A 57,164-nucleotide genomic window follows, 5' to 3' on the forward strand; every position below is an offset into this window, starting at 1 on the left:
GTCCATTTGCGCCGCATCGAGAACGCCCTCTTCCTGCTGAGCCTGAAGCTCAGCCACGCGTTCCTGATACAACGCCACGTTCAGGGCAGTACGATATGAATGTACACTTGTGCACTGAAATTTTTATTCAAGCCCCTTTTCGGGCTTGTACGGGTGCCTAAGACTGCCGCACTTTCGCCTTTCACGCCAGTCGCAGATGCTCGAAAGGCCTGTATTACTGCACCCATCGCTGCAGAATTTGTTGCAGATCGGTACGTTTGAAAGGCTTGGCCAGATAATCGTTCATACCCGCCGACAAGCAGGCTTCGCGGTCGCCCTGCAGGGCATTGGCGGTCAGGGCGATGATCGGCAGGTCGGTGCAGCCGGGCAGTTGGCGGATCTGCCGGGTCGCTTCGTAGCCGTCAATGATCGGTAACCGGCAGTCCATCAGGACCGCTTCGAAAATCAGGCTCTCGGCACTGCGCACCGCCTGTGCGCCATCGGCGGCCAGGCTGACGGTAAAACCCAGGCTGCGCAACATGGCTTCGATGACTGTCTGATTGACCGGATTGTCTTCGACCAGCAACACCTTGCGGCCTTCGCCGTCGCCATTGCCCGCGGCTATCCGCGGCACGGGCACGGGCGCGGGCTGCTGATGCAGGGCCAGCGGGATTTCCAGTGTGAACACCGAACCACGACCTTCTTCGCTCTGGGCGCGCAGGGTGCCGCCCATGCGCTCGGCGAGGGTGCGGGCAATGGGCAGGCCCAGCCCCGTGCCGCCGTAGCGCCTTGAAATGGAACTGTCGGCCTGCTGAAACGCGTTGAACATCAACTCCAGGCTGTCGGCTGCGATACCTATCCCGCTATCGCGCACGGAACAGGTAAACCACAGCAGCTCGTGATCCAGCGATTGCCACTGTGCTTCGATGGACACACGGCCCTGTTCAGTGAACTTCAGCGCATTGCCGATCAGGTTGACCAGAATCTGCCGGATACGCGTCGGATCGCCCAGTACCTGCAACCGGCGCATGTCCTGGGGTATCAGCAATTGAAGGTCGAGCTTGCGTTGTGCGGCGCTGTGCTGGAAGGACTGGGCGCAGCTGCCGATCAGGTCGGCGAGGTTGAAGGCAATATGTTCCAGCTCCAGTTCCGAGCGCTCGATGCGCGAGAAATCGAGAATATCGTTGATCACCTTGAGCAAGTGCTCGGTGGACTCCGATGCCAGCGCTGCGTATTCGACCTGTTCCTCGGTCATTTCGGTGGTTTCCAGCAACTGCAACATGCCCAGCACGCCGTTCATGGGCGTGCGCAGTTCGTGACTCATCATGGCAAGGAAGTCGGATTTTGCGTTGTTGGCCTTTTCCGCTTCTTCGCGAGTCTGGATCAACTGCGCCATGGCCTGCTGCTGTTCGCGGCTGGCTTGTTCGAGACCGCTGGCAAGGTTGTTGATGTGTTGCGACAGGGCGCCCAGTTCGGTGTCGTCGACGATGGGCAGGGGCGTTTTGTAGTTGCCGTCCTGGATCGCCTTGACGGCATTGCCGATGTCGCGAATCGGCTGTGACAGGCTGCCCGCCAGGCGTCTGGCGAGTACGAAGGTAAACAGCAGGGCGAACAGCGCGAGGATCGCGGCCTTGAGCAGGATCTCCTGCTGGCGCTGATTGAACGCATCGCTGGACAGACCGACGATCACTCGTCCCAGGTAATCCTCGGTGGCGTTGCCAGGGGTTTTATTGTTCTGGAAAAACTCATTGTGCAGCGGGACTCGTTGCAGCCGCACCGGTGCCTGAAACACCTCGACTTGAGGTGGATGGTTATGGCTGGCCGACGGTTGTTCGACGTACACCAGTATCCGGTTGGCGCTGTCCTGGACTTCCAGGAAACGTACATTGGTGGTGGCCAGCGTGGCCTTGAGCAGGCTTTCCAGCACTTCATTGTTGCCGGAAATGACCCCGTATTCGGTGGCCGGGGCCAGTTGGTTGGCGATGAGCTGGCCGGTGTGGTTGAGTTCCTGGCGCAGATCCTGAATCCGCACGAAGGTAAAGAAACTGATCAACAATAACGTCAGCAACAGGGCAGGGCCGAGGCTGATGAGCTGGGTCCGGGTATTGATGTCCCAACGGCGACGGAAGGTCATGGGCGGCGTTCTCCTTCAGCCAACAGCGTTGCGACAGATGCGTCGTTTATTTGCTCGATACCTAAAGAACGAGCCACCTGCGGGTTGCTTGAGACTTTGAAGCGGCTCGGGTAATAGGTGCGTGGCCAGGTGGCCGGCGACTGGTCGAGCAACTCGTCGAGAATGGCCAGCCAATCGCTTTGATCGCTGTAGGTGCTGGCCAGGCTGCCGGCCCTGACGAAACCGGCGTTGGGGCCGATCAGCGCCAGTTGTCGCGAATAACTGCTCAGCAACAGGTTTTTTGCGGTTTTCGGGTTGTACAGACCCGGGTCATCGAACCCCAGCAGTACATCACTGTTATTGAGCAAGGCTTGCAAGGGGCGACTGTCGTGGATGTTTTCCCAGCGCTGGGAAACCACCTCCAGCCCTAACGGGTGAGCGGCATGGCGCAGCTCGTTGAGCAGAAATTCGCTGTGACCGTCGTACAGCACGCCGACCCGTTTGATCTGGGGCAGCAGGATTCGGGTCAGGCGTAACTGGCGTTCCAGTGGCGGGTCGCTCCACAGCAGGCTCAGATGCGGCGGCAGGTTGTCGCCCAGGTGTTGGCGTGCTTGCAGGCGACTGATACGCAGTACCAGCGTCTGCGGACCCTGGGGGGCTTGCAGGCGCCAGTCGAGACTTGGCAAGTCGAGCACAATCAGTCGGGTATCTTTTGCCAGTCTGTCGGGTGTCGGCAACTCCGCCAGCGACTGGAAACGCACCTGATCGCGGGGGCGCAACTCGCGCAAGGCCTGAACGAAGGATTGCACGCCGGGGCCGTCTTCGGCCGCGGTCAACAGAATGTCCGCCGCATGGGCCGGCAGGCTGCCCAGCCAGGCGCCGACGACCAGGCACAGCAATGCCAACAGGCGACCGATGCCCGGTGTCATGCACGGCAGACAGTGAATCATCTAAAACGCCAGCTCCGCGCTGAAGTACATCACCCGGCGCTCATCGTAGTTGTTGTCCACGAAGGTGGTGGGCTGATCGTCGAGGCGTTGCTGGAGCACACCGGCCAGTTCCAGGCTGGCCTTGCCCAGGCCAATGCGTTTGGCGATGCGCGAGTCGACCCGTTCGAAGCGGTAGCCATTGAGGGCGTCATCCCCATAGTAGAACAGAGCACTGGTCCAGCCATGACCCCAGTCCCGCAGCCAGCCGGCCGAGCCACTGTTGCGCGCGGTCTGGAGTGCATCCTGCCGGTTGCTGGCATCGGCGTCGACGTAGGCATAGGTCAGGCGCAGTCGGTCGGCATTGTCGATTCTCCAGTCCAGCTGGGCTTCGCTGCCTGAAAAGCGTGCCGTGTTGGCGTTACTGGCGATGAACTGATTATTGCGCAGCGGCTCGCTGATCATGCCGGTGATTTCGTCGTAGAACAGCTTCACATCGACCGCCACCCCCCACTGCGCGAAGTAGCCGTTATAGCCCAGCTCCCGGGAGCGCATGTGTTCCTGGTCGAGATTGCCGGGGCCGCGGGTCTTGACGAAATAACGGGCATTGGATTGGCCATAGGCACCGGGCTGAAGGCTGGTGACCCTGTAACTCCAGTTGACGTTGTTCTCGAACATGTCGGGAGAGCGAATGGCTTCGGAATACACCGCACGCAAACCCTGGCTGGGGGTGATCAGGTAATTGACGGCCAGTCGCGGGGTCAGTGAACTGCCGATCAATTGTGTGTCTTCGAACATGGCACCGCCCTGCAGCAGCCAGTGTTCGCTGGCACGCCACTCCAGATGGCCGAACGCCCGCCACGTGGTGTCATCCAGGGTGCCATTGAAGTAGGTCTGCGAATCCGCCCGGTCGTATCGATAGTTCAGGCCGCTGACCAGTCGCAGGCTATCGGACAGGCTGAGGGTGTCCTGCAGTTCCAGGTCGTAGCGCGACTCGCGGGTGCTTTGATCAATGTCGCCGCAAACGGTCTGTCGGGCGCCGTTACGCCATTGGTCGAGGACCTGATTGGCCAACGCCTGCCGGGCCGGATCACCAGCGGGTGCCCCGGGAACCAGGTAACGCTCGATGTTGCGTGCCAGGCGTTCGGTGTAGTTCGGGTCGAGTTGCCAGAGTTCCGTCAGTTGTGGGCTGAACGACACCTCGGCATCACAGGCGCGCCAGGTTTGCTGGCGATCCCAATGCTGGGCCGAGCCCTGAATGTACAGGCTGTGCTCGGGGTCGATATCGAGGTTCCAGCGCAGCGAACCGGCGTAGTCCTTGGCAATGACGTCGGAATTGTCGCCGGCACGGGTGATGCCGGAAAACACCGGGCTGTAGGTGTAGGGGCGCTGGTTGCTGCCTTCCTTGGCATTTAACTGCCAATCGATGCTCTGGCGTTCGTCGAGCGTCTGGCTGACGGCCAGATTGATGCGATTCAGGCGGCGGCTGTCGCGGTAGTCGGCACCAAGACGGTCACTGTCGAAACCATCGTCCTGCTGACCGGACAGCGACAGGCGCAAGTCGCCATCATCCCAACCAACGCCCTGGCTGGCATAGAAATCGTCGATGCCGCGCTGGCCGCGGGTGATTTTCATGCGCGTACCCTGGCTGTCGGCCGGTTTGCGCGTGAGGATATTGACCACCGCCATCAACGCGTTGGCGCCATAGCTGACGGTGTTCGGCCCCCGGAAAACCTCGATGCGCTCGATGTCTTCCATGGCCACCGGAATATCGCTCCAGTCAACCGTTGCCAGGCCTGCCCGGTAGACCGAGCGGCCGTCGATCAGTACCTGCATGCGCCGCGCCTGGCTGGCGTTGGTGCCGTGATAGTTGACGACCGCCTGGTTGCCGCTGATGTTGCCGACCATCATGCCCGGCACCAGCCGCAGCACTTCGCCGATGTCCCGGGCGCCACTGGCAGTGATCAGGGCATTGTCGATCACCGTCATGCTCCCCGGTACCTCGGCGGGCGACTGCTTCAGGCGCGTGGCCGTGAGAACTTGCGGCAGCGGGTCGTTGTCGAGGAAAAAATCGTCGGCCATCGCTGGCGAACTGATGGCCAGCATCAGTACCAGTGGCGAACGGGGAGAAGGCGCACCCAGGGACACAACACATCCTTGTTAACCATTAGTGGCGCGCATGTTAACCGAGACGAATGACTTTTCCAGTCACGATGCCCGCATTTTCCTTGGTTTTATTGCCTTTGATTCCACCCGCGCGAGGAATTGACGCGGGGGCTGGCCGCCGGTGGGGCGCTCCGTATAATGCCGACATCGCCACTGGAATGGATTAACGGATTGCATATGACTGAACAGCGCCCGATTGCGGTTCTGGGAGGCGGAAGTTTTGGGACCGCCGTGGCTAACCTGCTGGCCGAAAACGGGCATCAGGTCCTGCAGTGGATGCGTGATCCCGAACAGGCCGAGGCCATTCGGATCAATCGCGAGAACCCGCGTTACCTTAAAGGCATCAAGATCCTGCCCGGCGTGACGCCGGTCACCGACCTGCAAGCGACTCTCGAGGCCTGCGACCTGAATTTCGTTGCATTGCCGTCCGGCGCGCTGCGCTCGGTGCTGGCCCCGCACGCCGAACGGCTGCGCGGCAAACTGCTGGTGAGCCTGACCAAGGGCATCGAAGCCCACACCTTCAAGCTGATGAGCCAGATCCTCGAAGAAATTGCCCCGCAAGCGCGTATCGGCGTGCTGTCCGGGCCGAACCTGGCCCGCGAAATCGCCGAACATGCGCTGACCGCCACCGTGGTCGCCAGTGAAGACGAAGCGCTGTGCCAGCAGGTTCAGGCGGCGTTGCATGGCCGTACTTTCCGTGTGTATGCCAGCGCCGACCGCTTTGGCGTGGAGTTGGGCGGGGCCTTGAAAAACGTCTATGCGATCATCGCCGGCATGGCGGTGGCCATGGACATGGGCGAAAACACCAAGAGCATGCTGATCACCCGGGCCCTGGCGGAAATGACCCGCTTCGCGGTGAACCAGGGCGCCAATCCGATGACCTTTCTCGGCCTGGCGGGCGTGGGCGACCTGATCGTCACGTGCTCGTCGCCGAAAAGTCGCAACTACCAGGTCGGCTTCGCCCTCGGCCAGGGGCTGAGCCTGGAAGAGGCGGTCAATCGCCTGGGCGAAGTGGCTGAAGGCGTGAACACCCTCAAAGTACTCAAGGCCAAGGCTCAGGAAGTGGGTGTCTATATGCCGCTGGTCGCCGGGTTGCATGCGATTCTGTTCGAAGGGCGCACGCTGGAACAGGTGATCGGGTTATTGATGCGGGGTGAACCGAAAACCGACGTCGACTTCATTTCCACCAGCGGTTTCAACTGAGTCCACCACCCGACAGGAACGGAGCGAGACATGAGCGATCAAAAAATAGAAGCCAAATACGAGTCGATTGTATTGCGGGTGCTGTGGATGGTGGTCTTTGTGCTGGTCTGGCAAGTGGCGCAGTTCATCTTAGGCGCGGTCGTGCTGGTGCAGTTGATCTATCGTTTGATCTATGGCGCTCCCAGCGCCAGCCTGATGAATTTCGGTGACAGTCTGAGCCAGTTCCTGGCGCAGATCGGCCGCTTTGGCAGTTTTCACAGCGACCAGAAACCCTGGCCGTTCGCCGACTGGCCGGCGCCGCGTACGCCGGAAGGTGAAGCGCCGCATGCCGTGGCACCTGCACCGCATCCGGCCCGAGATGAGGAACCCAAGCTATGAAACTCTGGGTATTGCGTCATGGTGAAGCCGTTCCACACGGTTCCCGCCCCCATGATTCGGAGCGGGAGCTGACTGACCAAGGTCGTGAAGAAGTACTTCGCAGCGCTGCCAATCTGATCGGGCAGCCACTCACCGCGATCTACTCCAGCCCGTACCTGCGCGCGCAGCAAACGGCAAAACTGGTGCGAGATGCACTGGGATTCGAACCGGAAATCCGTACGGTCGAGTGGCTGACTCCGGAAACCGACCCGGACAAGGTGGCCGAGCAACTGGTATCGGTAAGCAACGTCCTGCTGGTCAGTCATAACCCGTTGGTGGGGAGCCTGCTCAGCTACCTGCAACATGGCGCCGGACACCCACCGGAAAAAGTCAGCACCGCCGGGCTTGCCGAGCTCAAGGGCGAGGAGCTGCTGATCGGCTCGATGAAACTCGACAGCATCAAGCACCCGTAACGGCCTGCTGCTTTTGTAGGAGCGAGCGGTGTACCTGTCACACCGCGTTATCGTTGTTCGCCTGTAGGAGCGAGGCTTGCCCGCGAACCAGACGCTGCGGTGTATCTGTCACACCGCGTTATCGTTCTTCGCCGGCAAGCACGGCTCCCACGGGACAGATTGCATAAAAAAATCAACCAAGCACTTGCTTGGTTGGCTGCGCTTGCTCCAGAAAAAAATACAGGAGCGAGTCGCATGTCTGCCGATATTCGTTTGCCGCTGGACGTTTTCTACGAGCGTGAGGCCCGTCATCCCCGCCAGCGGTTTTTGGTCCAGCCCATCGGTGGCGGCCAGGTCGAAACACTGACCTGGGCCGATGTCGGTCATCAGGCCCGTTGTGCGGCCCACTGGCTGCGGGCGCGGGAATTGCCCCAGGGCAGTCACATCGCCCTGATTTCGAAAAACTGCGCGCACTGGATCATTGCCGACCTGGCGATCTGGATGGCCGGGCATGTCTCGGTGCCGCTTTACCCCAACCTGACCGCCGAGTCCGTGGCGCAGGTGCTGGATCATTCGGAAGCAGCCCTGGCCTTTATCGGCAAGCTCGACGACTGGCCCGGAATGTCTCGCGGGATAGACCCAGGCCTGGTGACGGTCAGCCTGCCGCTGCATCCACCGGGCGATTTCGCCTTCAGTTGGGACGATCTGCAACGCAGTTCACCCATCCAGGACGACCCCAGGCCAGGCGCCGGACAATTGGCAACCATCATCTACACCTCCGGCACCACCGGCATGCCCAAAGGGGTGATGCACAGCTTCGGCACCCTCGGATTCGCCGCCACACGCGGTACGCAGTTATTCGGCCTCAATGAGTCGGACCGACTGCTGTCCTACCTGCCGTTGTGCCACGTTGCCGAGCGGATGTTCGTCGAATTGGCATCGATTTATACCGGACAAACAGTTTTTTTCGCCGAAAGCCTCGAAACTTTTCTCATTGACCTACGACGGGCGCGGCCCACGGCATTGTTTGGCGTGCCGCGCATCTGGACCAGGTTCCAGATGGGGGTGTACGGCAAGATCCCGGCCAAACGCCTCGATTTCCTGCTTGGCCTGCCGGTGATCGGCAAACGGGTCGGGCGCAAGGTCCTGGCCGGGCTGGGACTGGATGCCTTGCGCGTGGCACTGTCTGGTGCCGCGCCCGTGCCGCTGAGCCTGCTGCTGTGGTATCGCAAGCTTGGACTGGATGTGCTTGAGGTCTACGGCATGACGGAAAGCTGCGGCTACTCGCACATTTGCCTGCCGGGGCAAAACAGACCCGGCTGGATTGGCAAGCCTTGTCCGGAAGTCGAGGTGCGTATCGACGAATCGGGCGAGGTGCTGGTGCGTAGCCGTGCGACCATGCTCGGCTACTTCAAGGAGCCACAGAAAACCGCCGACACCCTCACCGCGGATGGCTTTTTGCGCACGGGCGACAAAGGTGAAGAAGATGCCGAAGGCAACCTGCGGTTGACCGGGCGACTGAAAGAAATCTTCAAGACCAGCAAGGGCAAGTACGTGGCGCCGGCGCCCATCGAAAATCGCCTGGCGGTGCATGCGCGCATCGAGCAGGTGTGTGTGGTCGGTGATGGCCTGAGTGCGCCGCTGGGCTTGTGCGTCCTGTCGGCGACAGGCCGGCAGGATGCGCAAGGAACGTCCCGCGCAGGCTTGCATTCGAGCCTTGAAAAACTGCTGGATGAAGTCAACACCAGCCTCGACAAGCACGAACGATTGCGGCGACTGGTGGTGGTCAAGGACAGTTGGGCGGTGGAAAACGGCTTTCTCACGCCCACGCTCAAGATCAAGCGCAATGTGATCGAAGCGGCTTACGGCGCCCGCTTCGAAGAATGGAGCGAGCGTAGCGAAGCGGTGCTGTGGCAGGATTGAACTACCCATGAAACCAACAAGGAAAATCTGCGATGAGCCTGTGGCGCACCACTCCCAACATCGAACAGTTGAACGCAACCGGGAAAAACACCATTGCCGAAGTGCTGGATATCCGCTTCGAAGCCTTTGACGAAGAGTCCCTGACCGCGAGCATGGTGATCGATCAGCGCACCCATCAACCCTACGGCTTGCTGCATGGCGGTGCGTCGGTGGTGCTGGCCGAAACCGTCGGTTCCATGGCCAGTTACCTGTGCATCGACGCCAGCAAGTTCTATTGCGTGGGGCTGGAAATCAATGCCAACCACCTGCGCGGACTGCGCAGTGGCCGTGTCACCGCAGTGGCCAAGCCGATTCACATCGGCCGCACGACCCATGTCTGGGACATTCGTTTGACCAGCGATGAGGGCAAGGCCAGTTGCGTGTCGCGCCTGACCATGGCCGTGGTGCCATTGGGCGAGAACCCGCCGGCGCGTTGATCGGACCTATGGCTTTGACCGTACTGTCATCATTCCTGTCAGTTACGGTCATTGCTGCCGAACGCGCGCTTGCGGACAATCGGGCTCTGTTTTCGTGAATGGATTGGCCGGTATGTCGCAGCAGATATTTTTCGCCCATGCCAACGGGTTTCCTTCGGGCACCTATGGCAAGTTGTTCGCGGCCCTGGCGCCCGAGTACCAGGTGGCGCATCTGGAGCAACACGCCCATGACCCGCGCTTTCCGGCGGATGACAACTGGTACAACCTGGTCGATGAGTTGATCCATCACCTCAGGCAGCAGGCGCAACCGGTATGGGGCGTGGGTCATTCCTTCGGCGGCGTCCTGCACTTGCATGCCGCATTGCGTTGTCCCGAGTTGTATCGCGGCGTAGTGATGCTCGATTCGCCGGTACTGACCCGGACCGATCAATGGGTGATCCGCGCGGCCAAGCGCTTTGGTTTCATCGACCGGCTGACCCCCGCGGGTCGCACATTGGGGCGCCGCGAAGAATTCTCCGATCTCGACAGCGCCCGTCGCTACTTCGCCGGTAAAACCCTGTTTCGCGGTTTCGATCCGGAGTGCTTCGACGCCTATCTGCAGCACGGTTTGCACAAGGTCGGCGACAAGCTGCGATTGCGCTTCGATCCGGCGACGGAAATCAGCATCTACCGTGGCGTGCCCCACACCAGCCCTGGTCGTACGGGGCAGTTGAAGGTGCCGCTGGCGGTGGTTCGCGGGCAGGACAGCCGGGTGGTGATGCGCCATCACACCAGTTCAGTCGGACGCATGGCCCAGGGTGAAGCCCTGACCATGCCCGGTGGTCACATGTTTCCTCTGGAACGTCCCCAGGATACGGCCGCGTTGCTCAAAAGCCTGTTCAGCCGCTGGGACGACCGCCAGCAGGCTTGCGCATGAGCGGCGTCGAAGAAGTCCGCCTGAGTCTGCCGCATATCGAACTGGCGGCTCACCTGTTCGGTCCCGAAGACGGTTTGCCGGTGATTGCCTTGCATGGCTGGCTCGACAACGCCAACAGCTTTGCGCGACTGGCGCCGAAGCTCAAAGGCTTGCGCATCATTGCCCTGGACATGGCCGGTCACGGTCATTCCGGGCATCGGCCGACCGGTGCCGGCTACGCCATGTGGGACTACGCCCACGATGTGCTGCAGGTTGCAGAGCAACTCGGGCTGAAGCGTTTTGCGCTGATCGGGCATTCGATGGGGGCCATCGCGTCCTTGATCATCGCCGGTTCGCTGCCGGAGCGTGTCACTCACCTGGCGTTGATCGACGGCGTCATTCCACCGACCGACAAGGGTGAAAATGCCGCTGAACGCATGGGCATGGCCCTGCAGGCGCAACTGGACCTGCGGGAAAAACGCAAACCGGTCTACAACACCCTCGACCGGGCCATCGAAGCGCGCATGAAAGGTTTGGTCGCGGTGAGTCGCGAGGCCGCCCAACTGCTGGCCCAACGCGGCTTGATGCCGGTGCCGGGCGGTTACACGTGGCGCACGGACAGTCGCCTTACACTGCCATCGCCACTGCGAATGACGACCGAACAGGCGATGGCCTTCGTCCTGCGCGTCAGTTGCCCTGCAAAACTGGTGGTGGCTGCCGACGGCATGCTCGCCAAACATACAGAGTTGCTGGAGCGTCTACCCTTTAGCCGTGAACAGCTGCCAGGCGGCCATCATTTGCACCTGAACGACGAGTCCGGTGCCGAGCTTGTAGCAGACTGTTTCAATCGGTTCTTCGCCGTTCCTTGACTTGCACCGGGCAACTGTCGAGGCTGGGCGGGTTGAAATGGGAGACAACCATGATAGATCTCTACACCGCTGCGACCCCCAATGGCCACAAGGTCTCTATCGTGCTCGAGGAACTCGGCCTGCCTTATACGGTGCACGCCCTGAGTTTCGATAAAAAGGAGCAGAAGTCCGAGGACTTCCTCAAGATCAATCCCAATGGCCGGATCCCGGCCATTGTCGACCGCGCCAACGGCGATTTCGCCGTGTTCGAATCCGGTGCCATTCTGATTTACCTCGCTGAAATGACCGGCAAATTGCTGCCTGCCGACCCCAAGGGGCGTTCGGTGGCGTTGCAGTGGCTGATGTTCCAGATGGGGGGCATCGGCCCGATGCAGGGGCAGGCCAACGTGTTTTTCCGTTATTTTCCGGAAAAGCTCCAGGGCGCCATCGACCGCTATCAACATGAAACCCGTCGCCTCTATGAAGTGCTCGATACACGTCTGCAAACCGTCGAGTTTCTTGCCGGCGACTACAGCATTGCCGACATCGCGACATTCCCCTGGGTGCGCGGCTACGAATGGTCCGGCGTATCGGTCGATGGCTTGACGGCGTTGCAACGCTGGATGGCGACCATGGAGGCACGGCCGGCCGTGCAACGTGGTCTGAAAATCCCGGAACGCACCGATGATGCCAGTGTCGTCAAGGGCGCCCAGGCCATGCTGATCCGATGAGTCTATCGATGCGATTTTCCGGTTTGCTGGCGCTGTGCAGTTTCAGTCCCCTGTTGTTCGCCGCCGATGTGCCCGGCAGTCAGGACCTGCCGATCGTGCCTCGCATGGTCGATGCGCAGATCGTCGATTACCGCCCTGCGGTCGAAGTCGAACGGATCTACCCGCTCGGTTCGATCCGCAAGATCAGTGGCCAGTTGCGTTTCGATGGCCAGGTCAGTGCCCGTGGCAATGCCACGTCGGTGACCTATGAACTGCCACCGGAGCACACGGCGACACAAGCCTTCACTGAGGCACGCGAAGCCTTGCAGAAGCAGGATGCCCAGTTGTTGTTCTGGTGCCAGGCCCGTGATTGCGGTGAAAGCAGCCTGTGGGCCAACGAGGTCTTCGGCAATGCCAAGCTTTACGGCGCCGATAACGAGCAGGCGTATCTGCTGTTGCGTCTGGCGGCACCGAAGGACAACACCCTGGTTGCGCTTTACAGCATCACGCGCGGCAACCGCAAAGCCTATTTGCATGTCGAGCAGTTCGAGGCGGTCGCGCCGCTGGGGGAGTTGCTCCCGACTTCCGCAACCTTGTTGCGCGAACTCAAAAGCACCAACGAACTCGACTTCCCCAGGCTGACCGATGCGCCTGATGAAAATTGGCTGCGCCTGATTTCCCGTGGCCTGAACCTGGACACGACGTTGCGTGTCAGTCTTTCCGGGCCCAAGGCAGAGGCCTGGCGTCAGGCCCTGATCGACCAGGGGGTGCGTGCGGCGCGGATGGAAACCGGCAAGCTCGAAGGCCCCGGCCTGCACATCGAGTTGCTGCGATAAGCCTGATCGGGCGAGCGCGCGTGGCGCGTTCGCCTATTCTTTTGCTGACTTGTTTTTTTCGAGACCTTTAATGATCAATAACGATCGACTACTGGTGCAGATCCTGCTCGTGGTGTTGTTTGGCGCGAGCTTGTGGGTGATGGCGCCGTTCTGGTCGGCCTTGTTCTGGGGCGCGGTGCTGGCGTTTGCCAGTTGGCCGCTGATGCGCCTGTTAACCCGCTGGCTCAACGGTCGCGAATCCCTGGCGGCAGCGATATTGACCGTGGGCTGGATGCTGCTGGTGGCCGCACCGCTGGTGTGGTTGGGGTTCAACCTGGCCGATCATGTGCGTGACGCCACGGCGTTCATCAAGGACGTGCAGGTCGAGGGCCTCCCGGAAGCGCCGGCATGGCTGGGCAGCATTCCACTGATAGGTGGGCGTTTGACCACTATCTGGAATAGTGTCGATGAGCAGGGCGCCGCAATGATGGTGTCGCTCAAGCCCTATATCGGTCAGGTGGGAAACTGGTTGCTGCTACGCAGCGCACAGATCGGCGGCGGCATTCTCGAACTGACCCTGAGCATTGTCTTCGTGTTCTTTTTCTATCGTGACGGCCCACGGCTGGCGGCGTTCGTCCATGGTTTGCTGGAGCGCCTGATCGGTCATCGCGCCGGGTACTACATCGAGCTGGTGGCCGGTACGGTGCAACGGGTGGTGAACGGCGTGATCGGCACGGCTGCCGCCCAGGCCATTCTGGCGCTGATCGGGTTTCTGATTGCCGGTGTGCCGGGGGCGTTGGTGCTTGGCATCGTGACCTTCATGCTCAGCCTGATTCCCATGGGACCGCCGCTGGCGTGGATTCCTGCCACGGCCTGGCTGGCGTGGAAGGGCGAATACGGGATGGCGGTGTTCCTCGGCATATGGGGCACCTTCATCATCAGTGGCGTGGACAACGTCCTCAAGCCCTATCTGATCAGTCGCGGCGGGAACTTGCCGTTGGTAATCGTGCTGCTGGGGGTGTTCGGCGGGTTGATTGCGTTCGGCTTCATCGGCCTGTTCATCGGCCCGACGTTACTGGCGGTGGCTTACAGCTTGCTGACCGACTGGAGCAAGAGTCAGGCGCGGGTCGAAGACCGGCGTTGATCTGGAAGGCATGAAGGGGCGTACAGGAAGAAAGACTCGCGTTGGTTTGGCGGACGGATGATGGGGACCGTCAAACCAACGCAAGGCTTGGTGAAAGCAACTTCAAGCACCCGGCTACAAGCGGCGCACGATGCGCGTGAGCTTTTAGCTTGCAGCTTGAGGCTTGTCGCTGCTTTCAATTGCTTTTTTAGAACTTGGCTTCGGCATCCAGTTGCAGGGTGTTGATGTCCGAGTCCTTCTTGTTGATGCTGGCGTTGGTCTGATCCGAGGTCGCCATGAAGTAGGTCGCGCCCAGGGCGAAGTTCTTGTCGATGTCGTAGCTGACTTTCAGCTTGCTGCCGCGCGAACCGGTGAAACCGTTGGCGAAGTCGGAGTCGGTAAAGGCACCCACCACAGCGTTACGCTGTACGTCGCGGTAGTTGTAGTCCAGGTTGAAGCCGTAGATCTTGGACTTCACACCGGCCAACCAGCCAGTGTCCTGGTTGTTGCTGGCGTCGGTGTTGTTGACGTACTGACCGTAGAGCGACAGCGGAACCGGCAGGTTGCTGAAGTCCAGTTGACCAAAGCCTTCGTACAGTTTGAAGGTTTCGCCTGGGCTGTTGCCGTTGATGGCCAGGGCGCATGGCGTGGTAACGGTGCCGGAGGTAGGGCAGGCACTGCTGCTGTCGTTGTCGTACGAGTAGATACTGCCGCCCAACGTCATTTTCATGCTGTCGGTGATGGCGAAACGTGCACCCAACTGGCCGGCGTACAGACGCAGGTCGTGCTTGAACTGCACGCCTTCGCCGTCGACGTTGTCCTTGAGGGTGTAGTGACCGGCGCTACCGAACAGCTCGGTGCTGCCGCTCAGCGGGTACTTGTAGGTGACGGCCAGGCCTTCCGGGTTGATGTCGCTATCCCAGATGATGTCGCCCATGCTCACCCATTGTTGTGGCATCTTGCCGCCCACCAGGTGCAGGTTCTTGATCGCGTCCGGGTGGTAGTCGATGTAACCCTGGTCCAGCCAGATCTGCTTCTTGTCGAAGTAGTTGTTCAGGTCCTGGTTGGTCGAGCGCGGGTCGTCGTTGCTGCCGGTGGCGACACGAATACCGGTGTCGACTTGCGGGTTGATTTCGCTGTAGGCACCCAGACGGGCACGAATGCGCTGGCGATTCTGGTCTTTGTTGTTTGGCACGCCATCGTTCTGCACGGTTTCCTGACGGAAACGCACATCACCCTTGAACTGGGTCTTGGCGGCCCACGCCAGTTTCTGGTCGAAGGTGCTCAGCTCGTTGGTTTTTTTCGCGGTGGCAGCGATCTGTTCGTTGGTCTCTTGCTGAGCCTGACGGGCGATTTGCTGGTCTTTTTGATCCCTGGCCAGCTCGGCTTGCAGTTCGGTGTACTGGGCATTGGTGATGGAGCCGTTAGCCTTGAGCATGTCGAGCAGTTTGGCGTCGACTGCGGCGCTGGCCGGTACACTCATGGCCAGCAGCAGCCCACCACACAGGGCCGCCGCAGTTTTCGTGGAAGCAAGACGCATATCAATCTCCGAAGATGAGAGTGGATGACTGAGCCATCCAGGGCACAACCGACCATTGATGGACGGAAAACAGTGACCGGGTAATAACCCGGCGCTCTAAAAACAGGCGCAAGTATCGCGATGGTTTATGACAGATCGGTGGCTAAGTGATGGCAAGTCGGTGACGATGCAACATCGCCCTGAACTATTGAGCTAGAGCGTTGTCGTCGAATTCCGGGTGTGCGGCGTACCGCGATAAGCGATACTCGCAGGGCTTTCGCGCCATGAATCAGTGAGAAGAGTGATGCCGTTGCAACGTCTGCAAAGCCTGTCCGAAATCGCACCGAAGACCTGGGATGCGCTGGTACCCGAGACCCAGCCGTTTCTGTGCCATGCGTTCCTCAGCGCGCTGGAGGACAGTGGCAGCGTTGGCCCCCATTCCGGCTGGCAAGCCGAGCATTTGCTGCATGTCGAAGGTGATCGGCTGATCGCTGCATTGCCCGGTTATCGCAAATGGCATTCCTACGGCGAGTACGTGTTCGATCATGCCTGGGCCGATGCCTGCGAACGTGCCGGTATCGACTATTACCCCAAGTTTCTCGCTGCCGTTCCCTTCAGTCCGGTCAGTGGCCCGCGCCTGCTGGCCGTCAACGTCGAAGATGGCTATGAGCTGCTGAAAAGCCTGCCGGGTTATCTGGAAATCGAACAACTCTCCAGTGCCCACATCAATTTCACCGATGCATTTACCGACGCAGCCCTGGCCGAACAACCGGGTTGGCTGCAACGTATCGGCTGTCAGTATCACTGGCAAAACCGCGGTTATCGGGATTTCCAGGACTTCCTCGATGCCCTGAGTTCGCGCAAGCGCAAACAGATGCGCAAGGAACGCGAACAAGTCGCGGGGCAGGGTTTTGAATTCGAATGGCTCGAAGGTCGGCAACTGACCCAGGCGCAGTGGGATTTTGTCTACGCCTGCTACGCCAACACCTACGCCGTGCGTCGGCAAAGGCCTTACCTGACGCGCGAGTTTTTCAGTCTGCTGGCCGAGCGCATGCCGCAATCGATTCGCGTGGTATTGGCCAGGCAGGGATCACGGCCGGTGGCGATGGCCTTCAGTCTGGTCGGGGGGGACAGTTTCTACGGGCGTTACTGGGGCTGCCTGGCGGAGTTCGATCGCCTGCACTTTGAAACCTGCTTCTATCAGGGCATGGATTACGCGATTGCCAACGGCTTCCAGCGCTTCGATGCCGGCGCCCAGGGTGAGCACAAGTTGATTCGCGGTTTCGAGCCGGTGATCACTCATTCCTGGCATTACTTGCGCCACCCGGGGCTGAAGGCTGCGGTCAAAGATTTCCTGAGCCAGGAGCGTGCGGGGGTGTTGGCTTACGCCGAAGAGGCGAGGACGGCATTGCCATATCGCCAAACCTGAACGCTATCCCTGTAGGAGCGAGCAAGCTCGCGATGGTCGTCAACGATAACGTTGGTTGCCTGATACTCCGCGGTGTTCCGGCATTCATCGCGAGCATGCTCGCTCCTACAACAGGGCAGGGGGTCAGTCGATCCCGACAAAGCCGCCGGTCTGGTGCTGCCACAGCCGCGCATACAAGCCACCCAGGGCGAGCAATTCGGCATGGCTGCCGGTTTCGGCGATCTTGCCGTTCTCCAGCACCACCAGGCGGTCCATCCGCGCAATGGTCGAGAGACGGTGGGCGATGGCGATCACCGTCTTGCCCTGCATCAGTGTTTCCAGGCTTTCCTGGATGGCCGCTTCGACCTCCGAGTCCAGGGCCGAGGTGGCTTCGTCCATGATCAGGATCGGCGCGTCCTTGAGCAGGACGCGGGCAATGGCGATCCGCTGGCGCTGGCCGCCGGATAGCTTCACTCCGCGCTCACCGACATGGGCATCGAAACCGGTGCGGCCTTCGGCGTCCGACAGCGCGGGAATGAAGCCATCGGCCCGCGCCTTGTGCACCGCTTCCCAGAGTTCGGTATCGCTGGCGTCGGGTTTGCCGTACAGCAGATTGTCGCGGATCGAACGATGCAGCAGAGAGGTGTCCTGGGTGATCATGCCAATGCGTTCGCGCAGGCTTTCCTGGCTGACGTCGGCGATGTTCTGTCCATCGATGAGGATCTTGCCGCCTTCCACGTCGTAAAGACGCAGCAGCAGATTCACCAGCGTCGACTTGCCGGCACCGGAAGGGCCGATCAGGCCGATTTTTTCGCCGGGTTTGATGGTCAGGCTGAGGCCGCCGATGATCCCGCTCTGCTTGCCGTAATGGAAGTCCACGTTCTCGAAGCGCACCTCGCCACGGGCCACGGTCAAGGGTTTGGCCTGGTCGCGGTCGGTCACGCTGACCGGTTGCGAGATGCTCTGCAAACCGTCTTGGACCATGCCGATGTTTTCGAAAATACCGGTGACCACCCACATGATCCAGCCGGACATGTTGACGATGCGGATCACCAGCCCGGTGGCCAGGGCGATTGCGCCAACGGTGATCAGCGACTGGGTCCACAGCCAGAGGGCCAGCCCGGTGGTGCAGACGATCAGCAAGCCGTTCATGCTGGTGATGACCACATCCATGCTGGTGACGACACGTCCGGCCAGCTGGGCTTTTTCGTTTGATTCCTTGATGGCTTCGCGGGCGTATTGCTGCTCGAAGTGGGTGTGCGCAAAGAGTTTGAGGGTGGTGATGTTGGTATAGCCATCGACGATTCGCCCCATGAGTTTGGAGCGGGCATCGGAGGCGACCACCGAACGGTCCTTGACCCGTGGCACGAAGTAGTAAAGGGCGCTGATGAAGGCCACGATCCAGGTCAACAGGGGGATCATCAGGCGCCAGTCGGCTTCGGCGAACAACACCAGTGAACTGATGGCGTAGATCAGCACATGCCATAGTGCGTCCACCGCCTGCACGGCGGAGTCGCGCAGGGAGTTGCCGGTTTGCATGATGCGTTGGGCGATGCGCCCGGCGAAGTCGTTCTGGAAAAAGTTCAGGCTCTGCTTGAGCACGTAACTGTGGTTCTGCCAGCGGATCAGGCTGGTCATGCTGGGGCTCAGGGTCTGGTGCACCAGCAGGTCGTGCAGGCCGACGAACACCGGGCGCAGGATCAGCGCCACCACGACCATCCAGGTCAGTTCCAGGCCATGTTCCTTGAAGAAATCGACATTTGGCGTGCCTTGGGCCAGATCGATGATGCGGCTCAGGTAGCTGAACAACGCCACTTCGATCAAGGCGGCGAACAGGCCGACGATCAGCAGGGCGGCGAAGCTTGGCCAGACCTGCTTGAGGTAATAGGTATAGAAGGGCAGGACGCGGTCCGGCGGAGCGGCGGTCGGGGCGTCGCGGAAGATGTCGATCAGTTTTTCGAAACGGCGATAAAGCATCGGTTTTCCACCCGCGAACGGGCACTCCCTTTAATTTATTGAGCGTTGCCGGACACAGCCGGCAAACGCTCGGACATCCTTGTCCAGCTTAGTCTCAGTCGATGCGCTTGGCCGACTTGATGAACACCGGGTCGGCCGGTACGTCCTTCATGCCACTACGGACAGTAGTTGGCGAATTGACGATGATGTCGACCACGTCCATGCCTTTGACCACTTTTCCGAACACTGCGTAGCCGTCACCCTGATCCAGGAAATCGTTGTCCTTGACGTTGATGAAGAACTGACTGGTGGCCGAATCCGGTACCGACGTGCGAGCCATGGACAAGGTGCCGCGAACGTTATGCAGGCCGTTTTTCGATTCGTTCTTGATCGGCGCCTTGGTGTCCTTTTGCTGCATGGTCTGCGTGAACCCGCCGCCCTGGATCATGAAGCCCGGAATTACGCGGTGAAAAATCGTGTTGTTGTAGAAGCCGCTGTCCACGTACTCCAGGAAGTTCTTGGTACTGATCGGGGCCTTGACCGGGTCCAGTTCGATTTCGATCTGGCCGTTGGTGGTTTCCAGCAGGACATGCGGTGCCTTGGCGGCATCGGTAGCGGCCATCAGGTTGGCGGCAAACAGTACGGAGCCAGCGGCGAGGGCAATTTTTTTCAGCATGGGTCAGTGATCCTGAGTGGTGGTGTCGACTGCGTCGAGAAACTCTAGCAGTGTCTGGTTGAAGTGTTCAGGCTGGTCCAGCGGGGTGGCATGTCGGGAGTCGGCGATCACGCTCAGCCGCGCATTGGGCAGCAGTTTTACGTAGTTTTCCTTCAGTGCGACCGGCGTGTAGTCACGGTCGGCGCTGACGATGAGGGTTGGACAGGACACCTTCGACAGTCGTTCCTGGACGCCCCAACCGACAATGGCGTCGAAGCTGGCGAGATAAGCATGTTTGTCGTTTTTTGCCCAGCGCTCGGCCATTTTTTGTCGCAAATCCGCTTGCTCGGGTTTGGGAAACAGTTTGCCGCCCAGTGCCTTGCCGATGGTGCGAAGGCTGAGCATGCGCATCAGGCTCCAGCGTTTGAACCACTGCCAGTAGTCGTCGCGGCTGCGCAGTTTGACCTCTGGCGCACTATTGACGATGCACAGGCTCTTGAGCATTTGCGGCTGATCCACGCCCAATTGAAAGCCGATCATGCCGCCCATGGACAAGCCCACATAATGTGCCTGGCCCAGCTTCAAATGCTCCATCAGCGCAACCAGATCGGCACTGAAACCGGCGATGCTGTAGCGTTCTCGAGGTTTGTCGGAGCGACCGTGGCCGCGCACGTCGGGGACGATCACCCGGTAGCGGGTGGCCAGCACCGGGATCTGTTTTTCCCAGTCCAGGGTGCTGGAACCCAGGCCGTGGACCAGCAGCAACGGCGTGCCGTGGCCATATTCCTCATAGTGCAGGTTGCAACCTTCGTGTTCGAAATAGGCCATGGATACACTCCGTGTCAGGCTTGTTCAGGGGCGGCGAAAGGTGCGTCCAGCGGCGCGGTATCGAACGTGCGCAGCAGCTCGACGAGGATCTGCGTCGCCGGGCCCAGGGGTTTGTCCTTGTTCGAGTACAGGTAGAAGCTGGGGTTACGGCTGCCACCCTGGTCCAAAGGTAGCAGCTTGAGCGTGCCTTCCCGCAGTTCCCGTTCGATCATGTGCCTTGGCAGCCAGGCGAAGCCCAAGCCGCTGCCGACGAAGGTGGCGGCGGTGGCCAGGCTGCCGACGGTCCAGCGTTGTTCGGCGCCGAGCCAGCCGACGTCCCGTGGTTGCTGGCGGCCGGAGTCGCGGATAACCACCTGCAACTGGCTTTCCAGGTCCTGGAAACTCAGTTCCCGATTCAGACGATGCAAGGAGTGTTCGGGGTGCGCGACCGCGACAAATTCGACATCGCTCAATTCCGCGCCCAGATAACCGGGAATGCTGAAACCGCTGATGGCCAGGTCTGCCACGCCTTCGAGCAACACTTCTTCCACACCCGACAACACTTCCTCGCGCAAGCGTACCCGGCAGCCACGGCTTTGCGGCATGAACGCCGTCAGGGCGCGGACAAGACGGGCGCTGGGATAGGCGGCGTCGACCACCAGGCGCACTTCGGCTTCCCAGCCCTGTTCCATATGGTGGGCCAGGTCTTCCAGCTGGCTGGCCTGTTTTACCAATTGCCGGGAACGGCGCAGCAGCACGCCGCCGGCTTCGGTCAGCACCGCCTTGCGCCCGTCGATGCGCAGCAGCGGCACGCCGAGTTGATCCTGCATGCGTGCCACGGTGTAACTGACTGACGATTGCGAGCGGTGCAGCGCTTCGGCGGCCTGGGCGAAACCACCGTGGTCGACCACGGCCTGAAGCGTTCGCCACTGATCAAGCGTCACGCGGGGCGCTTTCATGATGAGCTCCTCTTGTCCTAAGCTGGCAGCCCCAATTGGAGTCTGCTGAATGAAAAAAATCTGTTGTGTGGTGCTGGCGATATTGCCGCTGACGGCGTTTGCTTACCCGATCGACGTAGAGAAAGACCTCAACGGCTTGAAGATCGACTACAACACCTACGATACGGATAACGACATCGGCTCCATTCAGGTGAACAACTACGGTGACGTCGATGCGTCCTGCAAGGCTGTTTTCAGCAATGGCCCGGAGGCGCCACGCACCCGCAGAGTCGACGTGCCCGCTGGTAAACACAAAACGGTCACCGCCAAGTTCAGCCGCAGCATTATCAAGCTGCGCATCAACCTGAGCTGCACCGCAAAATAACTGTAGGAGCGAGCATGCTCGCGAGGCGGTGGGTCAGTAACAGTGATATCGATTGACACGACGCTTCGCGAGCAGGCTCGCTCCCACAAGAGCAAGCCCTGCTTATAAACGAATTTCTTGATGGGTTATAGCAGTTATTTGCGCTTTTTCATCGATATGACTCTGTTTAACCTTCACTCCATCGACTTACAGCATTCTCAGATGGAGGCTACATCCCATGTCCCGCGTTCTGATCATCGAAAGCAGTGCCCGTCAGCAAGACTCGGTTTCCCGCCAACTGACCCAGACTTTCATCAATCAATGGAAGGCCGCACACCCCAACGACCAGATCACCGTTCGTGACCTGGCCGTCAATCCGGTGCCACACCTGGACATCAATCTGTTGGGCGGCTGGATGAAGCCTGCCGATCAGCGCAGCGACATCGAACAGCTTTCTCTGGAGCGCTCCAACCAGTTGACCGATGAACTGCTGGCCGCCGACGTACTGGTGATGGCCGCGCCGATGTACAACTTCGCTATCCCCAGCACCCTCAAGGCCTGGCTCGACCATGTCCTGCGTGCCGGTGTGACTTTCAAGTACACCGAAACCGGCCCGCAGGGGCTGCTCAGCGGCAAACGCGCCTATGTGCTGACCGCCCGTGGCGGGATCTATGCCGGCAGCAGCGCGGACCATCAGGAACCGTACCTGCGTCAGGTCATGGGCTTCATCGGTATCCACGACGTGACGTTCATTCACGCCGAAGGCATGAACCTGGGGGGCGACTTCCAGGAGAAGGGCCTGAACCAGGCGAACGCCAGGCTTTCGCAGGTGGCCTGAGGGTTAATCGCCAGATAATCGCTGGATGTTCAAGTGACCTGGCGCAACCCTTCAAGCCTGCACGCGCATCGAACCTCCCTTTGCACTTGTTGCTCCTGAGTGCTGTAGCCCGATCGAACGCTTTAGCGAGATCGGGCTTTTTTTTGCCTGCAATCAGCTAATCACCTGGAAACCCTGTGGGAGCGAGCCTGCTCGCGAAAGCGGTGTGCCAGTCAAATCAGTATCGACTGCAAGGCCCCTTCGCGAGCAGGCTCGCTCCCACAGGGTTTTTGCAGTGATTGGCAGTTCGCGATCAACGTCAAAACCCGCTATCGTCGCCGCCATTCGAAATCGAGGCGAACATGGGCTATCTACTTTTTGTCACGCTGATCCAGGCGTTTTCCTTCAGTCTGATCGGCGAGTACCTGGCCGGTCATGTCGACAGCTACTTCGCGGTGCTGGTGCGCGTATTGCTGGCGGGGCTGGTGTTCATTCCGCTGACACGCTGGCGCTCGGTGGAGCCGGCCTTCATGCGCGGCATGCTGCTGATCGGCGCCTTGCAGTTCGGTGTGACTTACGTCTGCCTGTACTTGAGCTTCCGTGTACTGACGGTGCCGGAAGTCTTGCTGTTCACCATTCTCACGCCCTTGCATGTGACGCTGATTGAAGATGCGCTGAATCGCCGTTTCAATCCCTGGGCCTTGATCGCGGCACTGGTGGCGGTGGCAGGCGCGGCGGTGATCCGTTATGACCGGATCAACCCGGACTTCTTCATGGGGTTCCTGCTGCTGCAACTGGCCAACTTCACCTATGCGGCCGGACAGGTGCTCTACAAGCATCTGGTGGCGCGCCATCCCAGCGACCTGCCGCATTACCGGCGCTTTGGCTATTTCTACCTGGGCGCACTGGCGGTGGCATTGCCGGCGTTCCTGCTGTTCGGCAAGCAGAACTTCTTGCCCGAAGCGCCGTTGCAATGGGGTGTGCTGGTGTTCCTCGGCCTGATCTCGACGGCGCTGGGGCTGTACTGGTGGAACAAAGGCGCCTGCCTGGTCAATGGTGGAACACTGGCCGTGATGAACAACCTGCATGTACCGGTGGGACTGCTGATCAATCTGTTGATCTGGAACCAGCATGAGGAACTGGGGCGGCTGGTGCTCGGTGGCAGCGTGATTTTGCTGGCGGTATGGATCAGTCGGTTGGGCGTACGCAGGCCCCTGACCGTTCACTGACAGCGGCAATGAATTTGCCGCGTCATGCCTTGAAGGGCCAAAGCTGTCAGGGATTTTAAGATGCGGCGAAAAGCCTGTGAGCAGGGCAGACGTAACCTAGTCATCGCTGAACAACGATGACCCGGTGGGTCCCAACCAATCGCAGGATATTCAAATGAAAAAGACGATCGAAGGTATGATTCTGGCCTCCTTGCTGGTGAGTTCGCTGGCCGCTTTTGCCGACAGCGGTGGCGACATCGTCGCCGCCCGCGCCGATGAAGCGACCCAGAAAACCATGGAGCATTATCGCCAGGAAATTAAAGAGCGCGCGGCGATGGCTGCTTCATCGCACAAGGCAGAACAGCCCGGTGCCGATCAGGACCAGGGTCACAGTTGAGCGCCGTAAAGCGGTGCCGAGGGAGCCGAAGCCATAAGGCCCGGCTCCTCGATGATCAACCGATCAGCTCGGCCCCGCTGATTCTGATGATGCAGCCAGGCCTGGCATCGTCGACTTCCAGTTTCAGGTCGTGGAGTCGGCTGACGGCCGCCACCAGGCTCAGTCCAAGGCCATTGCCAACCGTGTGACGGCTGCTTTCGGAGCGATACAGGCGACGGAACACGGCATCGCGCTCTGCCTCGGGAATCCCCGGGCCCTGGTCGGCAACCGTCAGCGTCACTCTTCTCTCGGCTTCGCTCACCTGGACCGTCACTGTTGAATGATCGGGTGAAAACTTGATGGCGTTATCGAGCAGGTTGCAGGTGGCGTCGAACAGAAGCTGGGGATCGCCGGCTATCGTGGCCGGTCGCGTGCTTTCGATCATCTGGACCGTTATGCCGCGCTCCTCCGCGAGCGGTTCGAACAGCTCCACCGCATCCCAACCAATCCGGTTCAGATCCACCGCCGCGAAATGGCTGCGGCGAACGCTATCCTCGATTTCCGATATCCGTAGCAATGCCCTGAAGGTAGAGAGCAATCCCTTGGCATCGTCGAGCGCCGCGTCCAGCGTCTGTGCATATTCTTCTGCTTGAAGACCTCGGCGTTGCGCGCGTTCGAGCCTGGCGATCAGGCGGGTGAGCGGGGTTCTGAGGTCGTGGGCAATATCATCGCAAACCCCCTTGACTTCACTCATGAGCCGTTCGAGCTCGTCGAGCATTCCGTTGACGACGGTGGCAATCCGGTCGATGTCGTCGTAGCTGCCTTTGACCGGCAGCCGCCGGCTCAGGTCGCCTTCGACAATCCGCTTGATGGCCTCGCTCAAGGCATTGAGCCGAACACGTGTGGAGTTTCCGAGCCAGAACGCCCCCACCAGGCCCACCAGCAAAAACACTATCCCGCCGGAGACCAGGGCGTGTACCAGCAGTTCGTCGAACTCCAGCAGGTCATAAACGTCCTGGGCGACGACCAGCAGCGTGCCGTCTTCCAATCGGTGTTTGATGAAGCGGATCGGACGATGCCCGCCGCCGGGTTTGTCCCAGCGGAATTCCCGAGGAATGTCGAATTTCTCACCGGGCGGCAATGCTTGCAGCGCGCCTGCAAGCACGCTGCCGTCCTCGGCGAAAAGGGTGTGGGGGACTCGCCCTTCGTGATCCTGGTCAGCGTGTTTGCGTATTTCCTGCAGGCGCAAGGCCGCAGGCTGGCCAGTACGGCTGTCCACCTGCCGGTAGAGGTTGGCGTCGACCTCCTGCTTGAGATAGATCGCGGTTTTCCAATAGGTGTAGCCGGACAATCCGGAAAACGACACGCCGAAAAGCGCCAGGAATACCAGCCCGACCCTGAACCCGCTGGTGCGCGGAATGTCACTGAGGCGTACGGAGGACATAGCCTGCTCCCCGAATCGTCTGAAGCAGCGGGGTCTCGCCTTCAGCATCCAGTTTTCGCCGAAGCCGGCCGATGTGAACCTCGATGACATTGGTTCGCTCGTCGTAGGCGTAATCCCAGACGGCTTCGAACAACATGGTGCGGGTCACCATTTCGTCTGCATGCTCGGCCAGGTAATGGAGCAGGGCATACTCCCTGGGCAACAGGGTGATTTTGCGCTCACCTCGTTGAACGGTTCGGCGCAATTGGTCGATGACCAGGTCGCCTATCTTCAACTGATTGTTCTGCTCGACAGGGCGCTGAGCCTGGCCACGGCGCAGCAGGGCGTCCAGGCGTGCCGTCAGCTCAATGAACTCGAACGGTTTGGTCAGGTAGTCATCACCTCCGGCTTGCAACCCGCGAACGCGTTCGTCAAGCGAGCCCAGGGCACTGAGGACCAGAACGGGGGTGGTGTTTCCGGCGGCGCGAATGGAGGTCAGGACGCCCAGGCCATCGACCTGCGGCAGCATGCGGTCGAGTACGATGAGGTCGAAACCGCTACTCAGGGCCTTGATGATTCCTTCTCGTCCATCGCTGGCGAGCGTGACCTTGAATCCATGGTCTTGCAGGGCCGCTTCGATCTCGCTGGCAGTTGCCGTGTCGTCTTCGACGACCAATACATGGGTCATGACTTTCTCTCGTTGGGACGTTGCGCACTATCACGCCGGATTCACATCCGCCAGGGCATAGTGTGACGCTGCGTGGGGAACACCAAGGTCGCCGCTCGCTAAACTAAAGTTTATCTGCTTCAGGGAAGTGAGAAATGCGAATACTGATCGTGGAAGATGATGCGGTGGCGGCCAACTATCTGCAGCGGGGCCTGGCTGAAACCGGTCATGTTGCGGACATTGCCGATAACGGGGTCCTGGGGCTGGACATGGCCCGGGAAGGCATCTACGACGCCATGATTGTCGACCGCAAACTGCCAGGGCTCGATGGTCTGGAACTGGTGCGCCGGCTTCGCCGCGAGGGCGAGTACCTGCCGGTCCTGATGTGCAGCGCGCTGGCCAGCACCGAGCAGCGAGTCGAAGGGTTGCAGGCCGGATGCGATGACTACCTCACCAAACCCTATGCCTTTGTCGAGGTGCTCGCCCGCCTCAATGCGTTGTTGCGTACAGCGGGCCTGACGCCCGCCCCGGGGGAGTCGTTGAGCGTGCCGGGGCTGGAGCTGGACTGCGGTACGCGACAAGCCCGGCGCGGCAGCAGGGTTGTCCAGTTGCAGTACCGGGAGACCTTGTTGCTGGCCAAATTGATGCGCCACAGTGGTCAACTGGTGACCCGCGACATGCTGCTCGAAAGCGCCTGGGACTACCATTTCGACCCTAACGATAACGTCATCGACAAACACATCTACCGGTTGCGTCGAAAGCTGGATGAAGGTTTCGAGCATTCCCTGATTCGAACCATCACCGGCGCCGGCTACATCCTGGAGGGTGAAGGTCAGGTGGCTAGCTAACATTTAGTTTATTTTCTGGCGAACGGCCTGCCAGAGAGCGCTGCGTACCTTGTTGTTCATAGACGGACAACTGACCCATCCGGGTCTGACGGAGACGCTTTCCCATGCCTTTCGCGTTGCGGGCCAACCGCTCGCTTTTCCCTATTTTGCGAGCACTGTCATGCGGCGCCCTGCTGTCGCTTGCCGGCTGCTCGTTTGTCCCTGCCTTCAATGCGCCGGTCGATCCGGGGGCGGCCCGGTGGGCTGGCGACGAAAGTGCACAGCACTCGCTGGCGCGAGGTGGCCAATGGTGGAAGGAATTCCACGACCCCGAACTCGACGAGCTGATTCAACGAGGGTTGCACGGCAATTACACGCTGGCCGCCGCCGTCGAGCGCGTCCATCAGGCACAAGGCAGTGCGGTCGCCGCCGGGGCCGCGCGGTTTCCGCAGTTCAGCCTGGATGGCAACTTCCAGCGCCAGAACAACTACTCCACGACGGCGAAGGGGAGTCTGTCGGTTGGCGCCACTTACGAGATCGATTTCTGGGGCAAGAACAAGGCCACGGCAGACTCCGCCGGGGAGCTGGTAGACGCCAGTGCCTTCGACGCGCAGACAGTGCGAATGACGCTGGCTGCCAACATCGCCAGTACCTATTTCCAGGTGCTGTCGCTGGATGAACGAATCAAGCTCGCACAAGCGATTGCCAACGATGCACAGCAGGTGCTCGACCTGGTTCAGGTCCAGGCCAATCTTGGCGCGGCCTCCGATCTTGAGGTCGCACAGCAACGCAATACCCTGCAAACCTTCCAGGCCGCCGTACCGACCCTGCAGCAGCAACGAGACCAATCGCTGTACCAACTCGCCGTACTGGTCGGCGCCCCTGCACAAGGTTTTTCCATACAGAGTGCCCAGTTGGACAAAGTCGTCGCGCCCGTTCCCGCGACGGGCCTGCCGATGGATCTGCTCTCCCAGCGACCGGATATCCAGGCTGCCGAAGCCCGTTTGAAGTCAGCCAATTTTGATATCGGCGCGGCGCGGGCGGCCTTTCTGCCCAACCTCTCGCTGAACCTGCTGGGCGGGGTGGACACCCTGGGCGGCGGCACGTTGTGGAGTGCTGTGGGAACACTCGGTCAGCCGTTGTTTTCCGGCGGATTGCTCACGGGGCAGCTGACCGTGGCGAAATCCCGTGCCCAGGAAATGCTGGCGACCTACCGGGAGCTCTGGATTGAAGCCCTTCAAGACGTACAGACCCAGATCAGCGCCACGCAGCAATTGGACAAGAGCTACTCGCTCAATGCCTCGGCCGTGGCCTCGGCGCGCGAAGCCTCCCATCTGGCGCAGGTGCGCTACCGGCTTGGCTCCACAGACTTCCAGACACTGTTGATTGCCCAGCGTACCCAGTTCCAGGCCGAGGACACGCTGCTGCAGGTCCGCTTGCAGCACATTCAGGCGGCGGTCGGATTGTTCAGGGCGCTGGGCGGGGATTTCGAACGATCGTCAGCGAACGTTATGGCCAACAACACCCAGGTGCCGCTCGCTCAAAAAATGGAGGCAACACGATGAGCTTCAACATGAATCCGTCCCGTATGCGTCGACGCCTGGGGCTGACGGCTGTCGGCTTCGCAGCGTTGGTGACAGGGTTTGTCTGCTACGAAAAACCTGCACCCGCCGCCGCTCGACCGGTGGCCGTGTCAGCGTCCGTGCCTGTGCAGACGGCCCTGGTCACGCAACGCAATATGCCGGTCTGGCTGTCGTCGATCGGCAATGTTCAGGCACTCAACACGGTGAATGTTCGTGTGCGTGCGGACGGTGAACTGACCGATATCCATTTTGAAGAAGGGCAGACGGTGAAAGCCAACGCCCTGTTGGCCTCGATCGATTCCAGAACCTACAAAGCCCAACTGGCGCAGGCAGAAGCGGTGGTCGCACGCGACCAGGCGCAACTGACCAACCTGAAAGTCAATCTTGACCGGGCCAGGAAACTGGCCGAGGCCAAGGCTGGCCCGACACAGGATGTCGACACCTATCAGGCGCAACTGGCGGCGCAACAGGCGACTCTTCGCGCCGATCAGGCATCACTGGACAGCGCACGATTGCAGCTTTCCTTTACCGAGATTCGGGCGCCATTCGCAGGCCGAACGGGCCAGCGCCAACTGGACGTCGGCTCGATCGTCCATGGCAGCGAGGCAACGGGGCTGGTCACACTGACGCAGATGGACCCTATCTCGGTCTCGTTCTCGGTGTCCCAGGACGAGTTGCCCGCCATCCTCGAACATCAGGCAACGGCGCCGTTGGAGGTCGTCGCCATGAGCCGTGACGGGCAGCAGGAAATCGCCCGCGGCAAACTCGCGTTCATCGACAGTCAGGTGGCGACGGCCAGCGGACAGGTCCTGCTCAAGGCCCGATTCGACAATGCGGGTCAGCGGCTGTGGCCTGGCCAACTGGTCAGTACCCGCCTGCTGGTCGACACCCGGCAAGGCGCCACCGTCGTACCCGCCAGTGCAGTGCAAATGGGGCGGGAGGGTAACTATGTGTACGTGGTCAACGACCAGCAACGGGTCGAGACCCGCCAGGTCGATGCATCGAACGTGGTCGTTGCCGGTGAGCAATGGGTCCGCGACGGCGTGACCCTCGGTGAAAAAGTGATTACCCAGGGCCAGTCAAGGGTTGCGCCGGGGATGAAGGTTGTCGAGGCCGGGCAGCAAACGGTCGCGGCGACGGAGGCCCGGCCATGAAGTTTTTACTGGGATTGATTCCCCGGCGCGTGGGCCTGAGCGTCCTCGCCGTGGCCGTTCTGTTGCTGGGTACGGCGGCCTATTTCAGATTGCCGGTGGCGGCGCTTCCGACCGTCGACTTCCCGACGATCCAGGTGACGGCCGTGCTATCCGGCGCCAACGCCGAGACCATGGCTACTTCGGTCGCGACGCCTTTGGAAAGGGCTTTTGCAACGGTGCCGCAGGTCACCTCGATGACCTCGACCAATGCCGCCGGCAAGACACAGATCGTGTTGCAGTTCGATTTGGCGCGGGACATCGATGGTGCGGCCCAGGACGTCCAGGCGGCGATCAACACGGCATCGTCCAACCTGCCGACGACCATGACGACACGTCCGACGCTCAACAAGGTCAATCCGTCGGAGGCAACCGTTCTGTCGATCGCGCTGACGTCCCCGGTGCGTACCTTGCCGGAGCTGGACCGTTACGTTGACAACTACATTGCGCAGCAGCTTTCGCAGATCCCGGGTGTCGGGATGATTGACTTCCATGGCGAACAGAAACCGGCGGTTCGGGTGCGAATCGACCCGGATCGCCTGGCGGCCAGAGGGCTGACCCTGGAGGACGTCCGGTCGATCATCGGGATCAGCACCCTCGATCAGCCGAAGGGAAAACTCGATGGCCCCGCACGTTCCATCAGCCTGGGGGCAACGGATCAGTTGTTGGACGTTCAGCAGTATCGCGACCAGGTCGTTGCGTACCGGAGCGGTGTGCCGATTCGCTTGAGCGATCTCGGCGAGGTCGTTGCCGGCGCGGAGGATACACAACAATTCGCCGCTCTCAATGGTGAGCCGACGGTGATTGCCGATATTCACAAGCAGCCGGGTTACAACGTGCTCGCCACGATTCAAAGCATCAACGCCCGGTTGCCGGCATTGATGGCCCAGTTGCCGGCGGATGTGCAGGTGCATATCGCGGGGGATCGGACGCAAACCATCAAGGCTTCCGTGGATGACGTGCAGTTCACCCTGTTGCTGACGATCGGTCTTGTCGTGCTGGTGATCTTTCTGTTCCTGCGCAACACCGTGGCAACCCTGATCCCGGCGTTGACCATACCCTTGTCGCTGGCGGCAACTTTCGCGGTGATGTATCTGCTCGGGTACAGCCTGGATAACCTGTCGATCATGGGGCTGGCGATCGCGGTCGGTTTCGTCGTCGACGATGCCATCGTCATGATGGAGAACATTGTCCGTCACCTGGAGCTTGGCAAATCCCGTCAACAGGCGGCGCTTGACGGTCTGGCCGAAGTCGCGATGACGATTGTGTCCATGACCGTTTCATTGATTGCCGTGTTTCTTCCCATCCTGCTCATGAGCGGCATTGTCGGCAGGCTGATGAGTGAGTTTGCGGTCACGGTGAGCGTTGCTGTCGCCGTCTCCTGTGTAATCTCGCTTACCGTGACGCCCATGCTCTGCGCGTGGTTGCTCAAGCCGCATGCCCACGATTTGCCGCAAGGGCGTTTCGCCAGTGTGTGCGAGGCGTGCTTCGAGGCCATCGAGCGCGGCTACCGACAGTCGCTGGATTGGGTCTTGAATCACCAGCGCATCGCCCTGGCGGTCATGTTGACGACCGTGGTGGCCACAGGCGTGCTGTTCAGCAGCATTCCCAAGGGATTCTTTCCGGAGCAGGACACGGGGATGATCACCGCCATTGCCGAAGCGGCGCCGGACACGTCCCCGGCAACCATGCGGGAAAAGGTGGGCATGCTGGCGGAGATCGTGCGCCAGGATCCGGCCGTCGACAAAGTCTATTACTGGGTAGGGCCGAACCCGACGGTCAGCCAGGCCAAAATGGCCATCAGCCTGAAGCCGTTCGAGGCGCGCAAGGATTCAGCACGACAGGTCATCAACCGGCTGCAGGCGCCATTGGGCAAAATCCCCGGTATCCGGCTGTTCATGCAACCCAACCAGGATCTCCAGTTCGGCGGGCGGGCCAGCAAGACCCAGTACCAATACACCTTGCAGGACTCCAACTCCGCCGAGCTCGATCAATGGGCGGGAAAGCTGCTCAAGGAAATGCAGAAGCTTTCGCAGTTGCAACACGTCACCTCCGATCAGCAGCAGGGTATGGCGCAGGCCACACTGGTCATCGACCGGGCATCGGCGGCACGTCTGGGTGTGACCGTGAGTTCGATTGACGATGTGCTGTATGACGCCTTTGGGCAGCGGCAGATTGCGACGATGTTCACGCAGCTCGATCAGAACCACGTGATACTCGAGCTCGATCCTCGCTGGCAGGCGTCGCTGTCGACGCTTGAACACCTGTATGTCCGTTCAAACAGCGGCGATCGGGTGCCATTGAACATGCTGGCTCAGGTCAGGCAGGAACTGGTGCCGGTGGTCATCAACCATCAGGGCGTGTTTCCCTCCATAACGCTGTCGTTCGACCTGGCGCCGGGCATGGCGCTCAGTGATGCCGTCGATGCCGTCAACCAGGCGGCTGCGCGGGTGGGGATGCCGGACACTGTTCAGGGGACTTTCCAGGGCACGGCCCAGGCGTTTCAGGATGCAATGAAATCCCAACCGTGGCTCATTCTGGCGGCCATCCTGACCGTCTATGTGATCCTGGCCTTGCTCTATGAAAACGCCATCCACCCGCTGACGATCATCTCGACGTTGCCGTCTGCGGGATTCGGAGCCTTGATCGCGCTGTGGTTGAGCGGCATGGATCTTTCGATATTGGCGATGATCGGCATCATTCTGCTGATCGGTATCGTGAAAAAGAACGCGATCATGATTGTGGACTTCACGCTCGACGCCCGTGGTCGCGGGCTTGAACCGGCAGAAGCGGTCAGAGAGGCATGCCTGCTACGGCTGCGGCCAATCCTGATGACTTCGCTGGCTGCCGTATTGGGTGCCGTTCCGCTGGCATTCGGCCATGGTGCAGGGGCGGAGCTGCGCCAGCCCCTGGGTATTGCCATCGTGGGCGGGTTGATGGTCTCGCTGGTGCTGACGCTTTATTCGACGCCGGTCATTTATCTCTGGTTCGAGCGGCTGCAACAGTCCTTGGGCGGGAACAGACATCCTGCACCGGAGGCCGAGGGCGGAACTGTGTAAATGCTGCGTGTTACGCAGGAGCGCTGGCCTGCAACGCCTGCAAGCCGCTTTTTGCCGGGTTTGCAGGCCGTTCAGGCAAAAAAAAGCCAATGTTTACTGCCGATTGCATAAAGAAACTCGGCCTTGGCGCTCGAAACCGGTAACCTATGCAGCTGATTTTTTGCATATCTTCGAGGTAGCACCCGTGTTTTCCCAATTCGCCCTGCACGAACGCCTGCTCAAAGCCGTGGCCGAGCTGAAATTTGTCGAGCCAACGCCTGTGCAAGCAGCGGCCATTCCGCTGGCGCTCCAGGGGCGTGACCTGCGGGTGACGGCGCAAACCGGCAGCGGCAAAACCGCTGCGTTCGTTTTGCCGATCCTCAATCGCCTGATCGGCCCGGCCAAGATCCGTGTCAGCATCAAGACCCTGATCCTGCTGCCGACCCGCGAACTGGCCCAACAGACCCTGAAGGAAGTCGAACGTTTCTCGCAGTTCACCTTCATCAAGTCCGGCCTGATCACCGGTGGTGAAGACTTCAAGGTACAGGCCGCGATGTTGCGCAAGGTTCCGGACATCCTGATCGGTACGCCGGGCCGGATGATCGAGCACCTGAACGCCGGCAACCTCGAGTTGAAAGACGTCGAAGTACTGGTGCTCGACGAAGCCGACCGCATGCTGGACATGGGCTTCGCCGACGATGTGCAGCGTCTGGTGGACGAATGCCCGAATCGTCAGCAGACCATGTTGTTCTCGGCCACCACCGGTGGTTCCGGCCTGCGCGAGATGGTCGCCAAGGTCCTGAACAACCCTGAGCACCTGCAGCTGAACGCCGTCAGCCAGTTGAACGAAACCACCCGTCAGCAAATCATCACCGCCGACCACAACCAGCACAAAGAGCAGATCGTGAACTGGCTGCTGGCCAACGAGACTTACCAGAAGGCCATTATCTTCACCAACACGCGGGTCATGGCCGACCGTATCTACGGCCGTCTGGTGGCTCAGGAATACAAGGCGTTCGTGCTGCACGGCGAGAAAGACCAGAAGGATCGCAAACTGGCCATCGACCGCTTGAAGCAGGGCGGCGTGAAAATCCTCGTGGCCACCGACGTCGCCGCTCGTGGCCTGGATGTGGATGGCCTGGACCTAGTGATCAACTTCGATATGCCACGCAGTGGCGACGAATACGTGCACCGCATCGGTCGTACCGGTCGTGCCGGCAATGATGGCCTGGCCATCTCGCTGATCTGCCATGGCGACTGGAACCTGATGTCGAGCATCGAGCGCTACCTCAAGCAGAGTTTCGAGCGCCGTACCATCAAGGAAGTCAAAGGCACCTACGGCGGACCAAAGAAGGTCAAGGCCTCGGGCAAGGCGGCCGGTACGAAGAAGAAAAAGACCGACGCCAAGGGCGACAAGAAAAAAGCCCTCGCCAAGGCGCCGACCAAGCGCAAGAGCGCCAACCGGCCGAAAAGCGATTCGCTGGTCAGCAAGGACGGCCTGGCGCCGCTCAAGCGCCGCAAGCCGCAACCGGCAGCTGATGAATAAGCGCCCAAGCCTTGTTTAAAAGAAACCGGACATATGTCCGGTTTTTTTATGCAGGAGGCCGATTAACCCTCGGCTTTCTTTTCTGCCGATCCCAACTCCTTCAAACGCTGATCGATCAACTGGCACTTATCCGGCAGATCCTTGGCGGCAGTCCCCAGATCCATCTTCTGCAGTTCATCGTTGATCTCCTTGGCTTTCTTCGGATTCTGCTCGGTGAGTTTGGCGACTTCCCCGGCCAGTTGTTCGCGTTTGGCGGTGGCTTCCTCGGGGGTGCAGGCCCAGACGGGGAGGGCACAGGCGAAGACGGCGGCGAGGGTGAGCGTTATCAGGGTTTTCATGGGCGGGCCTCAATTCCGGTCGCGACGGGTTAACCGGTTGAGGGGTGCCGAATCCGAAAAGTTCAGTGCGAAGCGGGGCACCCGGCAAGGCGCCCGACTCCTGGCAACGCGGGTTATTCCCCGTGGCAGCAACTGGATTTTGTCCCTGTCTCATAGCGGTCGTGGTGCCGTACCCATTCCATGATTTCCTCTTCATTGCGGCCCTTGGGGGTCAGGTCTAGGTAGTTGTAGGCGCCCACCAGCAGGTCCAGACCGCGCGCATAAGTGGAATAGGTGTGGAAAATCTCGCCGGCATCATTGCGATAAAACACGCTCAGACCAGGCAGTTCTTCCTCGCTGCCATCGGTTTTTTCGTAGTTGTAGGTAGCCGTTCCAGCGGCGACATCCTCGGCTTTGGCCGTTACGCCAAAGTCATAGTTGAAATCGCTGCCTGCGGAGGAAACCCAATCGAATTTCCAGCCCATGCGTTGCTTGAATGCCTGGAATTCGGCAAACGGTGCGTGGGAAACCGCCACCAGGGCCACGTCATGATGAGCCAGGTGCTGATTGGCGCCATCGATATGGTCGGACAGGAACGAACAGCCGGAGCAACCCTCGTCCCAGTCCTTGGCAAACATGAAGTGATAAATGACCAACTGGCTGCGGCCGCCAAACAGGTCGGCGAGTTTGAGCTCGCCATGGGCACCCTGGAAGCGGTAGTCCTTGTCGATTTTTACCCAGGGCAGGGCGCGGCGTTCGGCGCTGAGCTTGTCCCGTTCACGGGTGAAGGCTTTTTCATTGGCCAGGTGCTGTTTGCGGGCAGCCAGCCATTCTTCCCGGGACACGACGGGATGATTCTGAATATTCATTGTGATTTCTCCTGCGGTGGGCTGGGAGGTGACTTACACAGCCTAGTCGTTTGACCTGCCTGCAACTCGACATACCGCCGGTCGGTAATCGCGAAAAACCGGGCTGAACGGCTGTCGAGCGCATCGGTCACAACTTATGAAGGCCCATACCCGGGCTGCGGAGGTGGCAGGATGACGACTTACAACTGGGATTTGATCGAACGCTTGCTGCACGAAGTACAGAACAGTGCTGGCCACAGCTTTACGCCAAGGCCCTATGCCGAACAGCATGCGGCAGAAAAAGCGGCGGCCGGCGAGCCGATCGAGAATCTGGATCACCTCAAGACTGTGGCCGGTGAATACGAAAAGTTACTGCTGGAGCGTGGCTACATCGAGCCGCGGCCCGAAGATCAGGGCGGCACCGGCACCAATTACATCCTGACGATGCGAGGCTCGCGCCTGCTGAGCCTGATCGACAGCAGCATCCCCGGCAATGAGCATCCGCGTCAGGTACTGGATGAACAGAACGATGCACTGGATGAAATGACGTTCGATGACGTGGCCTCCAGGGCGCAGATTGCCTGAAGACAAACGCAACCCTGTAGGAGCGAGCATGCTCGCGATGGTCGTTAACGATAACGCTTGCAGCCTGAGGGGCCGCGGTGCCTTGGCGTTCATCGCGAGCATGCTCGCTCCTACAGGTCAGTGTGCAGTTTTCAGGCACTTGAGATCGCTGAAGTCTTTCCTCACGCCTTCGATCTTCGTCTGCAACCGTTGCCGTTGCTGCGGCGTACTTTCGGCCATCAAGTCCACGAACAATGAGCGTGCCTGGGCTTCGGTCCTGGCGAAGGCCTGGCGGTAGGCAGGTGACCAGAGGCTCTCGCGATTGACCAGAAGCGTCTCGATTCGTTGGGGAAACTCCGGGCTGTGACGTTGAGACACGGCCGCACTGAACTGCTTCTGCCAGTGGGCGCGGTTAGCGATCCATTGCGTGTTCTGATCACCCAATGCGTTCGACCATGTCACGACACGTTGTCGCTGAGTGGCATTGAGTGCCCCGAGCCAGTCTCCGAGGCGCTTTTCCATACGCTCGCTGCGTTGCTTGACCTGCTGATCGAGGGACGGCTTGAGGTATTGCGCCTGGTGTTCGCGCTGGTCCCTGGCGAAGGCTTCGTTCATCTGCGCGACTTGTTTGTCATCCAGCCCCTGCAGCAATTCAATGGCGGACGGCGTGATTTCCCTTGCTGTTTCGGCGATGGCCTGCCTGGCTTCAGTTGCGCGTGCCTGCAACGCACTGTCGGTGACCTGGTTGGTGGCGATCATGGCCTGCAATCGGTCGAGCCAGTCGAGATAACCCGGCATTTGCGTGGTGCAATGCCAGCTCAGGTGTTCCTTCAGGCGTTCATTGAGCCAGCTTTTCTGCTCGCCGTTCATGTCCAGATAATCGCTGAGCGTCCAGGGGATGATGACGTCGAGATTGCGGTAGGCCAGGCTCATGCGATTGCACCCGCCGAGGGCGAGGGTGGCGATGAGCACGAGGGCGAGACGTTTCAACCACTGCGACATGCTGTGCGACATGGACCCATCCTTGCAAATACCAGGCTTCGGGAACTGATATTCATGTGAACGCAGGATCAGCCCCGCGGTTCAGCTCATCAATAGAAGGTGCGCTCGGCCTCGAGCGTGACCAGTCCGTCGCACTGGCTGTTGCATCCGGAGTACGCCGCGCATTCGCTCCCGCCGAGGCTGGAGTTGCTGTAGATCAGGTCGAGGTCGAGGTCACCGAGTTCGCGCTGGATGATTTGCGCGTTGGCCATTTGAAGAAGCCAAAAGACCGATGAGTAATGAGCAGGAAGGTTTGAGCCTGCGTCACTCCATGAGCAGCGAGGGCAGGTCGGGCCTGCTGAAACGCTTGATCCAGACGCGTGCAACGATACCGGCGAATGATCGGCATCGAGGGCCGTTCGTCGATTTTTTGCGGGATTGATAAGGGTATGGGGAGGAGATTGGGGTTCCAGCCCAGACGCTTCGAAGCTCAAAGCGCCTTTGGACGGAGGTGTTGCCGGATTTTACTTCTTGCCCAGGCTGATCTGTTTGGACGGGGCGAATGTCTGACCGCTGACGCCCTTGGCAATTTGCTGGATTTCACCGCCGGCCTTGAGGAATGCAGCAATCTGATCGTTGATCGACTCACTGGTTTCGACGGCTGGGGCTGGCTTTGCTTTGCTGTTGGAGGCTTTTACGCGCATGGCGGCCATTTACCTGTGGGAAATTAAAATGGCCGCGCATCGTACAGCAATCACTTGGCGGGTGCTTGGCCGATACTCGGGGTAATAGTTGACGGTGCAGGTGGATAATTGTCGATTAAAGGATTGAATTGACCTGCTAACTCGCTGTTTTCAAATAAAAACATTGTCTCGTTTGGATTCCGGCGGAGGTGGCTGCCGGCCCGGAATCGGTCTGACGAGTGGTAGCCGTCCAGTGCAGGACCGGGAAAATCAACGTCTCCAGGGACCTTTCCCGCATTGCCGGATCGCATCGGGCAAAACCGGGTAGAATGCCGCCACGCAATGAGGGTTTTGGACATGGCTTTAGTCGGGCGTTACAACAGTTTGCAAGTAGTTAAACACACAGACTTCGGTTTATATCTGGATGGCGGCGCGGACGGCGAAATACTTTTGCCTAACCGTTATATTCCAAAAGATATTCCCAGCGAAGATGAAGACTGGCTCAATGTTTTCATCTATCTGGATAGCGATGACAAACTAATCGCGACGACTGAAAAACCAAAAGTTCAGGTCGGTGAATTCGCCAGCCTGAAAGTTATTGAAGTCAACAGCATCGGCGTGTTCCTCGATTGGGGGCTGCCCAAGGATCTGCTGCTGCCGTTCTCGGAAGAAAAACGTCAGATGACGGCCGGCGAATACGCGGTCGTGCACGTGTATCTCGACAAACGCACCCGTCGCATCACCGCCACGACGCGTCTGGATCGCTATCTGGACAAGACTGCGGCCAACTACACCCAGGGTCAGGAAGTTGATTTGCTGGTTGCCGAAGCCACTGACATGGGCTTCAAGGCAATCATCAATAACAAGCACTGGGGGCTGATTCACAAGAATGAAATCTTCAAGTTCATGCGCTCCGGCATGCGCGAAAAGGGCTTCATCAAGGAAATTCGCAGCGACGGCAAGATCAGCCTGAGCCTGCAGCCGGTCGGTCAGGACGCGGCCACCAGCCTCAATTCGAAGATCCTGGCCAAGTTACGCGAGAACAGCGGCAGCCTGGCGGTCAGCGACAAGAGTGACCCGGCGGTGATCAGCAGCATGTTCGGCGTCAGCAAGGGCAACTTCAAGAAGGCCATCGGCGCGCTGTACAAGAGCGGACAGATTGTCATTCACGCTGATCGTATAGAACTGAGCTGACCTTCAGGCCGCTGATGCAGACGACCAGATGACGCCGGCGGGAATGAAAAGGTCTCTGCCAAGCGGCATTTTCTGGCCATCTGGTTAATAATCGACAGCACAATTTTTCGCCTCGACCCTGTTTGTCCAACAGGCAGGTCGGGGCTTTGTTTTATCTGTCGAGCCACTGCCATGGGTCTTGTTGTTTTCGAGGTTTTCCGGTGAGCGCCGCCCGGCGCAGCGCCGATGGATTTGCCCTGCAAGTGATGCTGGGACTTTGCCTTGTCTGGGGCATTCAGCAGGTGATGATCAAGTGGGCCGCGCCCGACATTGCGCCGGTGATGCAAGCGGCCGGACGTTCGGGCATGTCGGCACTGCTGGTGGGATTGCTGATCTGCTGGAAGGGCGGCTGGGACCAGGTCGGTAAAACCTGGCGCGGCGGGTTGCTGGCCGGCGCCTTGTTCGGCCTTGAGTTCTTCTTCATTTCCGAAGGCCTGCAGTTGACCACTGCCGCGCACATGTCCGTGTTCCTTTACACCGCACCGATCTTCACCGCACTGGGCGTGCATTGGCTCTTGCCCAGTGAGCGCCTGCGGCCCGTGCAATGGCTGGGGATATGCCTGGCTTTTGTCGGGATCGCGATTGCCTTTGCCGGGGGAATGTCCTGGGACAATCTCGATTACCGCATGTTGATGGGCGATGCGCTCGGCGTACTGGCTGGCGCGGCCTGGGGCGCGACGACGGTGGTGGTGCGGGCTTCACGCTTGTCGGAAGCACCGGTGACTCTGACCTTGTTCTATCAGTTGATCGTCGGTTTTGTCGGCCTGCTGTTGATCGCGTTGCTCAGCGGCCAGATCACCCATGTCAGCCTGAGCACCGTGGCGGTGGCCAGTGTGCTGTTCCAGGGTGTGGTGGTGTCGTTCTTCAGCTACCTGATCTGGTTCTGGCTGCTGCGGCGTTACCTGGCGGCCAACCTGGCGGTCTTTTCATTCATGACGCCGTTGTTCGGGGTGACGTTCGGCGTGGTTCTGCTGGGCGAAAAGCTGACCTTGAACTTTGTCATCGGTGCGGTGCTGGTGTTGTCCGGCATCACCTTCGTCAGCGCAGAACAATGGGTGCGCCGCCGTTTGCGCCGTGCGCTCGGGCAGTCCTGAACGAGCCGATTGACTTTCTCCAAAAATGAATAATATTGGGTGACTTGTTTATTTTTGGAGAGTGGTTCGTGGAACTCAGCCAATTGCGAATCTTCCAGGCGGTGGCGGAGGAAGCGTCCATTACCCGTGCCGCCGAGCGCCTGCATCGGGTTCCGTCCAACCTGTCGACACGGCTCAAGCAGCTTGAAGAACAGTTGGGCGTCGAATTGTTCGTACGCGAGCGTCAGCGTCTGCAGTTGTCGCCTGCTGGAAAGGTCCTGCTGGACTACACCGCCAGATTGTTCGCCTTGCATGACGAAGCCCAGGCGGCGGTGCAGGGCGGACAACCGGCCGGCGATTTTGTGCTCGGCACCATGTACAGCACGGCCGCCATTCACCTGCCGGCACTGTTGGCGCGTTATCACAAGCGCTATCCGGCAGTGAACCTGCAGGTGCAGTCGGGGCCCAGTGGCGAGTTGCTGGAGGGACTGCTCACCGGCCGTCTCGATGCGGCGCTGGTGGACGGCCCGCCGGAGCTGGCCGGGCTGGATGGCGTTCTGTTGTGTGAGGAGCGTTTTGTCTTGATCAGCGAAGCCGATCATCCGCCAGTGCTCAGTGCGCGGGATGTGGAAGGGCGTTCGGTGTTCACGTTTCGTCAAGGTTGCTCCTATCGGATGCGTCTTGAGTCCTGGTTCTCGCACTATCAAGCGGTGATGGGGCGGGCGATGGAGATCGAATCCTATCCGGGGATGCTTGCGTGTGTGATTGCCGGCTCCGGCGTGGCGCTGATGTCGGAGTCGATGCTCGCCAGTCTGCCGGGCCGTGAAAGCGTGGCGGTGCATCAATTGGCGGAGCCATTTGCCTCGGCGACCACCTGGCTGATGTGGCGCAAGGGCATGGTTGGTGCCAATCTCAATGCTTGGATCGAGGAGCAGCAAGCGCTCTACCCACCGGCACAAAGCCAGGCCCGGGCGATCGCTTGAGTCAGGAATTGTTAATGATTTAGTAACAGATCATTGCCACTTAGGGCGAGCATTGCTCAGAACTTCGGACTATTATCAGTTCGAAGCGACTACAGAATTCCGGTCGCTCGGCACTACCCTGAAGGGGGCACTATGAAAGAGAAAATCCAGAACTGGCTGCATGACCTGGGTGTCGCACTCGGTTTGATTGAACCGCCTCTGCAACCTGTGCCAATCCGCACCGACGACGAACAACGCCGACGTCAGCAGCGTCGCCGGTAACCCGCCGAGGGTTGAATGGATCATGCGATCGCGGCCAGGGCCGGCAGGCGTTGTGCCAGAGCTGCGATTGCCTTGTCCCGTGAGTTGCCACAGGCTCGACCCGCCACTGGGCGATCTTGATCCACCGAGGGTCAGTGGCGCCCGATCTCCATCAAGAACCGGCTCAAGTCATTCACCGTTCTGGCCGACTTGAGCATCCGGTCTTCCTCGGCGGTGAACGCCGTCAAGCCGAGTTCATCTTCCAGATGGAAGATCAGTTCCTCGATATCCGCCTTGTCCAATCCCAACTGCACCAGACTGGTGTTGTCGTCGAAGTCATCCTGACCCTCCAGCAGACGGCTGATGAAACGATGCACGGTGGCACGTACGGCAGCTCTTTTCATGATGATTCTTCGAGGGCTTTGTTGTTGTGTTGGCCCTCTGGTGAGTACAGCAGGCTTCAGGCGTGCCGGCGCTGCCACTCGTCAATCATGTGGCGCAGATGTTCCCCGGAAAAGCTGCCGAAGTGTCCACCGTGCACCGTGCGGATCGGCAGGGCGCGCAAGCGCTGCAGGCTGCGTGCGTAGTCATCGAGGTTGGAGTGGTAGGCGTCCTCGATCAGCGGGCCGTCGTAAATGATATCGCCGCTGAACAGGGTCTCGGTCGCGGCCTCGTACAGGCTGATGCCTCCCGGTGAATGACCCGGTGTGTGCAGCACTTGCAGTACCCGGTCACCCAGGTCCAGCACGTCTCCTTCTTCGATCATGCCCGTGGCCGGTGCGGCCTTGACCCGGTATTCGGCGTAGCACAACGGGCAATCGGGGTGGGCTTCGAACATGTCGTCACCGACGAACGCGGTGGATAGCGTGTTTTCGCCATCGGGTTCGGCGAGGATCTGCGCTTCGGCCGGATGGACCAGGCGCTCCGGGAATTCGTGATGCCCGGCAATGTGGTCAAAGTGGCAATGACTGGCCACTGCCACCAGCGGTCGTTCGGTGATCCATGGCAGCTGCTCGCGCAAGCTCACCAGTCCCGAGCCGCTATCGAGCAACAGGTCCTTGTCACGACCCTGTACATGCCACAGGTTGCAGCGGTAGAAGGGACGAATGTACGGCTCGTGGATTAGGCGGATGCCATCGCTGAGCTGCTTGACTTCGAACCATTGATCGCGGGAAACAATCTTCATCGAGGGGTTTTCTCCAGACGAAAAAAACGGGTGTGGCAACCGACGCCACACCCGCCGAAGAAAGCATCAAGTTGTTATGTTCAGCTTAGGCGGCGCTGGTTGCCAATGCCGGGCGGCGGGACATCAGGCTCACCAGGATGAAGCTCACCAGGCCCACAGCCAGGCTGTAGTAGATCGGGGTGTTGGCATCCAGACCGTCCTTGACCATGAACAGCAGGGCGGTCGCGAAGCCCAGGCCCATGCTGGCGATGGCGCCGGCGGTGGTGGCGCGTTTCCAGAAGATCGCACCGATCAGCGGGATCAGCATGCCGCCTACCAGCAGGTTGTAGGCCAGGGTCAGGGCGCTGATCACGTCGTTCACGACCAGAGCGATTGCCAGTACCACAAGACCGGTCAGCAGGGTCACCAGGCGGTTGAGGCCCAGGCTCGACTGTTTACCGCCACGCAGTTTCGGCAGCAGGTCTTCGGACAGCGTGGTAGCAGCGGCCAGCAGGCCGGCGCTGGCGGTGGACATCAAGGCGGCCAGTGCGGCAGCGATGACCAGGCCACGGATACCGTCAGGCAGCGACAGTTTGACGATGGCGGCGAAAGCGTTGTTGACGTTGTCCAGATCCGGGATCAGTACGTGTGCAGCCATGCCGATCAGGGCGCAGGCCAGACCGTAGATGATGCAGTAGATACCGGCAGCGGTACCGGCAACCTGAGCCACTTTGGCGGTCTTGACGGTGAACACCCGTTGCCAGATGTCCTGACCGATCAGGATGCCGAAGAAGTAGATCACGAAGTAGGTGATGATGGTGTCCCAGCCGATGGTGGTGAAGCTGAAGCTTGCAGCCGGCAGTTTTGCCACCAGTTGATCCCAGCCACCGACGCGGAACATGCAGATTGGCAGCAGGATGAACATCAGACCAACAGTCTTGATGATGAACTGGACGATGTCAGTCAGGGTCAGGGACCACATGCCGCCGATGGCCGAGTAGATCACCACGACGCCACCGCCGAGCAGTACCGAGATCCAGAACGGCAGGCCGAACAGAACTTGCAGTACGGTGCCGATTGCCAGGATCGAGACCACGCCGATCATCAGCGCGTAGGCCAGCATGATCACCGCGCTCGCGGAGCGAGCCATCGGGTTGTAGCGCTTTTCCAGCACCTGGGTAACGGTGTAGATCTTGAGCTTCAACAGAGGTTTGGCGAGGAACAGGTTCAGCGCCACGATGCCGCAGCCCAGGGCGGCGCACAGCCAGAAACCGGAGATGCCATGGACATAGCCCAGACGCACGGTGCCCACGGTGGACGCGCCACCCAGTACAGTCGCAGCCATGGTGCCCATGTACAGGCTAGGGCCAAGGTTACGACCAGCGACCAAAAACTCTTCGTTGGTCTTGGCCTTGCGCATGCCGTAATAGCCAAGCAGCAGCATCCCGGCGGCGTAGATGAGTACGACGAATAAATCCAAAGCCATGATGGCGTGTCTCCGATTGTCTTTTTTATGCTGTAACTGAAATCAATCTTGTTCCGTAGGAGCGAGGCTTGCCCGCGAAAAGGCGCCGCGGCGAGTCAGACTTTCCGCGTTATCGTTCTTCGCGGGCGAGCCTCGCTCCTACAGGTCAAGCTGTTTGGCCAAGAGCCGATTTGGCGAGCGAATCCTTGCTCTTGCTGCGAGGGTCGTTCGGACCGAACACAGCACTCGATTCAGGGAACAGGCTCAGCAGCGCCAGGTACACCAGCGAAGCCAGGCCCAGGGTGACCGGCAGACTGATGTCGATACCGCCCGCCATTTCGCCCAGAGGTCCGACAAACTGACCCGGCAGGTTCACAAAGCACAGGCCGACGGCCGCGCTCGGAATCCAGGCACCCATGCCACGCCAGTTCCAGCCGTGGTTGAACCAGTAGCGACCACCTTTTTCGCCACGGGTGAACACTTGCAGGTCGTCAGGGCAGTAGAAGCCGCGACGGACCACCAGGCCGATGATCATGATCACCATCCATGGGGTGGTGCAGGTGATGATCAGCACGGCGAAGGTCGACACGCTCTGCACCAGGTTGGCCGCGAAGCGCCCGATGAAGATGAAGGCGATCGAGATCACACCGATCAGCAACGTCGCCTTGACCCGCGACAGAACCCGCGGGAACACGCTGGACATGTCCAGGCCCGTGCCGTAGAGCGAGGTCGTACCGGTGGACATGCCGCCGATCACTGCAATCAGGCACACCGGCAGGAAGAACCAGTTCGGCGATACCGCCAGCAGGCCGCCGACGTAGTTGTTGGCCGCGATGTAGTCCGGGGCCTTGATTGCCACGATGGTCGCGGTGGTCAGGCCGAACAGGAACGGAATGAAGGTCGCGATCTGCGAGATCACCACGGCCGCCATGATTCGGCGCTTGGAGGTGTCACGCGGAATGTAGCGAGACCAGTCGCCGAGGAACGCGCCGAAGGAAATCGGGTTGCTCATGGCCACCAGCGCAGCGCCGATGAAAGCAGCCCAGAAGCCCGGTTGGCCCATGCCTACGGTACCGGCGTAGTTCACATCAAATGGACCGGCGAAGGCGAAGATGCCCAGCAGGAACAACAGGCTGGCGCTCCACACGGCGATCTTGTTGACCCACAGCAGGAAGCGGAAACCATAGATGCAGACGGTCAGCACCAGAATCGCGAACAGACCATAGGCCAGGCCCAGGGTCAGGTCGGTTTCCGGCAGGCCGATCAAGCGTTTGGCACCACCGATCAGTGCATCACCCGAGCTCCAGACAGAGAGCGAGAAGAATGCGATCGCGGTCAGCAGTGACAGGAACGAACCGACGATCCGCCCGTGCACGCCAAAGTGCGCGCCGGAAGAAACGGCGTTGTTAGTGCCGTTGATCGGGCCGAACAGGCCCATCGGCGCCAGAATCAGCGAGCCCAGCAACACGCCCAGCACAATTGCCAGCGCTCCGGCTTGAAAAGACAGGCCGAACAGCACCGGGAAACTGCCGAGAACGGCAGTGGCGAATGTATTGGAGCCCCCGAAGATCATCCGGAACAAGTCCGTCGGGCCTGCGGTGCGCTCGTTGTCCGGGATCTGTTCAACCCCGTAGGTTTCAATTTGTGTAAGGCTTTGGTCTTTGTTGTTGTTATTCATGATCTGCTCCGATCATAAAGGCGCGCTCATCGTGCGTGAGCGTCACCTGTGTTGGCTAAGGGGTTGGCAGCCCTTACGGCAAGGCGGACAAGTGTTCGTGGCAGGCCAGCCATTGGCCTTGTTGTTCCTGGCCAGACGCTTGTTTTTTGAAAACAATCGTCTCGCGCTCCTGGCTGAAGTGTTGCTCCCCTTGCATGCGCAGCTCGGTGGCCACGTCATGGATGAATATCGCGACGTCACCCTGCAGGCTGACAAACGCGTTGCTCGAGGTGCACGACAGCACCTCGAAGCCATCATCGGCACGCCAGCTGTCCCACAACACCTGATAGGCGTCGCGGGTCAGCAGGGGCTGTTCGAGGGTGTAGAAGACGAAGCTGGCATCGGCGCTGAAAGCGCCGAAGTAGGCTTCGCGATCATTGCGGGCGAAGGCGGATACCAGATCGGCAGCCGCTTTCAAAACCTGATCACGTTCGTTCATGAACAACCCTCAGCGGTGAACCACGCCTGGCAGTACGCAGAGCATTTCGTACAGCAGGTTCGCGGCCAGCAGCGAGGTGTTGCCGGTGGTGTCGTAAGCGGGCGAGACTTCTACCAGATCGCAACCGATCAGGTCGAGGCCCTGGCAGCCGCGTACGATTTCGATGGCTTGAATGGTCGTCAGGCCGCCGATTTCCGGAGTGCCGGTGCCTGGAGCCCACGCCGGGTCGATACCGTCGATGTCGAAGCTCAGGTAAACCGGGCCGCCACCGACTTTCTCGCGTACTTCAGCCATCAGAGGCTCAAGGGACTTGTGCCAGCATTCTTCGGCCTGAACCACGCGGAAGCCCTGGTTACGGCTCCAGTTGAAGTCGTCGGCGGTGTAGCCCTGGGCGCGCAGACCGATCTGGACGACACGGTCCGGGTCGATCAGGCCTTCCTCGACGGCGCGACGGAAGGTGGTGCCGTGGGCGATTTTCTCGCCGAACATGTGATCGTTGACATCGGCGTGGGCGTCGATGTGCACCAGGCCGACCTTGCCGTGCTTCTTATGGATGGCACGCAGGATCGGCAGGGTGATGGTGTGGTCGCCACCCAGGGTCAGGGGGATCACATCGTGCTCAAGGATGTTGTCGTAGGCTTCTTCGATGATGCGAACGGCATCGAGCAGGTTGAAGGTGTTGATGGCAACGTCGCCGATGTCGGCAACCGACAGCGAGTCGAACGGCGCCGCACCGGTAGCCATGTTGTACGGGCGGATCATTACCGATTCGGTACGGATGTCACGAGGCCCGAAGCGGGTGCCGGGACGCAGCGAAGTACCGATGTCCAGTGGCACGCCTACGAAGGCAGCGTCCAGGCCGGCAGCAGTTTCCAGGTGGGGGAGTCGCAGCATGGTGGCGATGCCGCCGAAGCGCGGCATTTCGTTGCCGCCCAGTGGTTGGTGAAGAATCTTGTCCACGGGTAGGGCCTCATCATCGTTGTTTTATTTATGCAGGTGCACCGCTCACGGGAGGTACGGGCACCACTGTGAGCGGATTCTGCGAAATGTAGTGGCGGTAAAGAATCGCTACGGGCAAAAACTTAGTTCAGATTTTTCTAAACTAATGGCGAGAGCAGAGATAGACTCTCTCCCGTGCTCGTTCCCACGCTCTGCGTGGGAACGCATCCACGGACGCTCCGCGTCCAGCTGTTTTCATGCATGTGACGCAGAGCGTCACGGGCTGCATTCCCACGCAGAGCGTGGGAACGATCGACCGGTTCTGGAGTACCCCCATGGCCAACGCTTTACCCGACCTGAAACTATTGCGCATTTTCGTCAGCGTGGTGCGTCATCAGGGATTCGCCAACGCCCAGCAGGAACTCAACCTCTCGACGTCGGCGATCAGCACCTACATGAGCCAGCTCGAATCGGCGCTGGGCCTGGTGCTGTGCCATCGCGGACGTGGCGGGTTCAGCCTGACCAGCAAGGGCGAGCTGTTCCATCAGGAAACCCTGCGCTTGCTCGGTGAACTGGAAGGTTTCGAACAATACGCTGCCGCACTCAAGGGCGAGTTGCGCGGTACGCTCAACCTTGGCGTGATCGACTCGACGGTCAGCGACAAGGCCCTGCCGTTCGCCGAGGCCATCGGCGCCTATAGCCAGGAACACCCGGCGGTGCATTTGCACTTGTCGGTCATGAGCCCCTACGAACTGCAACTGGGCGTGCAGGATAACCGCCTCGACCTGGCCATCGGTGCGTTCTCCACGCGCATGAGCGGTCTGGTGTACATGCCGTTGTACCGCGAACAGCATTGGCTGTATTGCAGCACGCGGCATCCGCTGTTCAACGAAAGGCGTATCCCCGAGCAGGTCATTACCCAGCAACGCATGGTCGGTCGGGGCTACTGGAGCCAGGCGGAACTTGCCCGCCACGGTTTCAAGCACAGTGCCGCGACGGTGGAGAGTATGGAGGCGCAGCTGATCCTGGTGCTGTCCGGCGCCTATATCGGTTACCTGCCGGAGCATTACGCCCAGGCCTGGGCCGACAAGGGCGAGTTGCGCGTTTTGTTGCCGGCGACCTTCGGTTATCAGGCGCCGTTCTCGATGATCGTACGCCGGGGACGCAGCCGTGAGCCGTTGATCCAGACCTTTCGGGACCTGCTCAAGGCACAACTGAACCAGGCTGTCTGAGGAAAACAAGCGATGTCCAGAATTCAATGCCCGCGTTGCCTGCGCCCGCAAAGCCATTGCCTGTGCCCGCTGATCCCCAGCCTCGACAGCCGTACCCGCGTGCTGCTGTTGCAGCATCCGAGCGAAGTGAATCATGCACTGAACACAGCACGTCTGGCGGCATTGGGCTTGAACAATGCCGAGTTGATCGTCGGCGAAGTGTTCGAAAACCTGCCGGCACTGCTGGATCGGCCGGGGTATCAGGCGCGGTTGTTGTTTCCCGGCGAACAGGCGCAGCCATTGCAAGCCTGTGGCGCCAGTGATGAACCGATCCTGTTGGTGGTACCGGACGGCACCTGGCGCAAGGCGCGCAAGCTGTTGCATATGAACCCGCTGCTGGCTGCGTTGCCGAGGGTGACACTGGCCGGGGACGGCGTGTCGCGCTACCGGTTGCGCAAGGCACCGGGTCCGGGAGCGTTGTCGACGGTGGAGGCGATCGTGCAGGCGCTGGAAACCCTGGAAGCCCCGGCGTCTTTTGCGCCGTTGCTCAAGCCGTTCGAGGCGTTGATCGAAGGGCAGATTGCGGCGATGGGGGAGGAGACCTTCCAGCGCAATCACGGACAATGATCGTTCCCATGCTCCGCGTGGGAACGCATCCAGTGACGCTCTGCGTCACAAAAAAGCAAGGAACGCGGAGCGTCCCGGGCGGCATTCCCACGCGGAGCGTGGGAACCATCAGGTCCTGCACTACCTTTCCCGCATCGCCTCGGTCCGCGCTTTCAACACCGGTTTAAGCAGGTAGTCCAGCACCGTTTTCTCCCCGGTGATGATATCCACGGTCGCCACCATCCCCGGAATGATCAGCAGCGGCTTCACGTCCCCGCCCAAATGGTTTTTGTCGGTGCGTACCTGAATCAGGTAGAAGCTGTTGCCCTTGTCATCGGTGATGGTGTCGGCACCGATCAGTTCCAGTTTGGCGCTCAGGCCGCCGTAGATCGTGTAGTCGTAGGCACTGAACTTGACCATGGCTTTCTGGCCCGGGTGCAGGAAGGCCACGTCCTGTGGACGCACTTTTGCCTCGATCAGCAGGTTGTCTTCCAGAGGCACGATTTCCACCATGTCGCTGCCTGGCTGGACCACGCCACCGATGGTGTTGACCTTCAAGACCTTGATGATGCCCTTGACCGGCGAATTCACTGTGGTGCGGGTCACGCGGTCGTCGATCGCGATGCTCGATGCGGTGATCTTCGACAGGTCCGTGCGTTTCTCATTCAGCTCCTTGGCCGCTTCCGAGCGGAAGGTCTGTTCCGACTCGTCGATCTTGCTTCTGATCTCGGCAATCGCCGATTCCGCCCGTGGAATCGCCAGCGTGGTGGCATTGAGCGAGCCGCGGATTTCAACGGCGCTGCGTTTGAGGCGCAGGATCTCCACCGGTGACACGGCACCGGTCTTGACCAGTGGCTCGGACATGCCCATTTCCTGATTGACCAGTGCCAGGCTTGAACTGTATTGCCCCGCTTTCGAGCGGAACTCCGCCAGTTCCTGGGTTTTTTGCCGCAGTTGCTCCGAGAGGGTTCGTTGTTCGCTGGCCAGGCGACGTTGCCGTTGTTCGTACAAAGAGCGCTCGTCTTCGGCCACTTGCGGTGCCTTGGCTTTCACTTCTTCGGAGAGCGTGAACGGCCGGCCCTCTGCTTCGGCCGACAGCCTCTCGACCTGAGCGGTCAGGGCATAACGATCGGCCTCGCTTTCGCCTTTGTTCGACAGGTAACGGGTGTCATCGAGGCGCAACAGGGTGTCGCCCTTATTCACCATTTGTCCCTCGCGTACGAAGATCTCGGTGACGATTCCGCCCTCCAGGTTCTGGATCACCTGCACCTTGCTCGACGGAATCGCCTTGCCTTCGCCCATGGTGACTTCCTGCAGCACGGCGAACTTGGCCCAGACCAGAGCGCTGATCAACAGCGCCGCGGCCAGCCATACGGTGATGCGCGACCAGCGCGGGGAGTCCTGCAACGAGGCGCCGGCGGTTTCCGGCATGAATTCGGCCTCGGCGCTTTTACCGAAGCTGTCGAAGTAGCCGCGTCCTTTGGATGAAGCCGGTTGCGAGGCAGACATGGCGCGACTCCTAGACAGCCGCAGAGCCGACACGGCCCTTGCGCAGTGCATCGATGACCGCTTCTTTCGGCCCGTCGGCGACGATCCGCCCGTTATCCAGCACCACCAGGCGATCCACCAGGCTGAGCATCGACGTCCGGTGAGTGACCAGCAGCATGGTTTTGCCCTGGACCCAGCCGTGGAGTTTTTGCCGCAAGGCATCTTCGCTGCTGTTGTCCATGGCGCTGGTAGGTTCGTCGAGCAGCATGATTGGCGGATCGAGCAGCAGGGCCCGGGCCAGCAGCACGGCCTGGCGCTGTCCGCCCGAGAGCAGTTGTCCGCGCTCGCCGACGGGGCGGTCAAAGCCTTGCGGGTGTTGCCGGGCCAACTCGGTGACGCCGGTCATCTGCGCCACTTCGAGCATGCGTGCATCGCTGACATAGCGCGCACCGAGGGTCAGGTTATCGCGCAGGCTGCCGGCCAGCAGCGGCAGGTCGTGGGCGACGTAACCGATCTGGTGGCGCAGGTCGGCGACATCCAGTTGCCGCAAATCCAGGCCATCGAGCAGCAACTGCCCTTCGGCGGGTTCCAGGAACCCCATCACCAGGCGGGCCAGGGTGCTTTTGCCCGAGCCGCTGCGGCCGATGATGCCGACCCGTTCGCCGGGTTTCACGCTGAAGCTGATGTTGGCCAGCGCCGGGGCGCTCTGGCCGTTGTAGTGGAAGGTCACGCCGATCACATCCAGCGCGCCCTGCAGTTGCGTGCGCTCCAGTGGCCGTTGCCTGGCGTCCCGTTCCTGAGGCAGCGACATCAGTGCGTCGGTGCTTTTCATGGTCAGTTGCGCTTGCTGGTAGCGGGTAATCAGCCCGGCGATCTGGCCCAGCGGCGCCAGCACACGACTGCCGAGCATGTAGGAGGCCACCAGCGCGCCGACACTGAGGTTGCCGGCGATGATGCTGTAGACCCCGGCAACGATGGTTGCCATGCCGGAAAGCTGCTGGATGAACAGCGTACCGTTGGTCGCCAGCGCAGCAAGATTGCGCGCATGACTGTCGAGGCGGGTGAGGGCACCATGAGTGCTTTCCCATTTGTGCTGGCGCTCGCTTTCGGCACTGCAGGCCTTCAGGGTTTCCAGGCCGCCGAGGGTTTCGATCAGCAGGGCCTGGCGCTCGGCGCCCAGTTTCAGGCTTTGCTGGACGGTGTCGCGAAGTCGCGCCTGAATCACCAGGGCGAAAATGATCGTGACCGGAAACGCCAGGATCGGAATCACCACCAGCCAGCCGCCGAGCAAACCGATCACCAGCAGCATCAACAGGGCAAAGGGCAGGTCGATGAGGCTGGTCAGGGTCACGGCGGTGAGAAATTCCCGCAGTCCCTGGAAGTCATGAATGCTCTGGGCGAAACCGCCGATGGTTGCCGGTCTGGCCTTCATCGCCATGCCGGTGATGCGCTCGAACAGCGTGGCCGACAGGATCACATCGGTTTTCTTCCCGGCCGTGTCGAGCAAATGCGCACGCACCACACGCAGCACCAATTCGAAGCCCGTACCGATCAGCAGGCCGATCACCAGTACCCACAGCGTGGACGTGGCCTGGTTCGGCACGACCCGATCATAGGTCTGCATCACGAACAGCGGCACCATCAGGCCCAACAGGTTGATCAGGAAACTCGCCAGGATCGCATCGCTGTACAGCCATTTGGACAGCTTCAGGGTGTCGCGAAACCAGGCCTGTACCCGTGGCACCAAGGGTGAACGCAGGTCCTCCAGTTCATGTCGCGGCCGGGCGAACAGGGCCTGGCCGCTGTAGTGCTCGGCCAGCTCTTCAGGGCTGACCCATTGCTCGCCGCCGTCGGCTTCGCTGGGCAGGATCAGCACGCGGCCGTCATCGCCAATACGACGCAGGATCGCGGTGCGATGGTTGTTCAGCAGCAGCAGCACCGGCAGGTTGAGCGGCGAGATGTCCTTGAGGGCGCGCCGCAGCAGACGCGCCTGCAAACCGGCCCGGGCCGCTGCGCGTGGCAGCAGGTCCAGGCTCAGGCGTTGGTGTGCCATTGGCAGCCCGGCACTGAGGCTGGCACGACTGACCGTCGCGCCATGGAGTTTGCACAGAATCAGCAGACCATCCAGAAGCGGGTCATCGAAGCTCAGGCGTGGATCGATACCGGCATCGCCAGGGTTCATGCTGGTCACATTGAGCGCTCCCTTGCATTACTTCAATTCAGGCAGACGAGCTTCGTTTTTGACTTCGGTCTGGGCGATCGCATCGGCGGGCAGCACGACCCGTTGTTTGCTCAACAGCTGGCCCATGTTCGACAGTACACGGTACATCGAAAACTCTTCGGTGTAGCGTACTTCGGTATAGCGGCGGTTGGCGTTGTAGAGTTCGTTTTCACTGTCCAGCAGGTCGAGCAAGGTCCGTTGGCCGAGGCCGAACTGGTCCTGATAAGCGACGCGTACGCGCTTGCTGGTTTCGGCGTATTCGCGGGCGGTCGGCGTTTGTTTCTTGGCATTGACCATGGCGTTCCAGGCCAGGTGAATGTTTTCGTTGAGCTGGCGCAGAGCGTTGTTGCGGATGTCCATCGCCTGATTGATCTTGTGCGCATCCGATTGCAGGCGGGCCTTGTCGCTGCCGCCACGGAACAGGTTGTAGTTCATCACCACACCGACCCGCCATTCGTTGTCATGGCCGACATCACCCTGGACGTTATTGTTGGCCCCCACTGCCGCTTCGGCATCGAGACGTGGGTAAAACGGCGACTTGGCCACTTCGTACTGGCTCTCGGCCGATTGCACGTCGGCCTGGGCGGACTTCAGGTAAGGGTTGTTTTCCACCATGCTCTGTTGGGCTTCCTGCAGGGTGGCTGGCACTTCGCCGCGGGTCGATGGCGGTGTTTCGAGTTCATCGGGCAGGCGTCCGACGACGGCGTAGAAGTTCGATTCGGCGTCGGCCAGATCGACTTCGGCGGTGTCCAGGTTGTTTTCCGCCAGCGCCCGACGAGCGGCGGACTGATCGGCGTCGGCGTTGCTGCCCACACCACGTTCGGTACGCAGGCCGATCTGGTCGTTGACCCGCAGGTGGGCCTGCAGGTTGTTCTTGGCCAGGGTCACCAGTTCGCGGCGCTTGAGCACTTCCAGATACACCTCGATGGTGCGCAGGGCCAGGTCCTGGGCGGTGCCCTGAGCGAAGTAGGCCCGGGAGCTCACCACGCCTTTGGTGCGTTCGACTTCGTTGGCGGTATTGAAACCGTCGAAAAGCATTTGCCGCAGGCGCAATTCCGACTGGGTGTAATTGAGAGTTTCCGTGTGGTGACTACCAAATGCCCGGGTGTTGGTGTTGTCGCTGTACCCGCGCCCGTAGGCGGCATTCAGATCGACCGATGGATAAAAGCCCCCCTTGGCGACCTTCACGTCTTCATCTGCCGACCGACGGCTGTCCACGCGCGATGCCAGCTCCGGATGGGTGGCGATGGTGCTTTGGATCGCTTCGGTCAAGGTCATGGCAGATGCCTGAAAGTTACAGGCCATGGCCAAAAGAACCGCGCTGCAAAGGGGGGTTATATGGCGCATGGTGACATCTCCCTGAGTCCTAAATGGTGCTTTATCAGTCGCCAATATTTTGACGACATTTATAGGTAAACCGTTTCATGCTTTTAACAACAGAGCTAAGAACATTCTGGGGAGAAGCTAAGAAGTATTTTTCATAATGGTTATGCCGAAAAAAACTTATGCGCTCCGCAAAATCCAGCACATTGTTCACTGGGAAAGCCCTTGATTTATGAGCTTTAGGGCGCTCATCAGGGCCTCATGGAAAGTTCCGACTCAAGAATCGACATAGGGCGGAGAAGTGCTGGAGGGGAGGGAAGCGTGATGGAGTTTGGTGACGGTTTTTTGTCACTTTAAGGGTTCACATCCGTTACGCATCGCTCGTTGGGCAGGTTGTTCGCGTTGTGACACCCGATGCTGCTGATTGCACAGGGTTTTACCTCAACGTGAAGCCGGCCCGCGGGCAACACGCCAGGCGGGATCGTCGCCAGGACAGCGGCTTTTTCAAGCATTCCCGCTGACCGCTGGACGAACCGTCGGGTGACCCGCTTGAGCCATCCACAAGCATGATCTCCGCAACAAAAAAGGGTGCCGACGGTGGTTGGCAGCGGAGGAAATGCACATGGCTACGCTCATCGGTATTGTCAGTAAGGTCATCGGTCAGGTTTTCGCGGTGGCGGGCGACGGCACACGTCGCGTGCTGATCGAGGGGGATCGGCTGTTTGCCGGTGATCAACTCAATACCGGTGCCGAAGGCGCGGTGGCTGTGCATCTGCAAAACGGTCAGGAGCTGACGCTGGGGCGAGGCAGCAGCCTGCAAATGAGTGCGCAGTTGCTGGCCCATCAGTCGCCTCACGTGGACACGGCCGAGGCGGTAACGCCCAGCCAGGCGCAGTTGAGTGATGTCGAGCAATTGCAAAAAGCCATTGCTGCCGGTGACGACCCGACTCAGACCGCTGAGGCCACGGCGGCAGGTCCCGGCTCGACAGGGCCCGGCAATGGGGCGCTTGGCGGGGGCCACAGTTTTGTCATGCTTGAAGAGGTCGGTGGACGGGTCGACCCGATCGTTGGCTTCCCCACGGCCGGTTTCAACGGCATCCCCGAATTTCCCCTGGAGCGCCACAACGCCGATATCAATACCGATACCGGAGCAGCGGCCCCCGTGATCACTGCTCCCGCCGTGAACAATCCCGTCACCCTCAACGGCCTGTCGGTGGCAGGCGGTGAACTGACCCTCAGCGAAGCCAATCTCGCCGACGGCTCGGCCAGTAATCCCGGTGCATTGACCCAGAGCGGCACCTTCACCATCAACGCGCCCGACGGCTTGAGCAGCCTGAGCATCGGCGGGATCAACGTCATCAGCGGTGGTGTCGTCGCGGGCTTTCCGCAGTCGATCACAACCCCGTTGGGGAGCACGCTGACCGTCACCGGCTACAACCCGGCCACAGGCGTAGTGAGTTACAGCTACACCCTCAACGGTAGCGAAACCCATTCGTCCGGTGACGGCACCACCCTCAGCGAGCACTTCACCGTGGTGGCCGGCGACACCAATGGCGACACCGCAACGGGGTCCCTTGACGTCAACATCACCGATGACGTGCCCAAGGCGGTTGATGACAGCAACGCCAACACCGCCTCGGAAACCCGCCTGACCCTCGACGGCAACGTGCTGACCAACGACGTGCAAGGCGCCGACCGCGTGGCCATCGGTCCCGACAGCGGCCCGGTCACGCCGGGCACCTTTGTCGGTACCTATGGCACGTTGGTGCTTAATGCCAATGGCACCTACACCTACACCCTGAACACCAACGACGCCGATTTCAAAGCCCTGCACGGCGGCGGTAATGGCACCGAGACCTTCACCTACACCCTGACCGATGCCGACGGCGACACCAGCACCGCCCACCTGGTGCTGAACATCCACAACAACGATGACGGCGTGACCCTCAATGGCTTGAACGTCGAGGGTGGCGCACTCAACGTCTACGAGAAAAACCTCGGCGACGGCAGCAGCCCGGATGCCGCGGCGCTGACCCAGAGTGGTACGTTCACCATCACCGCGCCGGACGGTGTGCAGACTTTGAGTATCGGCGGCATCAACGTGGTGGTCGGCGGCGTCAGCGCAGGCTTCCCGCAATCCATCGTCACGCCAATGGGCAGCACGTTGACCATCACCGGGTTCAATGCCGCGACCGGCGTGGTCAGTTACAGCTACACCTTGACCGACAACGAGGCGCATCCGACCGCCAATGGCGCCAACAACCTGTCCGAACACTTCAACGTCACCGTGGTCGATGACAACGGCACCACAGCCAATGGCAGTCTGAACGTCAACATCGTCGACGACGTGCCCAAGGCCATGGACGACAGCAACGCCAATACCGCCTCGGAAACCCGCCTGACCCTCGACGGCAACGTACTGACCAACGACGTGCAAGGCGCCGACCGCGTGGCCGTCGGGCCCGACAGCGGCCCTATCACGCCGGGTACGTTCGTCGGCACCTACGGCACGTTGGTGCTCAATGCCAACGGCACCTACACCTACACCCTGAACACCAACGACGCCGACTTCAAAGCCCTGCACGGCGGCGGCAACGGCACCGAGACGTTTACCTACACGCTGACCGATGCCGACGGCGACACCAGCACCGCCCACCTGGTGCTGAACATCCACAACAACGATGACGGCGTGACCCTCAACGGCCTCGATGTCAGCGGCGGCGAGCTGACGGTCCACGAGAAAAACCTCACCTACGGCAGCAGCCCCGATGCCGCGGCCCTGACCCAGAGCGGCACCTTTACCGTCACCGCGCCGGATGGCCTGAAAAGCCTGGTGGTGGGCGGCATCGCGGTGATCAGCGATGGCGTGGCGGCGGGCTTCCCGCAAACGGCCACGACGGCGCTGGGCAGCACCTTCACCATCACCGGCTACAACCCGGCCACGGGCGTGGTGAGTTACAGCTACACCCTGAACTACACCGATCCTCATCACCCGACAGGCGACGGCGCCAACAGCATCAGAGAGAACATCAGCGTTGTCGCCACCGACAGCGACGGCAGCACGGCGCACGGCGAAATCAACGTCAACGTCATCGATGACGTGCCCACCGCCCACGCCGATGCTGTGTCGGTCGGCGAGGGCGGCGTGGTCACCGGCAACGTGCTGTGGAACGACGTCGGCGGCGCCGATGGCCCGGCGGCGGGCGGCGGGGTAGTCGGCGTGCGTGCAGGCTCGGACACCTCGACCCCGGCCATCGGCGGCCTGGGCAGCCCGATCAACGGCACCTACGGCTACCTGACGCTGGATGCCCACGGCAACGCCGAGTACCACAGCTACCCGAACGGCGTGAGCGGCCCCGG

At 60.4% G+C, this 57,164-nt stretch carries 51 protein-coding genes and 2 pseudogenes (1 of these 53 running past the window's edge); 28 read left to right on the forward strand and 25 right to left on the reverse strand.

Annotated elements, in window-relative coordinates:
- The 4 genes and pseudogenes from ACQKP2_RS14170 to ACQKP2_RS14185 all read right to left on the reverse strand — a co-directional run.
- Positions 1-93: pseudogene (locus ACQKP2_RS14170) on the reverse strand (hypothetical protein); the annotation flags it as partial.
- A gap of 121 nt (positions 94-214) precedes the next feature.
- On the reverse strand, positions 215-2,113 hold the full coding sequence (locus ACQKP2_RS14175) for an ATP-binding protein (RefSeq protein WP_427577261.1): 1,899 nt from the start codon (positions 2,111-2,113) through the stop codon (positions 215-217).
- On the reverse strand, positions 2,110-3,042 hold the full coding sequence (locus ACQKP2_RS14180; protein ID WP_427577262.1) for an ABC transporter substrate-binding protein: 933 nt from the start codon (positions 3,040-3,042) through the stop codon (positions 2,110-2,112). The genes ACQKP2_RS14175 and ACQKP2_RS14180 overlap by 4 nt, the downstream gene beginning before the upstream one ends.
- Positions 3,043-5,166 (reverse strand): TonB-dependent receptor plug domain-containing protein, encoded by a 2,124-nt coding sequence (locus ACQKP2_RS14185; protein WP_427577263.1) that lies wholly within the window; start codon positions 5,164-5,166, stop codon positions 3,043-3,045.
- Positions 5,167-5,361: 195 nt separating this feature from the next.
- On the opposite strand from ACQKP2_RS14185, the gene ACQKP2_RS14190 reads away from it, so the two are divergent.
- The 10 genes from ACQKP2_RS14190 to ACQKP2_RS14235 all read left to right on the forward strand — a co-directional run bounded on the left by ACQKP2_RS14190 (position 5,362) and on the right by ACQKP2_RS14235 (position 14,007).
- On the forward strand, positions 5,362-6,387 hold the full coding sequence (locus ACQKP2_RS14190) for an NAD(P)H-dependent glycerol-3-phosphate dehydrogenase (protein ID WP_427577264.1): 1,026 nt from the start codon (positions 5,362-5,364) through the stop codon (positions 6,385-6,387).
- 30 nt (positions 6,388-6,417) lie between these two features.
- The gene (locus ACQKP2_RS14195; protein ID WP_427577265.1) at positions 6,418-6,765 is read left to right on the forward strand and encodes a DUF4389 domain-containing protein; all 348 of its coding nucleotides are present in this window, start codon (positions 6,418-6,420) and stop codon (positions 6,763-6,765) included.
- On the forward strand, positions 6,762-7,217 hold the full coding sequence (gene sixA, locus ACQKP2_RS14200) for a phosphohistidine phosphatase SixA (protein WP_427577266.1): 456 nt from the start codon (positions 6,762-6,764) through the stop codon (positions 7,215-7,217). Before ACQKP2_RS14195 ends, sixA begins: the two co-directional genes overlap by 4 nt.
- 234 nt (positions 7,218-7,451) lie before the next feature.
- Positions 7,452-9,119, forward strand: a complete 1,668-nt coding sequence (locus ACQKP2_RS14205) for an AMP-binding protein (RefSeq protein ID WP_427577267.1) — start codon at positions 7,452-7,454, stop codon at positions 9,117-9,119.
- 32 nt (positions 9,120-9,151) lie between these two features.
- A complete protein-coding gene (locus ACQKP2_RS14210; protein WP_427577268.1) occupies positions 9,152-9,595 on the forward strand; it encodes a hotdog fold thioesterase in 444 nt (147 codons plus the stop codon).
- Positions 9,596-9,707: 112 nt separating this feature from the next.
- Positions 9,708-10,511, forward strand: coding sequence for an alpha/beta fold hydrolase (locus ACQKP2_RS14215; protein WP_427577270.1), 804 nt, complete (start codon positions 9,708-9,710; stop codon positions 10,509-10,511).
- A complete protein-coding gene (locus ACQKP2_RS14220; RefSeq protein ID WP_427577272.1) occupies positions 10,508-11,359 on the forward strand; it encodes an alpha/beta hydrolase in 852 nt (283 codons plus the stop codon). The genes ACQKP2_RS14215 and ACQKP2_RS14220 overlap by 4 nt, the downstream gene beginning before the upstream one ends.
- A 50-nt stretch (positions 11,360-11,409) precedes the next feature.
- The gene (locus ACQKP2_RS14225; RefSeq protein WP_427577274.1) at positions 11,410-12,069 is read left to right on the forward strand and encodes a glutathione S-transferase family protein; all 660 of its coding nucleotides are present in this window, start codon (positions 11,410-11,412) and stop codon (positions 12,067-12,069) included.
- An 8-nt stretch (positions 12,070-12,077) separates the two neighbouring features.
- Positions 12,078-12,884 carry a DUF4892 domain-containing protein gene (locus tag ACQKP2_RS14230; protein ID WP_427577276.1) on the forward strand — a complete coding sequence of 269 codons (807 nt, stop codon included), beginning with the start codon at positions 12,078-12,080 and terminating at the stop codon, positions 12,882-12,884.
- Between the two features lie 70 nt (positions 12,885-12,954).
- Positions 12,955-14,007, forward strand: coding sequence for an AI-2E family transporter (locus tag ACQKP2_RS14235; protein ID WP_427577277.1), 1,053 nt, complete (start codon positions 12,955-12,957; stop codon positions 14,005-14,007).
- A gap of 187 nt (positions 14,008-14,194) precedes the next feature.
- On the opposite strand, the gene ACQKP2_RS14240 is transcribed toward ACQKP2_RS14235, so the two are convergent.
- Positions 14,195-15,526, reverse strand: a complete 1,332-nt coding sequence (locus ACQKP2_RS14240) for a putative porin (RefSeq protein ID WP_427577278.1) — start codon at positions 15,524-15,526, stop codon at positions 14,195-14,197.
- A 283-nt stretch (positions 15,527-15,809) separates the two neighbouring features.
- Here ACQKP2_RS14240 and ACQKP2_RS14245 point away from each other — a divergent pair, with 283 nt between their 5' ends.
- Positions 15,810-16,934 (forward strand): GNAT family N-acetyltransferase, encoded by a 1,125-nt coding sequence (locus ACQKP2_RS14245; protein ID WP_427577280.1) that lies wholly within the window; start codon positions 15,810-15,812, stop codon positions 16,932-16,934.
- A 123-nt stretch (positions 16,935-17,057) separates the two neighbouring features.
- On the opposite strand, the gene ACQKP2_RS14250 is transcribed toward ACQKP2_RS14245, so the two are convergent.
- From ACQKP2_RS14250 to ACQKP2_RS14265, 4 genes are all read right to left on the reverse strand, one after another.
- Positions 17,058-18,890, reverse strand: coding sequence for an ABC transporter ATP-binding protein (locus ACQKP2_RS14250; RefSeq protein WP_427577281.1), 1,833 nt, complete (start codon positions 18,888-18,890; stop codon positions 17,058-17,060).
- Between the two features lie 94 nt (positions 18,891-18,984).
- Positions 18,985-19,545: a peptidylprolyl isomerase gene (locus ACQKP2_RS14255; protein WP_427577282.1), complete on the reverse strand. Its 561-nt coding sequence runs from the start codon at positions 19,543-19,545 to the stop codon at positions 18,985-18,987.
- Between the two features lie 3 nt (positions 19,546-19,548).
- Positions 19,549-20,352: an alpha/beta fold hydrolase gene (locus ACQKP2_RS14260; protein WP_427577284.1), complete on the reverse strand. Its 804-nt coding sequence runs from the start codon at positions 20,350-20,352 to the stop codon at positions 19,549-19,551.
- A 14-nt stretch (positions 20,353-20,366) separates the two neighbouring features.
- Positions 20,367-21,290 (reverse strand): LysR family transcriptional regulator, encoded by a 924-nt coding sequence (locus tag ACQKP2_RS14265; protein WP_427577286.1) that lies wholly within the window; start codon positions 21,288-21,290, stop codon positions 20,367-20,369.
- Positions 21,291-21,339: 49 nt separating this feature from the next.
- Here ACQKP2_RS14265 and ACQKP2_RS14270 point away from each other — a divergent pair, with 49 nt between their 5' ends.
- The 4 genes from ACQKP2_RS14270 (at position 21,340) to ACQKP2_RS14285 (ending at position 24,055) form a co-directional block, all read left to right on the forward strand.
- Positions 21,340-21,654, forward strand: a complete 315-nt coding sequence (locus ACQKP2_RS14270; RefSeq protein ID WP_427577288.1) for a 3-phosphoglycerate kinase — start codon at positions 21,340-21,342, stop codon at positions 21,652-21,654.
- A 217-nt stretch (positions 21,655-21,871) separates the two neighbouring features.
- Complete coding sequence (locus ACQKP2_RS14275; protein WP_427577289.1) at positions 21,872-22,471, forward strand: FMN-dependent NADH-azoreductase; 600 nt, start codon at positions 21,872-21,874, stop codon at positions 22,469-22,471.
- A gap of 341 nt (positions 22,472-22,812) precedes the next feature.
- Positions 22,813-23,679 (forward strand): carboxylate/amino acid/amine transporter, encoded by an 867-nt coding sequence (locus tag ACQKP2_RS14280; RefSeq protein ID WP_427577291.1) that lies wholly within the window; start codon positions 22,813-22,815, stop codon positions 23,677-23,679.
- Positions 23,680-23,833: 154 nt separating this feature from the next.
- Positions 23,834-24,055 (forward strand): co-regulatory protein PtrA N-terminal domain-containing protein, encoded by a 222-nt coding sequence (locus tag ACQKP2_RS14285; protein WP_427577293.1) that lies wholly within the window; start codon positions 23,834-23,836, stop codon positions 24,053-24,055.
- A gap of 55 nt (positions 24,056-24,110) precedes the next feature.
- On the opposite strand, the gene ACQKP2_RS14290 is transcribed toward ACQKP2_RS14285, so the two are convergent.
- Complete coding sequence (locus ACQKP2_RS14290; protein ID WP_427577294.1) at positions 24,111-25,478, reverse strand: ATP-binding protein; 1,368 nt, start codon at positions 25,476-25,478, stop codon at positions 24,111-24,113.
- Positions 25,456-26,145, reverse strand: a complete 690-nt coding sequence (locus ACQKP2_RS14295) for a response regulator transcription factor (protein WP_427577295.1) — start codon at positions 26,143-26,145, stop codon at positions 25,456-25,458. The genes ACQKP2_RS14290 and ACQKP2_RS14295 overlap by 23 nt, the downstream gene beginning before the upstream one ends.
- A 134-nt stretch (positions 26,146-26,279) precedes the next feature.
- Here ACQKP2_RS14295 and ACQKP2_RS14300 point away from each other — a divergent pair, with 134 nt between their 5' ends.
- From ACQKP2_RS14300 to ACQKP2_RS14320, 5 genes are all read left to right on the forward strand, one after another.
- Positions 26,280-26,972: a response regulator transcription factor gene (locus ACQKP2_RS14300; RefSeq protein WP_427577296.1), complete on the forward strand. Its 693-nt coding sequence runs from the start codon at positions 26,280-26,282 to the stop codon at positions 26,970-26,972.
- Positions 26,973-27,076: 104 nt separating this feature from the next.
- Positions 27,077-28,516 (forward strand): efflux transporter outer membrane subunit, encoded by a 1,440-nt coding sequence (locus ACQKP2_RS14305; protein WP_427577297.1) that lies wholly within the window; start codon positions 27,077-27,079, stop codon positions 28,514-28,516.
- Between the two features lie 8 nt (positions 28,517-28,524).
- On the forward strand, positions 28,525-29,688 hold the full coding sequence (locus ACQKP2_RS14310) for an efflux RND transporter periplasmic adaptor subunit (protein ID WP_427577298.1): 1,164 nt from the start codon (positions 28,525-28,527) through the stop codon (positions 29,686-29,688).
- Positions 29,685-32,783: an efflux RND transporter permease subunit gene (locus ACQKP2_RS14315; protein WP_427577299.1), complete on the forward strand. Its 3,099-nt coding sequence runs from the start codon at positions 29,685-29,687 to the stop codon at positions 32,781-32,783. The genes ACQKP2_RS14310 and ACQKP2_RS14315 overlap by 4 nt, the downstream gene beginning before the upstream one ends.
- A 184-nt stretch (positions 32,784-32,967) precedes the next feature.
- On the forward strand, positions 32,968-34,308 hold the full coding sequence (locus ACQKP2_RS14320) for a DEAD/DEAH box helicase (protein ID WP_427577300.1): 1,341 nt from the start codon (positions 32,968-32,970) through the stop codon (positions 34,306-34,308).
- A 62-nt stretch (positions 34,309-34,370) separates the two neighbouring features.
- On the opposite strand, the gene ACQKP2_RS14325 is transcribed toward ACQKP2_RS14320, so the two are convergent.
- Positions 34,371-34,646: a hypothetical protein gene (locus ACQKP2_RS14325; protein ID WP_427577301.1), complete on the reverse strand. Its 276-nt coding sequence runs from the start codon at positions 34,644-34,646 to the stop codon at positions 34,371-34,373.
- A gap of 113 nt (positions 34,647-34,759) precedes the next feature.
- A complete protein-coding gene (locus ACQKP2_RS14330) occupies positions 34,760-35,494 on the reverse strand; it encodes a DUF899 domain-containing protein (protein WP_427577302.1) in 735 nt (244 codons plus the stop codon).
- A 171-nt stretch (positions 35,495-35,665) separates the two neighbouring features.
- Between ACQKP2_RS14330 and ACQKP2_RS14335 the strand changes: the two genes are divergently transcribed.
- Positions 35,666-36,058 (forward strand): transcriptional regulator, encoded by a 393-nt coding sequence (locus ACQKP2_RS14335; RefSeq protein ID WP_427577303.1) that lies wholly within the window; start codon positions 35,666-35,668, stop codon positions 36,056-36,058.
- A gap of 117 nt (positions 36,059-36,175) precedes the next feature.
- On the opposite strand, the gene ACQKP2_RS14340 is transcribed toward ACQKP2_RS14335, so the two are convergent.
- From ACQKP2_RS14340 to ACQKP2_RS14350, 3 genes and pseudogenes are all read right to left on the reverse strand, one after another.
- Positions 36,176-37,039 (reverse strand): DUF6279 family lipoprotein, encoded by an 864-nt coding sequence (locus ACQKP2_RS14340; protein ID WP_427577324.1) that lies wholly within the window; start codon positions 37,037-37,039, stop codon positions 36,176-36,178.
- An 89-nt stretch (positions 37,040-37,128) separates the two neighbouring features.
- A pseudogene (locus ACQKP2_RS14345) lies at positions 37,129-37,251 on the reverse strand (TorF family putative porin); the annotation flags it as partial.
- A gap of 291 nt (positions 37,252-37,542) precedes the next feature.
- Complete coding sequence (locus ACQKP2_RS14350; RefSeq protein WP_427577304.1) at positions 37,543-37,731, reverse strand: hypothetical protein; 189 nt, start codon at positions 37,729-37,731, stop codon at positions 37,543-37,545.
- A 327-nt stretch (positions 37,732-38,058) separates the two neighbouring features.
- On the opposite strand from ACQKP2_RS14350, the gene ACQKP2_RS14355 reads away from it, so the two are divergent.
- From ACQKP2_RS14355 to ACQKP2_RS14370, 4 genes are all read left to right on the forward strand, one after another.
- Positions 38,059-38,895: a CvfB family protein gene (locus ACQKP2_RS14355; RefSeq protein ID WP_427577306.1), complete on the forward strand. Its 837-nt coding sequence runs from the start codon at positions 38,059-38,061 to the stop codon at positions 38,893-38,895.
- A gap of 200 nt (positions 38,896-39,095) precedes the next feature.
- Positions 39,096-40,028 (forward strand): DMT family transporter, encoded by a 933-nt coding sequence (locus ACQKP2_RS14360; RefSeq protein ID WP_427577307.1) that lies wholly within the window; start codon positions 39,096-39,098, stop codon positions 40,026-40,028.
- Between the two features lie 68 nt (positions 40,029-40,096).
- Positions 40,097-40,990: a putrescine utilization regulator PtrR gene (ptrR, locus tag ACQKP2_RS14365; protein WP_427577309.1), complete on the forward strand. Its 894-nt coding sequence runs from the start codon at positions 40,097-40,099 to the stop codon at positions 40,988-40,990.
- 132 nt (positions 40,991-41,122) lie between these two features.
- Positions 41,123-41,251, forward strand: a complete 129-nt coding sequence (locus tag ACQKP2_RS14370) for a PA1414 family protein (RefSeq protein ID WP_007914492.1) — start codon at positions 41,123-41,125, stop codon at positions 41,249-41,251.
- A 131-nt stretch (positions 41,252-41,382) separates the two neighbouring features.
- Here ACQKP2_RS14370 and ACQKP2_RS14375 read toward each other — a convergent pair whose 3' ends face one another.
- The 6 genes from ACQKP2_RS14375 to speB all read right to left on the reverse strand — a co-directional run bounded on the left by ACQKP2_RS14375 (position 41,383) and on the right by speB (position 46,976).
- Positions 41,383-41,634: an acyl carrier protein gene (locus tag ACQKP2_RS14375; protein WP_427577310.1), complete on the reverse strand. Its 252-nt coding sequence runs from the start codon at positions 41,632-41,634 to the stop codon at positions 41,383-41,385.
- 56 nt (positions 41,635-41,690) lie between these two features.
- Positions 41,691-42,416 (reverse strand): MBL fold metallo-hydrolase, encoded by a 726-nt coding sequence (locus tag ACQKP2_RS14380; RefSeq protein WP_427577311.1) that lies wholly within the window; start codon positions 42,414-42,416, stop codon positions 41,691-41,693.
- 85 nt (positions 42,417-42,501) lie between these two features.
- Complete coding sequence (locus tag ACQKP2_RS14385) at positions 42,502-43,881, reverse strand: sodium:solute symporter (RefSeq protein ID WP_427577312.1); 1,380 nt, start codon at positions 43,879-43,881, stop codon at positions 42,502-42,504.
- 145 nt (positions 43,882-44,026) lie between these two features.
- On the reverse strand, positions 44,027-45,538 hold the full coding sequence (locus ACQKP2_RS14390; protein WP_427577313.1) for a purine-cytosine permease family protein: 1,512 nt from the start codon (positions 45,536-45,538) through the stop codon (positions 44,027-44,029).
- A 73-nt stretch (positions 45,539-45,611) separates the two neighbouring features.
- The gene (locus ACQKP2_RS14395) at positions 45,612-46,016 is read right to left on the reverse strand and encodes a YybH family protein (RefSeq protein WP_427577314.1); all 405 of its coding nucleotides are present in this window, start codon (positions 46,014-46,016) and stop codon (positions 45,612-45,614) included.
- A gap of 9 nt (positions 46,017-46,025) precedes the next feature.
- Positions 46,026-46,976 carry an agmatinase gene (gene speB, locus ACQKP2_RS14400; protein ID WP_427577315.1) on the reverse strand — a complete coding sequence of 317 codons (951 nt, stop codon included), beginning with the start codon at positions 46,974-46,976 and terminating at the stop codon, positions 46,026-46,028.
- Positions 46,977-47,290: 314 nt separating this feature from the next.
- Between speB and ACQKP2_RS14405 the strand changes: the two genes are divergently transcribed.
- Positions 47,291-48,187 (forward strand): LysR family transcriptional regulator, encoded by an 897-nt coding sequence (locus ACQKP2_RS14405; protein WP_427577317.1) that lies wholly within the window; start codon positions 47,291-47,293, stop codon positions 48,185-48,187.
- Positions 48,188-48,199: 12 nt separating this feature from the next.
- Positions 48,200-48,793, forward strand: a complete 594-nt coding sequence (locus ACQKP2_RS14410) for a tRNA-uridine aminocarboxypropyltransferase (protein ID WP_427577318.1) — start codon at positions 48,200-48,202, stop codon at positions 48,791-48,793.
- A 120-nt stretch (positions 48,794-48,913) separates the two neighbouring features.
- Here ACQKP2_RS14410 and ACQKP2_RS14415 read toward each other — a convergent pair whose 3' ends face one another.
- From ACQKP2_RS14415 to ACQKP2_RS14425, 3 genes are read right to left on the reverse strand one after another with little or no spacing between them, the layout of a single operon-like run.
- Complete coding sequence (locus ACQKP2_RS14415; protein WP_427577319.1) at positions 48,914-50,281, reverse strand: HlyD family type I secretion periplasmic adaptor subunit; 1,368 nt, start codon at positions 50,279-50,281, stop codon at positions 48,914-48,916.
- Between the two features lie 10 nt (positions 50,282-50,291).
- Positions 50,292-52,451: a type I secretion system permease/ATPase gene (locus ACQKP2_RS14420; RefSeq protein ID WP_427577321.1), complete on the reverse strand. Its 2,160-nt coding sequence runs from the start codon at positions 52,449-52,451 to the stop codon at positions 50,292-50,294.
- Positions 52,452-52,469: 18 nt separating this feature from the next.
- A complete protein-coding gene (locus ACQKP2_RS14425) occupies positions 52,470-53,828 on the reverse strand; it encodes a TolC family outer membrane protein (RefSeq protein ID WP_427577322.1) in 1,359 nt (452 codons plus the stop codon).
- A 598-nt stretch (positions 53,829-54,426) separates the two neighbouring features.
- On the opposite strand from ACQKP2_RS14425, the gene ACQKP2_RS14430 reads away from it, so the two are divergent.
- Positions 54,427-57,164: part of a retention module-containing protein coding region (locus ACQKP2_RS14430; RefSeq protein WP_427577323.1), annotated on the forward strand (this coding region is incomplete at its 3' end). The annotated region continues 3,661 nt past the right edge of the window; the window shows 2,738 of its 6,399 annotated nt.

It is taken from the genome of Pseudomonas sp. NPDC089569, assembly GCF_050280625.1.
Taxonomy (GTDB): domain Bacteria; phylum Pseudomonadota; class Gammaproteobacteria; order Pseudomonadales; family Pseudomonadaceae; genus Aquipseudomonas.

Excerpts from the sequence above, each read along its gene's own strand:
- ACQKP2_RS14255 (WP_427577282.1), bottom strand. The coding sequence starts at position 19,545 with ATGCTGAAAAAAATTGCCCTCGCCGCTGGCTCCGTACTGTTTGCCGCC.
- ACQKP2_RS14195 (WP_427577265.1), top strand. The coding sequence starts at position 6,418 with ATGAGCGATCAAAAAATAGAAGCCAAATACGAGTCGATTGTATTGCGG.
- ACQKP2_RS14385 (WP_427577312.1), bottom strand. The coding sequence starts at position 43,881 with ATGGCTTTGGATTTATTCGTCGTACTCATCTACGCCGCCGGGATGCTG.
- ACQKP2_RS14245 (WP_427577280.1), top strand. The coding sequence starts at position 15,810 with ATGCCGTTGCAACGTCTGCAAAGCCTGTCCGAAATCGCACCGAAGACC.
- ACQKP2_RS14335 (WP_427577303.1), top strand. The coding sequence starts at position 35,666 with ATGACGACTTACAACTGGGATTTGATCGAACGCTTGCTGCACGAAGTA.
- ACQKP2_RS14300 (WP_427577296.1), top strand. The coding sequence starts at position 26,280 with ATGCGAATACTGATCGTGGAAGATGATGCGGTGGCGGCCAACTATCTG.
- ACQKP2_RS14355 (WP_427577306.1), top strand. The coding sequence starts at position 38,059 with ATGGCTTTAGTCGGGCGTTACAACAGTTTGCAAGTAGTTAAACACACA.
- ACQKP2_RS14425 (WP_427577322.1), bottom strand. The coding sequence starts at position 53,828 with ATGCGCCATATAACCCCCCTTTGCAGCGCGGTTCTTTTGGCCATGGCC.
- ACQKP2_RS14175 (WP_427577261.1), bottom strand. The coding sequence starts at position 2,113 with ATGACCTTCCGTCGCCGTTGGGACATCAATACCCGGACCCAGCTCATC.
- ACQKP2_RS14305 (WP_427577297.1), top strand. The coding sequence starts at position 27,077 with ATGCCTTTCGCGTTGCGGGCCAACCGCTCGCTTTTCCCTATTTTGCGA.
- ACQKP2_RS14405 (WP_427577317.1), top strand. The coding sequence starts at position 47,291 with ATGGCCAACGCTTTACCCGACCTGAAACTATTGCGCATTTTCGTCAGC.
- ACQKP2_RS14230 (WP_427577276.1), top strand. The coding sequence starts at position 12,078 with ATGCGATTTTCCGGTTTGCTGGCGCTGTGCAGTTTCAGTCCCCTGTTG.
- ACQKP2_RS14280 (WP_427577291.1), top strand. The coding sequence starts at position 22,813 with ATGGGCTATCTACTTTTTGTCACGCTGATCCAGGCGTTTTCCTTCAGT.
- ACQKP2_RS14330 (WP_427577302.1), bottom strand. The coding sequence starts at position 35,494 with ATGAATATTCAGAATCATCCCGTCGTGTCCCGGGAAGAATGGCTGGCT.
- ACQKP2_RS14205 (WP_427577267.1), top strand. The coding sequence starts at position 7,452 with ATGTCTGCCGATATTCGTTTGCCGCTGGACGTTTTCTACGAGCGTGAG.
- ACQKP2_RS14225 (WP_427577274.1), top strand. The coding sequence starts at position 11,410 with ATGATAGATCTCTACACCGCTGCGACCCCCAATGGCCACAAGGTCTCT.
- ACQKP2_RS14180 (WP_427577262.1), bottom strand. The coding sequence starts at position 3,042 with ATGATTCACTGTCTGCCGTGCATGACACCGGGCATCGGTCGCCTGTTG.
- ACQKP2_RS14370 (WP_007914492.1), top strand. The coding sequence starts at position 41,123 with ATGAAAGAGAAAATCCAGAACTGGCTGCATGACCTGGGTGTCGCACTC.
- ACQKP2_RS14410 (WP_427577318.1), top strand. The coding sequence starts at position 48,200 with ATGTCCAGAATTCAATGCCCGCGTTGCCTGCGCCCGCAAAGCCATTGC.
- ACQKP2_RS14240 (WP_427577278.1), bottom strand. The coding sequence starts at position 15,526 with ATGCGTCTTGCTTCCACGAAAACTGCGGCGGCCCTGTGTGGTGGGCTG.
- ACQKP2_RS14380 (WP_427577311.1), bottom strand. The coding sequence starts at position 42,416 with ATGAAGATTGTTTCCCGCGATCAATGGTTCGAAGTCAAGCAGCTCAGC.
- ACQKP2_RS14270 (WP_427577288.1), top strand. The coding sequence starts at position 21,340 with ATGAAAAAAATCTGTTGTGTGGTGCTGGCGATATTGCCGCTGACGGCG.
- ACQKP2_RS14340 (WP_427577324.1), bottom strand. The coding sequence starts at position 37,039 with ATGTCGCAGTGGTTGAAACGTCTCGCCCTCGTGCTCATCGCCACCCTC.
- ACQKP2_RS14210 (WP_427577268.1), top strand. The coding sequence starts at position 9,152 with ATGAGCCTGTGGCGCACCACTCCCAACATCGAACAGTTGAACGCAACC.
- ACQKP2_RS14325 (WP_427577301.1), bottom strand. The coding sequence starts at position 34,646 with ATGAAAACCCTGATAACGCTCACCCTCGCCGCCGTCTTCGCCTGTGCC.
- ACQKP2_RS14375 (WP_427577310.1), bottom strand. The coding sequence starts at position 41,634 with ATGAAAAGAGCTGCCGTACGTGCCACCGTGCATCGTTTCATCAGCCGT.
- ACQKP2_RS14285 (WP_427577293.1), top strand. The coding sequence starts at position 23,834 with ATGAAAAAGACGATCGAAGGTATGATTCTGGCCTCCTTGCTGGTGAGT.
- ACQKP2_RS14290 (WP_427577294.1), bottom strand. The coding sequence starts at position 25,478 with ATGTCCTCCGTACGCCTCAGTGACATTCCGCGCACCAGCGGGTTCAGG.
- ACQKP2_RS14415 (WP_427577319.1), bottom strand. The coding sequence starts at position 50,281 with ATGTCTGCCTCGCAACCGGCTTCATCCAAAGGACGCGGCTACTTCGAC.
- ACQKP2_RS14220 (WP_427577272.1), top strand. The coding sequence starts at position 10,508 with ATGAGCGGCGTCGAAGAAGTCCGCCTGAGTCTGCCGCATATCGAACTG.
- ACQKP2_RS14250 (WP_427577281.1), bottom strand. The coding sequence starts at position 18,890 with ATGCTTTATCGCCGTTTCGAAAAACTGATCGACATCTTCCGCGACGCC.
- ACQKP2_RS14190 (WP_427577264.1), top strand. The coding sequence starts at position 5,362 with ATGACTGAACAGCGCCCGATTGCGGTTCTGGGAGGCGGAAGTTTTGGG.
- ACQKP2_RS14295 (WP_427577295.1), bottom strand. The coding sequence starts at position 26,145 with ATGACCCATGTATTGGTCGTCGAAGACGACACGGCAACTGCCAGCGAG.
- ACQKP2_RS14395 (WP_427577314.1), bottom strand. The coding sequence starts at position 46,016 with ATGAACGAACGTGATCAGGTTTTGAAAGCGGCTGCCGATCTGGTATCC.
- ACQKP2_RS14260 (WP_427577284.1), bottom strand. The coding sequence starts at position 20,352 with ATGGCCTATTTCGAACACGAAGGTTGCAACCTGCACTATGAGGAATAT.
- ACQKP2_RS14350 (WP_427577304.1), bottom strand. The coding sequence starts at position 37,731 with ATGGCCGCCATGCGCGTAAAAGCCTCCAACAGCAAAGCAAAGCCAGCC.
- ACQKP2_RS14215 (WP_427577270.1), top strand. The coding sequence starts at position 9,708 with ATGTCGCAGCAGATATTTTTCGCCCATGCCAACGGGTTTCCTTCGGGC.
- ACQKP2_RS14275 (WP_427577289.1), top strand. The coding sequence starts at position 21,872 with ATGTCCCGCGTTCTGATCATCGAAAGCAGTGCCCGTCAGCAAGACTCG.
- ACQKP2_RS14315 (WP_427577299.1), top strand. The coding sequence starts at position 29,685 with ATGAAGTTTTTACTGGGATTGATTCCCCGGCGCGTGGGCCTGAGCGTC.
- ACQKP2_RS14390 (WP_427577313.1), bottom strand. The coding sequence starts at position 45,538 with ATGAATAACAACAACAAAGACCAAAGCCTTACACAAATTGAAACCTAC.
- ACQKP2_RS14310 (WP_427577298.1), top strand. The coding sequence starts at position 28,525 with ATGAATCCGTCCCGTATGCGTCGACGCCTGGGGCTGACGGCTGTCGGC.
- ACQKP2_RS14235 (WP_427577277.1), top strand. The coding sequence starts at position 12,955 with ATGATCAATAACGATCGACTACTGGTGCAGATCCTGCTCGTGGTGTTG.
- ACQKP2_RS14265 (WP_427577286.1), bottom strand. The coding sequence starts at position 21,290 with ATGAAAGCGCCCCGCGTGACGCTTGATCAGTGGCGAACGCTTCAGGCC.
- sixA (WP_427577266.1), top strand. The coding sequence starts at position 6,762 with ATGAAACTCTGGGTATTGCGTCATGGTGAAGCCGTTCCACACGGTTCC.